The organism is Pseudomonas defluvii (assembly GCF_001695625.1).
GTDB lineage: Bacteria > Pseudomonadota > Gammaproteobacteria > Pseudomonadales > Pseudomonadaceae > Aquipseudomonas > Aquipseudomonas defluvii.
Map to the genome: position 1 here is coordinate 1 of NZ_MBPN01000036.1, position 46,038 is coordinate 46,038.

Sequence of the window (46,038 nt, forward strand, 5' to 3'; positions counted from 1 at the left end):
ACCGCGACGGCAGCCCTGAAGACGAGTTCGGCCGCGCCGGTGGCGCGCTCAAGATGCGCGTCTCCAAGACCGAGCTGAAGTTTGGCCAGATGCAACCCACCGCCCCTGTGTTCGCCGCAGGTGGTACCCGACTGTTGCCTCAGACTGCCACCGGCTTCTCGCTGATGAGCAGCGAGATCCAGAACCTTGATCTGGAAGCCGGGCATTTCTACGCCGGCACCTCCAATGCCACCACCAGTTCCAGCGGCGGCCTGTGGGCCACCTATGCCAACGTCGAGACCAGCGACGTCGATTACCTCGGCGGACGCTATGCACTGAACGACAACCTCGGCCTGATGCTGTACGCCTCGCAGTTCAAGGATATATGGCGCCAGTACTATGGTGACTTGAACTATCAGTTGCCGATCTCCAGCAGCCAGTCCGTGGCACTGGACTTCAGCCTCTACCGCACACTGGATGAAGGCAGTGCCAAGGCCGGCTCGATCAACAACACCACCTGGTCGGCCTCGGCGGCCTACACATTCCTCACCGCCCACACCGTTACCTTGGCCTTTCAGAAAGTCGATGGCGATACCCCATTTGACTATGTCGGGTTTGGCGATAACGGCGGGGGGGCTGCTGGTGACTCGATCTTCCTCGCCAACTCGGTCCAGTATTCGGACTTCAACGGCCCTGGCGAGCGCTCATGGCAAGTACGCTACGACCTGAAAATGGACACCCTTGGCGTGCCCGGCCTGAGCTTCATGGCCCGTTACATCAACGGTGACAACATCGACGGCTCGCACATGGCGGCAGACAGCGCCTACCGTGCCTATGGCTATGGTGACAACGGCAAGCACCACGAAACCGATGTGGAAGCCAAGTACACCATCCAGAGCGGGCCGGTCAAAGACCTGTCGTTCCGCCTGCGTCAGTCGTTCCACTATGCCAACGCCGACCAGGCCGAGAGCGACAACAATGAAATGCGCCTGATCATCGACTACCCGATCTCGATCCTGTAACGGCTGCACCAGCAGGCGTAACGCGGTGGTTTTTTCCACGCTGGGAACCCCATACAGCTGGATAAAACCGCCGCTACCATCGCGCGCCACAGAACCTCGCAAAACTCTATGGAATCGGTGCTCAATCGCAAATTACCGGGCACAAACGTACAAGATATCGATCACTCCTGTTCGCCAAACTGATCAGCGTCAACAACCCAGCATAGCGAGCAACAACTCTATTTTTTTGCCATAAATTTGACACGCGCCTACACTGTAAGGGAGAGATGACTAAATACCTCCATACTGAGCAGGGTGAGCAGATTGAGTTGGGACAGTGGCGCAATGCGGCAGCACTTTGAAAAAATGCAGGCGGTGCTGTCTGCTGACAACGAAATACTGGACATTGAGGCCTACGTCGATCAGTTCCTGCGGACACGCGGCTACGCCCTGACCAACGAAAACAGGCTTCGCGTTGCGATGCGATTGGAGCAAATCACCGAGTGGACCCACTACACCGTCAGTGAGCTGGATCATTGGCTTGATACGTGTTTCAAGGCGTAGCAGCACCGAAACAACGCCACCTCGGTTTATGGAGCGGAACCGGCCAGCAACTGTTGGTTAATGAGCATTTGCTCCCGTCCTCGCGCTACCAGCCAACGATGGAAGTCACGGCAGTGGGCATTGTCGAATGCGCCCTTGGCACCCACCAGCAAATACGATGAGGGCATCGGCAACGCGTGTGCAAAGGGCATGATCAAGCGGCCGTCCGCCAGCGCACCGGCGATCATCGAACATTGCGCCAGTACCACGCCCTGCCCCGCCAGCGCGGCCTGAATCGCCATTGATGACAATGAGTAAACACGGTAGCCGTCACGCAACGACGAGCAATCGACCGCCTGAGCCATAAACCAGTCGCGCCATGACGGCGGCGAAGCGAACTTTGGTAGCCAGTCAATCGACAATAACGGGTAGGCCAACAGATCGGCCGGGATATCCAGTGGCCGATCATCTTGAATCAGGCCGGGGCTACACACCGGAACGACACAATCGCGAAACAACTCAATGGCATTTTCGGTCGACTCAAGATCACCGTACGTGAGCCGGAAGTCGACTTCGTAGCCATCAGGCGAGGGCTCGGCATGGCTGCCGTCGAGAAACAGATTGAGCCCCGGGTGATCGCTCTGCCACGCGTAAATAAGCGGTGCCAGCCACTCGGAAAGCAACGACGGCAGCGCGCTGATGCGCAAGTTGCTAGCGTTTTTCGAGCGTTCGACCTCTACCTGGGCAATGCGCAGGCTTTCGAATGCCGACGCACAGCTCTCATGGTAACGCTGCCCCGCCGCGGTCAACCGGATACGCTTGCCCACCTTGAAGGTCAGGCTCAAACCCAGGCTATCTTCCAGCAGTTTCATTTGCTGGCTGACCGCACCTGCAGAAATCCCCAGACGCCTGGCGGCCTCGATAATGCCCCCGTAGCGCCCGACCGCTTCAAAAACCTGTAAGGCGCGCAGAGATGGCAAGCTGTTCATCAGTCTCTCCTAAAGGGTGCTGATGGCTTGATACTTTAGCCCAGCTATACAAAGCAACAGCTTTCAGCATCTTTTCGCAAATTCAGACTCTCGTATGCTGGCCTTGGCACTGCCTCCCCTTCCCCTAACAAAAAAGCAAAAACAAGGAGAGCACCATGTCTATACGCACTACCCAGAGCGTCGCGCGTTACTCGCCTAACCGATGGGATACCCCACGGGCTTCAACGTGTTCCAACGGGAACAAAAAAAAGCCTGACGTAACAATGCGTAACGAAACCGCGCACCTCCCCACCCCTCGGATTACCCTCCAGCACTCAAACCCCTTGGAACAGAGCCTTGCACCTACGCTGGCGCAGTTTGGCCTGCATATTGCTAATCATGTATATACAAGTACATGCATATCATGATGTATCTGTGCTTTAGCGCCGTACCCTCCGCCCCCTGTAACAGACAAAGGAAAACAACAATGAGAAAATTTGTCCTTGCCACTGTCCTTGCACTGGCTTCCACTGGCGCCCTCGCCAAGGACCTGAGCGTTATTCGCTTTGGTGTAGACCCGACGTTTGCGCCTTTTGAGTCGAAAAACGCTGACGGCGAGCTGGTTGGCTTCGACATTGATCTGGGCAACGCCATTTGCGCTCAGCTCAAGGCCAAATGTGTCTGGGTCGAAACGGCATTCGACAGCATCATTCCTGCGCTCAGGGCGAAGAAGTTCGACGGCGTGCTGTCGGCCATGACGGTCAACGAGAAACGCAAACAGAATGTCGCCTTCTCCGACCGCCTCTACAACTCGCCCAATCGCCTGATCGCGAAAAAGGACAGCGGCCTGCTGCCAACGGTCGAGTCGCTCAAGGGTAAACGTGTCGGGGTTGCACAAGGCACCACCCAGGAAGCCTTCGTCAAGGCCATGTGGGCACCACACGGGGTGATCATGGTCTCGTACCAGAACCAGGACGTGCTGTATCCAGACCTGGTCAGCGGGCGGATCGATGCCAGCCTGACCGATGCGGCCGTGGCCGATATCGGCTTTCTGCAAACACCGAGGAACACCGGTTTTGCGTTCGCCGGCGATGCCGTCAAGCACGACGAACTGCTGGGCGAAGGGATCGCAATCGGCCTGCGCAAGGATGACCATGAACTGATCGAGGCCATCAACGGTGCCCTGGCAGAAATGCACAAGAACGGTACCTACGACACCATTCAGAAGAAGTACTTCAGCTTCGACATCTATAACTGAAGACGGCTACAGCGCGCTCAATCGCCTGCTATCCAGCGCTTGAGCGCGCTGTAGATACACAGCCCCTCCCCGAACACTCAAGCCTCGCAATGGACGGCCCACGGCCCCCCATTGCCTACGGAGAGACAGAACATGCTTTTACAGGGCTACGGTTCGCTCATTCTCGACGGTACCTTTGCGACCATCCAACTGGCATTGCTCTCAATGCTGGTAGCCGTGACGATCGGCCTGGCCGGTGCCTCGGCAAAGCTATCCAAACAGCGGCTGTTACGTAACCTGGCAACCGGCTACACCACCTTGATCCGCAGTGTCCCTGACCTGGTCATCATGTTGCTGTTGTTCTACAGCCTGCAAATCTGGCTGAACAACTTCACGGAATGGATGCAGGTCGAGCAGATCGACATCAACCCGTTCGTTGCCGGCGTTATCACCCTGGGCTTCATCTATGGTGCCTACTTTACCGAGACCTTTCGCGGTGCATTCCAGTCCGTACCTGCCGGCCAACTGGAGGCAGCCGTTGCCTACGGCATGAGCCGTCGGCAGATCTTTATCCGGGTGTTGTTTCCACAAATGATGCGATTTGCATTGCCGGGCATCGGCAACAACTGGCAGGTACTGATCAAGGCGACCGCCCTGGTCTCGATCATCGGCCTGATCGATATCGTCAAAGTGACACAGGATGCCGGCAAGAACTCAATGCAACTGTTCTTCTTCAGCATCATCGGTGCGCTGATCTATCTTGCCATCACCACCGTCTCGAACGGCCTGCTGCTATGGCTGGAGCGCCGCTACAACATCGGCGTCAAGGGAGCCGCACTATGACCGAGATCATGAAGGACTACTGGAAAGCCTACCTCTGGTTCGATGGTTATCAGCTCTCGGGCGTCGCCATGACCCTGTGGTTGCTGGTCGTTGCCATTGCCCTCGGCGGCCTCCTCTCGGTGCCCTTGTCTGTGGCACGGGTATCGAGAAACCCACTCATCCGTGGGCCGGTCTGGTTCTACACCTATGTGTTTCGAGGAACGCCGCTGTACATCCAGTTGCTGATTCTCTACTCCGGTATCTACAGCCTGCAGATGGTCCGCGAGCAGCCGGTGCTGGATGCCTTCTTCCGCGAAGGGATCAACTGCACCTTGCTGGCCTTTGCCCTCAATACCTGCGCCTACACCACGGAAATATTCGCGGGCGCCATTCGTGCCACCCCATATGGCGAGATCGAAGCCGGGCGGGCCTATGGCATGTCGCCGTTCACTCTGTACCGTCGGATCATTCTGCCTTCGGCACTGCGACGCGCACTGCCGTACTACAGCAATGAAGTGATCCTGATGCTGCACTCCACCACCCTGGCGTTCACCGCCACCGTGCCCGACCTGCTCAAGATTGCCCGCGACGTGAACTCGGAGACCTACTCCTCGTTCGAGGCATTCGGCATTGCAGCCGTGCTGTATGCCCTGATGGTGTTTGCCCTGGTCTGGCTGTTCCGACGTTGTGAAATGCGCTGGCTAGCCTTCTTGAAGCCACAGACTCACTGACCCGCCGTACGTAATAAGAGAGCATCGAACATGTACAAGCTGAACGTAGATGAACTGCATAAAAAATACGGCGCCCATGAAGTCCTCAAAGGGGTATCGCTCAGCGCCAAAGCCGGCGATGTCATCAGCATCATTGGCTCGAGCGGGTCAGGCAAAAGCACCTTTCTGCGCTGCATCAACTTCCTTGAACAACCGTGCAGCGGACGTATTGCCGTAAACAACGAAGAGATCCGCACCAAGCTGGATATCAACGGGGCCATGCAGATTGCCGACCCTCGCCAGTTGCAGAAAATCCGTACCAAACTGTCGATGGTGTTCCAGCATTTCAACCTGTGGCAACACATGACGGTGCTGGAGAACATCGTCGAAGCGCCGGTCCACGTCCTCGGCGTGAAGCGCAAGGACGCCGAGCAGCGGGCACGCCACTACCTGAACAAGGTCGGGCTGGATGCAAGCGTGGCAAGCAAATACCCCTCGCACCTCTCTGGCGGGCAGCAACAACGCGTGGCCATCGCACGGGCACTGGCAATGGAACCGGAGGTGATGCTGTTCGACGAGCCGACCTCCGCCCTGGACCCGGAACTGGTCGGCGAAGTCCTGAAAGTGATGCAGGCCTTGGCCGAGGAAGGCCGCACCATGGTCGTGGTCACCCATGAAATGGGCTTTGCCCGCAACGTCTCCAACCATGTCATGTTCCTGCACCAGGGCCGCGTTGAAGAAGAAGGCCCACCCGGCGAGGTATTGAACCATCCGAAAAGCGAACGCCTTACGCAGTTCCTCTCCGGGCGCTTGAAGTAAGTCGGCACATTCCCCTGCTGGCCACCGGGCAACCTCTGGATGCCCGGGGCCGGCCTATCGATACGAGGCCACCATGCTCGCAGGTTTCCCCAAACATCCCGGTTTCGCCCAGCAACGTGAACAGTTTCTAGCGGCGGCCAACGCTGCCGGCGCATGCCTGAGCGAATACCGCCACCCCTTGCGCGGCCCCTTTGGCGAGACGCTGAGCACCGACGTTGCCCTGCTCGGTGATCCCCAGGCCAAACGGGTGCTGGTTGCGCTCAGCGGCACTCACGGCGTTGAAGGGTTCTATGGTTCCGACTGCCAGATCAAATGGTTGCACGCACTCGGCAACACGCCCCTGCCTGCGGATGTCGCGGTACTGATGATCCACCTGATCAACCCCTGGGGCACCGCCTGGATGCGTCGGGTCAACGAAGACAACATCGACCTCAATCGCAACCAACTGGACTTCTCTCAGGCACTACCAGACAACCAGGCCTACGAAGCGTTGCACCCTATCTACACCTGCGCCCAACTGCACGGTCCGCTACGGGAGCAGGCTGACGCGCTGCTCAACCAGCGAATTCGCGCCGAAGGCTGGTCAACCGTGATGTCGATTGTCGAGGCCGGCCAGTACCGTCATCCCGATGGCCTGTTCTATGGCGGCCAGTCTCCCGCGTGGTCGAACACCACCCTGCACACGATCTTGCAAACCCATCTGGCGCACAGCGAGGTTGCCATGTGCTTTGACCTGCACACCGGAGCCGGCGACTACGGGCACCCGATGCTGATGACCATTGCCCAGTCTGCCTACCCGGCACTGCAGGATGCCCAGACCCTCTATGGCCCATGGCTGTACACGTTGATGACCGGAGCCGGCAGCCACAGCGACACCGGCGTAGCGGCAACAGCTACCGGCTACACCTCACAGGCGATCCTCAATGCCCTGCCCCACGTACACCTGATGCCATTCGTCATTGAATGCGGCACCTACCCGGGCGAGCAGGTTCACACCGTGTTGCGCAACGACCAGTGGCTGCACCTGCATGGCGACCTGGACGATAAGGTCGCGGCACACATCAAACGGGAACTGGTCGAGCAGTTCTACCCGGCGGACCCTGACTGGCACGCCGTCGTCTGGCTGCGCACCCAACATATCTGGGAACGAGCCTTGAGTGCGTTACCCAGGATTCACCCCGCCGCCCGTCGCTAAACACAGCGCCTGACACCCTTGTACAAGGCGACGCTCAACGTAGCGTCGCTTTGGTTTGCCTGCAAAAAACGATTTAGTTTTTCTAAATCAATAAACAGTTTTAAGTATCTATTCTGAGCTTATCAGTGCCTCGTATTCTGGCTTCGCCGAAAGCCGCGCCCTGCCGCACAGGGTGAAAACCAGAACAATAAGGAGAGACCCCATGTTTTTGCGCAACGCTTGGTACGTAGCCGCCAGTGAAGCCGAGTTGGGCGAAGCACTGTACCCTGTCACCCTGCTCAGTGAGCCCGTGCTGCTTTACCGCAAGACCGACGGCACCCCGGTGGCCCTTGAAGACGCCTGCCCCCACCGCAAGCTGCCGTTGTCCATGGGACGTCGCCAGGGCGATGACATCGAGTGCGGCTACCACGGCCTGACCTTCGACTGTTCCGGCAGCTGTGTCCGTGCCCCCGGCAGCCGACACATCCCTCAGGGTGCCAAGGTTCGCAGCTACCCCCTTGCCATGCGCTACGGCCTGATCTGGATCTGGATGGGCGATCCCGAACTGGCCGACGAAGCGAAGATCTGCGAAGTCCCGGAATGGGGTGATCCGGCATGGGGGCTCAACCGTGGCGACAGTATGGTCGTGCCGTGCAACTACCTGTACGTGACCGATAACCTGCTCGACCCTTCCCATGTCGCCTGGGTACATCAGTCGTCCTTTGGCAATGCGGCGTGCGCCCAAGAGCCCCTGCAAACCCGGGTAACCGATACCGGCGTGATCGTTTCGCGCTGGATGCGCGATGTGGAAGTGGCACCTTTCTACGCCAAGTTCGTCAAGTTCACTGGCAACTGCGACCGCAAACAGCACTACGAAGTGCACTACCCCGCCCAGGCCGTTATCAAGGCGATATTCACCCCGGCCGGCACGGGCAGCGACGAGGGCGAACTGCACGAGCAGGTGTTCCTGATGAACTCCTACAACTTCATGACCCCCATCGACGAGGAGAACACCCGTTACTACTGGTTCCAGGTACGCAATTTCGACCCCGAGAACCAGGACGTCTCCCGCCAGTTCGATGAAGACGTGCGTCACGCCTTCGCCGAAGACCGTGTCGTGCTCAGCGCCGTCCATCAAGGCATGGCCAACAAGCGCAGCCCCAACATCGACCTGGCCTCCGACTCAGGCCCGCTGCGTTTTCGCCGCAACCTGGAGCAGTTGATCGCCAACGAACAACGTAATGGCCTGATCGCCCGCAGCCAAGCGCAGGCCGAGCACGACAAAACGGAGGCGTGAGATGAGCACTCAACCGAAGACGGCACTCAGCGCGCAAGGCTTCAGGGCCTTGCGGGTGATCGAAAAGAAACAGGAAAGTGCGGTCATTACCTCGTTCGTGCTGGCGGCGGACCATGGCACGTGCCCGCCCTTCGTGCCGGGTCAATTCCTGGTGGTTCGCCTGCCCACGGGCAACGGCGCCACACTGCTGCGCAACTACAGCCTCTCAGGCGACCGCAACGACCTGTCGCACCTGCGCATATCCGTCAAGCGCGAGCCTGCGCCCGCAGACCAGCCACAACTGCCACCCGGGCAAGGCTCCAACTACCTGCACGATCAGGTGCAGGTCGGCGATCTGCTCGAGGTCGCCGGGCCTGCCGGCGAGTTCGTTCTCGACGAACACAGCACACGCCCCGTAGTGCTGTTAAGCGGTGGCGTGGGCCTGACCCCCATGCTGAGCATGCTCCATCAGCTAAGCAGCCATTCAACCCGCACCGTGCACTTTATCCATGCCTGCGAGAACGGTGCCGTACATGCGTTCCGTGATGAAGTACGCCAGTTGGCCGAGCGGCGCCCCGGGATCAATGTGCATTTCTGCTACCGCAGCCCGAGCGTCGACGATCAGGCCAACCCGGCATATCACAGCCAGGGCCTGATCAACCGGGAAACCCTGCAAGCGCTACTGCCATTGGACGACTACGAGGTCTACCTGTGCGGTCCACCACCGTTCATGCAGGCGAACTGGCGCCTGCTGCGCGACCTGGGAATCGACCGCCAGCGTATTCACTATGAGTTTTTCGGCCCGGCAACGGTTCTTGAGAACGACCAGGAGCGAGCCCCAGCGTCCGTGACGCCAACCATCAGCAGCCCACCCGCAGCGACAGACAACGCCTTGACCGTGCATTTTTTGCCATCTGGCACCCGTGTGGACTGGCAACAGGGCTGTCACTCACTGCTTGAACTCGCCGAGCAGGCCGGCCTGACGCCCTCGTTCAACTGCCGGGCAGGCCTGTGCAACAGCTGCCAGGTCGGCCTCAGGGAAGGTACTGTCGAGTACTTCGAAGAGCCGCTGGATGCCCCCATCAACGGCAACATCCTGCTCTGCTGCACACGCCCAACGAGTGCGCTGACCATAGAACTGCGCGCATAGGATCACCACCAGCCACTGCCTGGTTGTCGGAGAGTCGCGTGGGCTACGCTTTCGAGTGCATCGGCTCCATCACGCGTGCATGATGGAGCGCGAACCAGCAAGCTTGGCGCCCCTCTTGGGGAAGCACTCCCCTTGCCCTGAGCGCCCCTGACCCTATTGTACAAACCCAAGAGAACCCAAAGATGAGCATCTTCACACACGTCACCGTTGGCACGAACGACCTGAACAAAGCCCGCGGCTTTTACGACAAGGCACTGGGTGAGCTAGGCCTCAAGCGTATCGCCGACCTGGGCGACAATGGCTCGATCTGGGGCGAAAATTCCCCGGCCTTTTTCGTCCTGAAACCCGCCGACGGCAAGCCAGCCACCGTCGGCAACGGCGTCACCATCAGCTTTGAAGCACCGAGTCGTGCAGCTATCGACGCCTTCCATGCGGCTGCCCTGGCATCCGGCGGTCAAGATGAAGGCAAGCCGGGCCCACGCAGCTGGGCACCCAATGCCTACGCGGCCTATGTGCGTGATCTCGATGGCAACAAACTAGCTGTTTACTGCTTCAAACCGGCTTGATCAACAGCCGTATCAAATGCCCGAAGCACTGCTTCGGGCATTTTTCGTTATGAGCCCTGCCGACTGATGTGACGGAAAAAACAAAGCCATTGTAACGCTGCATTTTTCGACCTATCTTATACAGAACCTATACAAGGCTACTAGTCGTGTACAAGATAGAGCAATGGCCCCTGACGCTTTACTTCGACGGTGACTGCCCGCTCTGCGCTCGGGAAATCAAGCTCCTGCGCCGACGTGCTACAGACGCCCGGCTGCTACTGGTTGATATCAGCAGCGACGACTTCGATGCGCCTGCACTGGGTTTCCCCCTTGAGCGCATGCAATCAGTCCTGCATGCGCGCTTTGCCAATGGTCACTGGGTTACGGGCCTGGACGCCACCCTCTGGAGCTGGCGAGCGGCAGGTCTGGATGTGTGGGCCGCACCGCTGACATGGCGCCCCCTGCGGCCACTGTTTGCCATCGGCTATCGCCTGTTCTGCCGCTTACGCCCCCATTTGGCCTGGTTACCTCATCCCGATGGCAGCCGTCGCTGTCGTGACAACCACTGTACGCTGCCGAAGTCGGCACCCGCGCCAGGCAACCCGCATACCCTTCAAACAACACATGGCTGCAAGGAGTCAAAATGAACCTGTCATTAGCCGAGCACTACCGTGAAATTCTCTCCGGCGTCGGCGAGAATCCTGAACGTGAAGGGTTGCTGGACACCCCCAAACGCGCCGCCAAAGCAATGCAGTACCTGTGCAATGGCTACACCCTGAGCCTGGAGGAAGTGGTTAATGGTGCCCTGTTCGAGTCGGACAACGATGAGATGGTCGTCGTGCGTGACATCGAACTGTACTCATTGTGCGAGCACCACATGCTGCCCTTCATCGGCAAGGCGCATGTGGCCTACATCCCTACCGGGCGAGTGTTAGGGCTGTCGAAGGTTGCCCGCGTGGTCGATATGTTCGCCCGTCGCCTGCAGATACAGGAAAACCTCACAAAACAAATTGCCGACGCCATCCAGCGCATCACCGATGCAGCGGGCGTGGCCGTGGTCATCGAGGCCAAGCACATGTGCATGATGATGCGCGGTGTAGAGAAGCAAAACTCGGTGATGACCTCATCCGTGATGCTGGGAGCCTTCCGCGAGTCGTGCACCACGCGCCACGAGTTCCTGCAACTGATTGGGCGGCGCAGCTGATGCCAGGACCGGTGCAAGACTGCGTTACACCGACGTCACCTGCACCGCCCCTAACGCTCGACCGTGCTGCGCCTATGCCGCCGACAACGCTCTGAGCAGTAGCGCACCTCATCCCAACAGCGCGCCCACTTTTTACGCCAGACAAACGGCAGCCCGCAGACCACGCAGGTTTTGGCTGGAAGGTCGCTCTTTTTCACAACGCCTCACCGGCATCCAGCATGGCCAGTAACGCCTCGCCACGCTGCCAGAGCGCCTGCTGCTTGTCCTCCGACATGCGTGCGAGGTTTTTATACACCATGGCAAGGCGTTGATTGCGCTGCAGCAGGTCACGGTGACGCATCAGAAAGTGCCAATAGAGCGCATTGAAAGGGCAGGCATTGTCCGTTGTACTTTCACTGACGTTGTACACACAGCCACTGCAGTAGTCCGACATGCGCTTGATGTACTGTCCGCTGGCACAGTAAGGCTTCGAGCCCAGATAGCCACCATCGGCATGCATGACCATGCCCAGGGTATTGGGCAGCTCGACCCAGTCGAAGGCGTCCATATAGATGGACAAATACCAGTCGCACACCTGGCTCGGCACGATGCCCGATAACAGGGCAAAGTTGCCGGTCACCATCAGCCGCTGAATATGATGGGCGTAGGCGTGCTCCAATGTCTGGCCGATGACCTGGCGCATACAGTTCATCCGCGTGTCGCCCGTCCAGTAGAACGCTGGCAGCAGCCTGCTGTTGCCGAAAAAATCAAGGCTGGCATAGGTGGGCATCTGCAGCCAGTAGATACCGCGCACATACTCGCGCCAACCAATCAATTGGCGGATAAACCCTTCGGCAGCATTCAAAGGGATCCTGCCAGACCAGTAGGCAGCCTCTACATCCGCGCACACCTGACGCACATCCAGCAGGCCGATGTTGAGCGCAGCGCTGATACGGGCATGAAACAGAAACGGCTCATCCTGGGCCATGGCATCTTGATAATCGCCAAAGGCCGCCAGGCCAAAATCCAGAAAGTAGTCCCACAATGCCTGCGCATCGGCATGTGTCACGGGATAGTCAAAGGCTTCCAGCGAACCGTAGTGGTCAGTAAAGTGCTCGGCCACCAGCGCAATCACCTCACGGGTCATTGCATCCACGGTAAAGCGCGCAGGCAATGGAGCGCGCTGGTGCTTGGGCAGCGCCTTGCGGTTGTCTGCATCAAAGTTCCAGGCCCCTCCGACCGGGCTGCCGTCGCCATTGATGAGCAGCCCGCTCTTGCGCCGCATCTCGCGATAGAAAAACTCCATGCGCAACTGCTTTTTGCCTTTGGCCCAGGAAGCGAATTCGGCGCGACTACACAGGAAACGGCTATCAACATGCCAGTGGATAGGCAGGCCACTGCACGTGAGCGAATGCTCAAGACGCCAGTCGCCACACTCGGTCAGGTGCAGCACTTCCGGCTGCAATAGCCCATGCCAGCGGCGCAATTCCCCCGGCAGTGAGCCCGTATTATCCGGATCATCCAGAGCGACGTACTGCACACGGAAACCACGTTGGCGCAGCGCCTCGGCAAAGTGGCGCATGGCGCTGAAAACCAGCACGATTTTTTGCGGATGATGAGGCACGTGGCGGGCCTCCTCCATCACCTCGGCAAACAGCACCGTATCGCGTTCGGTATCCAGCCCTTGCAGTGAAGGCAGGTCGAAGGACAATTGATCGCCCAGAACCAGGCACAGCCGTCGAGTACCGCTCATACCACAGCGTCCGATGAAAAATGGTTGCGCGCGTTTTTTGCGTCTATCAGGTGTATCCACCCATTCAGCATGCTTCCTGCCTCGAGATCACACGTTTGACAGGCCCAACAGGTGCTCATAACGCTTTGCACACCGCCTCAGCCGGGGAAAACCTGTACAATTTTAACTTCTTGTACAAATTTTACATAGCGCTATTGATGACAGGTCAGATCTGTTGCCTGCCTGTAAGCACTCATGGAGCCATTAATGTTCAACAGCCGCCTGAAAAAAGCACTCCAAGACCAGAGCGCAGAGCTGTACATGCTGCGCCAACTCATTGAGCAGATGAATCGCGGCATGCTATCGATACGGCTTGATGCGCAAACCCGCATCTGCGATTTCAACCCGCATTTCGCGCAAACGCTGGGGTACAAAGACGAACATCTAAGAGGCCGATCGCTGTCCGAAATTGTGCCGCCTTACGTCAGTAAACTGCCCTGCTTTCACGCATTCAGATCTGCCGTGGAAAAATTCGAACCGATCAGCGACGACTACCGCTATCTGCGTGCAGATGGCAGCCTTGCTTGGTTGAGATTGCATTGGTTTCCCATTCGCGGCGAAAACGGCGAGCTCTCCCACATTCAGGGTTACGGCAGCGAAGTCAGCCGGACCATTGAGCAGATAAAAGAGAATGAGTCGTTCATCGATGCGCTTATCCGCTCTACTGCGGTAATCCAGTTCAAACTGGATGGCACCGTTGTAACCGCCAACCAGCAGTTCCTCAACGCCATGGGCTACTCGCTCGAGCAGATCAAAGACAAACATCACCGCATGTTCTGCAGTGCAGAGGACGCTGCATCACCTCAGTACTCGGCGTTCTGGAAAACACTCAACAACGGAGAATACGTCGCTGACCGTTTCAAACGGATTGACAGCCGCGGTCGTGAGGTTTGGCTGGAAGCCACCTACAACCCCGTTTACGACACGGAAGGCAATCTGTGCAAAGTGGTGAAATTCGCCAGCGTCGTCACCGATCAGGTCGCACGGGAAACGGAGGTGAGAGAAGCGGCAGCGGTCGCCTATGACGTCTCATTACAGACCGATGTGAGCGCAGAACGGGGTGCGGCAGTTGTCCAGGAAACGGTACAAACCATGCAGCAGATCGCCGAACAGATGCAATCGGCCACCCATCGGATTGAGGCACTCGACAAGCAGTCACTGTTAATCAGTTCCATCGTGCAGACCATTGGCGGTATTGCCTCACAGACCAACTTGCTGGCGCTCAACGCAGCCATTGAAGCCGCCCGAGCAGGTGAGCAGGGTCGCGGCTTCGCAGTGGTTGCCGATGAAGTCCGTAAGCTTGCTGGCCGCACAAGCGCGGCAACGGAAGAAATCGTGAGTGTCGTAGTGCAGAACCAGGCGCTCGCCAGCGAGGCCGCTAAAGAGATGTTCAGCAGTCGGGAACAGGCCGAACAAGGGCTTGCATTAGCCAGCCAGGCCGGTGCCGTGATTGTGGAAATCCAAAACGGCGCCAAGCAGGTCGTTGGCGCGGTTGGACGTTTTGCCAATGAGCTACAGTAATCCGCACCGCCACAAAAGCCTGTTACGATCTGCGGCAGATCAGTTTTCAGGGGGCGCACCATGCGAACATCAGTACCACGGAGGGACTCGCAATCGCCTGAACATCCGGTAACGCCCCCATCGTTGTCTGCAACCGATAGGTAGAAGAAGGACCCTGTGCCTAGCGTGGTTATGAACACTGTACGTTAGCGGGTTAAAAATCCGAGGAGCCCGCGAAAGCCCATGAGCACTAAAGGCCAGGTCCTAAATGATTGACGAAACACCTTCGACGCTCCCTTGCCAAGCCTGTAAAGAGGGCAAGAAACTGAATTTCGACTTCAGCATGGCATTCCAGCCGATTGTCGATCTTCGCGACAACAGTGTTTTTGCTTATGAGGCCTTGGTGCGCGGTACCGATGGCAGTGGCGCAGCCACTATTCTTGGCAATGTCACCGAAGAAAACCGTTATGCCTTTGACCAGGCGTGCCGGGTAAAAGCGGTGGAGCTCGCGTCCAGGTTGCAGATCCCCTGTTTTGTCAGCATCAACTTCTTGCCTAACGCCGTATACAAGGCGGAAACCTGCATTCGCGCCACGCTTAACGCAGCGCGGCGCTTTGGTTTTCCCACTGAGCGCTTGATTTTCGAAATCACCGAAAATGAAGAACTGGTGGACAAGGAACACCTGAAAAGCATTATTCGAGAATACAAACTACAGGGCTTCAAGACCGCCATCGATGATTTTGGTGCGGGTTATTCTGGCTTGAATCTACTGGCAGAGTTTCAGCCGGATATTATAAAACTCGACATGAGCCTTGTACGGCGCATCTGTACCGACCCGGTACGGCAAGCGATTGTCAAAGGCATTCTAGGCGTCTGCGAGGCGTTGAATATCAATGTGATCGCAGAGGGTGTAGAAACAACTGCCGAGCTTCAACAACTCTTGGCCCTGGGTATCAACCTCTATCAAGGCTACCTGTTTGCAAGACCAGAATTTGAAACCTTGCCGACAGTGAACTGGCCTGGCCACAGCGTGTTGTAACGCTGGACACAGGGTTGATGCACCCCGCACGAATGCAGTTTTCTCGGCGCGCGGCTAATTCAGGCCGCCATCCCAAGGCGCATACGCCGCAATGGGGCAGTCATCACAGGCTGCCCAGATAATCCGCCTTGCCGATGTCCACCCCGTTGTGGCGCAAGATGCCGTACGCAGTGGTCAGGTGGAAATAGAAATTGGGTATGGCAAAGCCCAGCAGATAGTCCTGCCCGGTAAAGTGGATTTCCTTGTCGTGTACCTTGAGGGTAATCGGGCGCGCTTCACTGCCATCCAGTTGCTGCGCGGTGATGCTCTGCAGAAACGTGATGGTTCTGGCAATGCGCGCCTGCAATTCGGGAAAACTGCTTTCAGTGTCGGCAAAACTCGGTACCTCTACCCCTGCCAGACGAGCAGCACAGCCCTTGGCAGTGTCGGACACTATCTGCACCTGACGCACCAGCGCAAACATATCAGGGGCAAGTTGGGCGTTGAGGAAGAACGCCGGCATGATGTCCTTCGCATGAGCGTGGGCGGCGGCCTTGCGCAGAATGGCGGCCAGATTATCCAGCCCGCGGACGAATACAGAGATAGAGGCTTGGTACATGGAGACAGACATACGCTTTCTCCGGAGAGAACGTGGTCTAACAGGCGTCCGACCCTTGCTGATGAGCATGCCGTCCTGTTTGGCGTCTGTCTGTTAACGATAGCTGAAGGCGCTCACTTGTGTGGGGGCCGTCGGCAAGCAGCAGAGGCTGCCTATACTTTCAGGTGCCCCGCGGTTTGAGCTTGGAGTTACCGTCATGAAAAGCATGATACTTGGCAAGCTTTCAAAGCCCATCAGAGGTCGTAAAATTTCATGGATGTGCGCCCTACTCATTATCTCTGGATGCGCGCACAACCCTGATATACGCGTTGGTCACGATACGGTTGATGGCGTTACGTCCAGGGACAATAACGCCTACATAGCGTGCGTAAAAAACGAGGTCAAGAATGGTGTCCCAACGTTTACCGTGGAAGATAACGGTAAAACCGATCTGTTTTTCGGCAGTACAGACCCCACTACAACAGAAGGGCTAGTTGTACTTTCCAGTGCTAACGGCCACAGCACCTACGCTGCCTACCAGAGAGACGCATGGTATGACAGAGGGCGGTTGCTCGATGCCGCCCAAGCCTGCTCCAGAATCTAAGACCAGGCGTTGTATCGTTCGACAGTGGCTTGTGGCGCCGTTGAGGGTGCCATGGCCTGCTCGAGACCAGGGACGACTTGTCAGGGGCAACCAAGTCGTCTCGGTTTCATCTTCATTCGCGAGGCGCTTGGCTGTTTTTGCAGCGGCTCGCTGGACCACACTGCAAGATCATTCGCTTTTTCCCATCTATCATTGATTCAGACAAAGAACCTGCCTTACCAACAGGCTTGGCTTACGTCAGGCCTCAGTACGACTGCTGAACGCTAAGCATTCGCTCAAACGTCACGGGAAAGGGAGTCATTCGGCGTTCCAAGCGGCTGAACCGACTAGGAGAGGCAGTGTGAAAACGCATCTGAAGGCTGAGAAAACCGCTCACTCCAACACCGCGTCACTTCGCCTGGATATCGTATCGGGCCTCACTGCAGCAGCGGTTGTGCTGCCCAAAGCCATGGCCTACGCCACCGTTGCAGGCTTGCCTGTTGCTGTCGGCCTGTATACCGCATTCGTGCCGATGCTGATCTACGCATTTCTGGGCACATCACGCGTACTCAGCGTCAGTACCTCAGCCACACTGGCGATCCTGGCCGGAGCACAGATCAGTTTGGCCGTCCCCGATGGCGACCCCGGAAAGTTGATCACGGCAACGGCAACGCTAACCGCACTGGTTGGTGTGATGCTGCTCGTGGCACGCCTGATACGCCTGGGGTTTCTCGCGAACTTCATTTCCACCCCGGTGTTAAGCGGCTTCAAAGCCGGGGTCGGCCTAGTGATCGTGCTGGACCAGGTGCCAAAACTGCTGGGTATCCACATCACCAAACACGGTTTTTTTGTCGACATCCTCAACATCGTCCATCACCTGCCAGAAAGCTCGTTGATCACCCTTGCAGTGACGGCAGCAGCATTCCTGATACTCATCCTGATGGAGCGTCTGTGGACGCACTCGCCTGCCCCGCTGGTGGTGGTCGGCGGCAGTATTGCCGCTTCCTGGTACTTCGGCCTGCAAGCACTTGGCGCCTCGACGGTTGGAGTGATTCCACAAGGGTTACCCTCACTGACCCTGCCCGACCTGACCCTGGTCGAGCAGATGGTGCCTGGTGCACTCGGGATCGCCCTGATGAGCTTTACCGAGACGATTGCGGCAGGTCGTGCCTTTGTGCGGCCCGGCGACCCACCCATCAACGCGAACCGTGAGCTGGTTGCCACTGGGCTAGGTAACCTTGGCGGCGCACTGTTTGGCGCAATGCCGGCCGGTGGCGGCACGTCTCAAACGGCGGTTGTACGCGCCACAGGTGGGCAATCCCAAAAAGTTTCCATCGTCACGGCCGCAACCGCACTGGCTACCATGCTGCTGCTCTCGGGGCTACTCGGGTTCCTCCCACACGCTACCCTTGCTGCCATCGTCATCTACTACTCCGTGGGGCTGATCCAGCCGCAGGAGTTCCTGGCAATCCGCAAAGTACGGCCCATGGAGTTCCACTGGGCGCTCGTTGCCACGCTCGGTGTACTGCTGTTCGGCACACTGCAAGGGATTACCGTAGCCATCGTCGTATCGTTGGTCAGCCTGGCCTACCAGACCGCACGCCCGCACCTCTACGTCCTTGGCCGCAAGCCCGGCACCGACGTACTGCGCCCTCTTTCAGAAGAGCACCCTGATGATGAAACGTTCAAGGGGCTATTGATCGTACGACCAGAAGGCCGCCTGTTTTTCCTCAATGCCGACTACGTGAAAGAACAAATCATCGCACTGGAAGCGCAGTACCAACCACACGTGATTGTCTGGGACATGAGCGCAGTGCCCGATATCGAATACTCGGCACTTCAGGCGCTTATAGAGGGTGAAAAAAACCTGACCGAACTGGGCGCCAGCCTCTGGCTCGCAGGCTTGAACCCTGGCGTACTGGATATGGTGCGACGTGCCAAATTCGATGAAAAACTGGGTTCCGAACGCATGCTGTTCAATGCCAATGCGGCAATAGAAAAGTATCAAGCTCAGGAAGGCGCGTCGGCGGGTGGCGGGTAGTGGTGGGTGGTATCACTTGAGATTGAAACGTCGCCCATGGGAACGCAACGTATCCCACCCGCGAAAGCACAGTCGCATTTCCAACGTCGCCCATCTTCCAACGGCACCCAGCGGACAGACAGCTCCTGCGCGGCACGATGGGCTGCAGTTTCGGGCAGCATGGCAATGCCGGCACGCTGGGCTACGAGCTGCGCGATCACCTCGAAACTGGCGCCATTTACCTACGGCGGTTTGGATCAACGCGGGGTTGATGGCGGTGTTTTCCACCGTGCTGCCGATCTACTGGGCGGCGCTGGCAATCCAGCGCATGGGCGCCACACAAACCGCAGCCGTAGGTAACCTGGGGCCGGTGCTGACGATGCTGGCTTCCTGGGCCTTGCTCAACGAAACGATCTCGACCTACCAAATCGCCGGCCTGGCACTGGTGCTGTTTGGCGTGTCACGGTTGAAGCCGGGTAAGCCCAAGGCTGCACCACAAGCGGCTATGGCGGACGAGGCAGCATGAGCTCTGGTGTCGACACCAGCAAGGCAGAAGTTCGCGCACCTGCCCAACTCGCCAACTTGCCTTTCTACGCGCAGGTTACGTCTTGGGAACGGCGCTATGTGCGTTGCCGAACGGAATTGCGGGCAGAGGTGCCGTATCGTCTAAACAAGACACCGTGTGTGTTGCAATTCTGCTCAGATCAAGAGGTGGCGTTCATGAACAACATTGTCTATATCGTCGGGGCCGTCGTGATCGTCCTGGTTATCCTGTCATTCGTTGGGCTTGTGTAAGTTCGAAGAGCGTTTTTGCTCATCGTTTGGATTCGATTTCTGCGGATGCGCCATCAGGTAACTTGGCGCCTGCCCCCTGACAAGGGACGCCAAGAAGCTGGTTATGCAGCCAATGCCCATAAATAAAACCGATACCCGCTTGGCTATTTCACGAGCGACGCTCGGGAGGCGCTTGCTTTAAGGTTGTGGCATGGCCGGACTCTCATTCAGATGCGTTCCTCCAAAGCGCCTTAGCGCTATTCCTCCACAGTGATAACAGCCTCGCAGCTCACCGGAAAATTCACCGAGTTGGCTATAAAGCACTCATGGTGTGCATCCTCATGCAGACGCATCGCCAAATCCGTGTCTGAACCGGCGCTCACCTTAACTCGCGGGCGTAGCGTGATCTCGGTGAAATGTCCTTTTCGATGTGCGTCACCTTCGACCATGTTCCCTTGGGCCTGGTCGACGTACTCCAGTACGTTCACCTTATTGACCGCGCAAAGGTGCAAATACCAAAGCTTATGGCAGGCAGATAACGATGCGACCAGCATATCCTCGGGATTCCATCGCCTGGGATCACCTCGAAATGCCGGATCAGCAGATCCAAGAAGGGCCGGTTTGCTTGGCACATCAACAACGAAGTCTCTTGAGTAGGCGGTATAGCTGGAGGTGCCTTCACCCACGTTACCCGTCCAGGTCACCATAGCCTCATAGGTATGCGTCTTCATCCTTGCCCTCGATAATGTAACGATTGACCGTAACAGATATGGCTGTTTTCGATTGCAAGCCACTACATGTTGGTGGGGGATGACATCGACCACCAAGGTTCAGCAATACATACCTCATGATAGGCATCGAGACGCACTTTTCGCACCTCCACCAGCCACTCGCGCCGCAAGCTCGGCAACACAGTCTGAATCGGTGCGTCGTCCAATGCCGTGTAGTCGATCTCGAACAACCCAAGCACCGTTTCAGGCAATAGCGTGAACGCTGCATTTGAAGATAGCGGGAAATACACCTGATCACACCAAACGTTGTAGTCCGAGTTCAGCACCTGATCGCCTGGGCACTCGAACGTCAACAGCACCATGGGCGTCTCGATCAGTTGATGGTCACTCAGTAACTGGCGCGCCAGCTCGGCGTCCGGTGCTCGCTGGTAACCACCGCAAGAATGCCAACCCCACACTGGCGGTCGCCCTTCGCAGGACAACCCACGGGCCGCCATTTCGCGGCACATGAGGCGGTAAGCCGCCTCGTTCTCGGGACAGACGTATGGCCAGTCACCCTGTAACAGGCCATCGTGTAGCAATGCCTGTAACTGGACCTCGGTTTGGAACGTCCAGACCGTTGTTAACGTGCTTGGTGGTCTCAAACCCACTGACCTTCCGATGTGATGTCCCCGCACTGTAAACGGTTACTCATATTTGAAGAATCTCGAGCCTCATCTGCGTTTCACGAAATCCTGATTACTGTTGGCGAGCCCCTGTTTTACATACGCCTGCGTATACCATCGGGTCTCAACCAATACTCTGTTTTTATCTGCAGCCAACGTTGCGCCAGCAGCCGTTGAGTTAAATTCCCGCAGATTACAGGCGTAGCCCTACGTCCGGCGCGTATGATGCGCGACCTGAATTTGAAAACACTGTCTCATGAAAAAACTGTTTTATGTCCTAACGCTAACCCTCTCTGTTATCACTCCCGCCTTCTCAAACCCTCCGTCGACTTTTTCCGAAGCCAAGGTCGTAGCAAAGCAGAAGATCTACCTCGACCAAGCGAACAGTGCCATGGGCGAGCTGTATTGCGGCTGCAAGTGGACGTGGGTAGGTAAGTCGGGTGGCCGGGTTGATGCTGAGTCTTGCGGCTATAAAACCAGGGAACAACAGAGCCGCGCGCAACGGACTGAATGGGAACACATCGTTCCTGCCTGGACATTCGGTCACCAGCGCCAATGCTGGCAGAACGGTGGGCGCGAGCACTGTGTGGACGATGATCCCGTGTTTCGAGCGATGGAAGCTGACCTGTTCAACCTCTATCCAGCAGTTGGGGAGGTGAACGGCGACCGTAGTAATTTCAACTACGGCATGGCTAACGGGGTAGCGCCGCAGTATGGACAGTGCAAGACGCGGGTTGATTTCGATCAACGAACTGCCGAACCACGTGACGAGGTCAAAGGGCTGGTCGCAAGGACAACCTTTTACATGTTCGACAGATACAAACTGAGCATGTCTCGTCAGCAGCAACAGCTACTGATGGCCTGGGACAAGCAGTTCCCGGTTTCGTCTTGGGAGAAAGAGCGAGATAGACGCATCGCTGCAATCATGGGTCATTCCAATCCTTTCGTAACGGGTGACCGGCGCTGGACGCAAGGATACAAGACGGTTGGTGATGGGCTAGTCAGCGCCATTCCTGTGAAAGCTCAGCAAGCAGCAGCCCAGCCAACCCTGGCAAGCACGATCGGGGGAAGTTTGATCATTGGTAATCGGAAGAGTCAGGTGTATCACCTCTCACAGGGATGCCCTGGTTATGAGCAGGTGTCGGCGAAAAACCAAATAACGTTTGATTCTGAATCTGACGCTAAGGCAGCGGGGTATCGTAAAGCAGGCAACTGCAAGTAGCTCAGGAGTGCCTCTATCTCTATTCTCGTGCCCAGCATGTCAAAGGGATCTGAGCAATTTTTTCCAATAGATCGAGTGGCCTGTGCCCCGCTCGGTTGCCCGCCCGGCAAAGCGCACACCAGGTGCATTGTCCTCGAGTCGTGCCGATCCGTGTGCTTGAGCACCATGGTGCAAGCGCGGCCTCGCCGATCAGTAATCCAAATAGACGATGGCTTTTCAAACTGCCCTCCCCTCGTCACCAAAACCAGCACCACCTTCGGCTCCCGCGGTGGCAGCTACTGTTCGCTGGCCATTTCAGGCCCACTCGGCCCGCGTGACTAGCCCGAACAATTCACGCAAGCCATTGATGCCCAGTTTGCGGTACAGGCGTTTTACGTAGGTCGCAGCGCTGACGGGCCGAACGCCCAGCTGCTCGGCGATGTCTTCCACCGTCAGGCCGCTCAGCATCAGGCGCAACAGTTCCTGTTCGCGCAAGGTCAGCTCCACGTGCTGCTGCCTGATCACCCGCTCGGCCAGCAATAGAGGCATCTCGTTGGCATGCAGGTACGCGTGATAGTGCAGGCGCACGGCCTGGATCAGCAGCGGTGCGAGGGTTTCAAGGTAGTTCATTTCCCGTTCCGAGAAACGTCCATGCTCACGACCACGGTAGAAGTTCACCGACAGCCAGCGGTTGCTTTCGCAGTGGGTCAGCAAGGCCACGCGCTCGGAAATCTGTGGTTGCTCGTAACAGATGCGCCGGTACTCGCTGTGCGCGATGTCATCGATGGACTGGCGTTGCACGATGGTGTTGTGCACGGCGCTGCTCTGGTTCATCGCCTGCTGGTTGCCATCCAGGCCAAAGAAGCGCTGGACATACTTGTTGGAAATCACCGGCAGCGACACTTCACGCGCCCGGTCCGCAAAGGAGAACACCTCTGGGTTACGGCGCTTCGGATAGGCAAAGATCGTGCACTGGGCCAGCGGTACACCGGGGCCGATGACCTGCAGCAGATCAGCGGCCAAAAACCGGCTGCGGTTCACACCGACCCTGGCGAGCAGGTTGGCGGTGTGACCGAGATTGAGGCTGTGTTCACTGCTGCCGGGACGCAAGGGCCAGTAGTGCATGACGGGTTCTCTCCGCGTGTCGGGCACAGGTGGTGTGGTGATTGCCAACCGCACGTGCCCGCTACTCTACCATCGTTTAGCGCGAGGTCTCTGGCATCGCTGGCGCGGCAATGGGCAGGCGCAGGGCCAACAGCGCACCGAGGATCATCAGAACGGCCGCATAGACAAAGCCTGAACCGAAATTCAAGGTCAGGTCTTTCAGCCAGCCGACCACCAACGGATTGACGGCCGAGCCAATATTCCCTACCGCATTGATTAGCGCAATGCCCACGGCACGCGCGCGGAAACTCAAGGCCTGGTCCGGCGTAGTCCAGAAGATCGACATGGCGCTGTAGGAGCCGCTGGCAGCCAAGCACACACCCACCAGTTGTACCGTTGGAACGCTCGAGAGCGCCGTGAGTAGCCAGCCTGCCGCCGCCAGCAGCATAGGCAACACCAGGTGCCAGCGGCGCTCACGGGTACGGTCCGAATGCAGCCCCCAGACGGCCATCAGGATGATGGTGCAAATCTGTGGAATCGCTGCCAGAAGACCGATCGAGGCGTTACTGCTGGCTGTGTTGAAGCTCTTTACGATCAACGGCGTCCATACCGCAATCATTGCCAGAGTGTTGACCAGGCAAAAATACACCAGGCAGAACAGCAGGATGTGCGGCGAAGTCAGTTCGGCCAACACGCTGCGCGCATTCTGCGCAGCGGCGGGTGTCGACGCCTGCCGGTCGGCATCCAGCGCCTTCTGCACCAGCATCTTTTCTTCGTTATCCAACCACTTGGCCTGTTGCGGGCGGTCATCCAGGTAACCGAACACCACGCAGCCCATCAGCACCGAGGGCAAGCCTTCAAGCAGGAACAGCCATTGCCAGCCTTTCAACCCCCACACGCCGTCCAACCCCAAAATCAGGCCCGACAGTGCCGCACTGAAGCCAGCAGTGAACGGCATGGCGATCATGAACAGCGCATTGGCTCGGGCCCTGTAGGCTGCGGGAAACCAGAAGGTCAGGTACAGCAGCACGCCGGGCAGAAAACCCGCTTCGGTCACCCCGACCAGGATACGCAGCAGGTAGAGCGAGGTGGCATCAGTGGCGAACAGTGTGCACGTGGAGGCCACGCCCCAGGCAATCATAAGGCTGCCAATCCAGCGACGAGCGCCGATGCGCGCCAGGGCCATGTTGCTGGGAATGCCACAGGCGATATAGGCAATGTAGAAAAAGGTGCTGGCCAGACCGAACTGGGTGCCACTCAAGCCCAGGTCGCCCATCATGGTCAGGCCGGCAAAACCGATGTTGATGCGATCCAGAAACGACAAGACAAAGCAGACAAACAAAAAGCCAATCAGTCTTTTAGAGACCTTTTTACACACCTGCTGGTAGCGGTCTTGAGCACCGGCCACCGCCGAAGTGGCCGCACTGACAATGGGGCTGCGAGTCATTGGGGACTTCCTGATTATTGTTATAGGAAGGCGCACCGGCTTGATCATTCAAGCCGGTGGCAATTGCACGATTGGCAGGGTGCTGGTTATAGGTCCAGCAACGCGGTGCGGGTCAACGCCATAAACTGCTCGGCATCGCCGAGAGCGTGAGCACTGAGCAGCGCCAGTTTCACCAGGAACAGTTCGCGCTTGCCCTGGGCTGCTTGATCCAGAGCGTCGGCGAGCTGGTCGTAGATCGTTTCAATGTCGATAAGGGTCAGTTGTTTGTGTTCCATGCTGTTGTCCTCACTCATTGCCCAAGGCCGTTTCGATGGCGGCGCGCAGCGCCTGGCCGCTGAGTTGATGCCAGCGTGCACACACGTGCTGGTCCGGGCGCACCAGATAAGCACTGCCCGTCTTCGCCCCGTATTTCCTGCGCAGGTGCCCGCTGTGGTCATCCACCTGCCCGTCCGCGCCGCTGACTGCGGTTTGCCGATTGCCGGTAACAGCCAGCAGCTGCAGCGGCACACCCTGCTCACGCAGTGCTTGCACCTGAGCCTGGATATCACCCGGCACCTCGGTGGCGTCGGTGAAGTACAGCAGGTAGAACGACGCGCCCAGCCTGTCGAAAAGGAACTGGTCATCACCGAGCCGAATGTTCAACAGCGGAGCACCCTGATGGGGGCCGCTGCTGTAGAGACTGTTGTCATCGCCCTTGAAATTGAGCGACGAATCAACGTAGTCATGGGGCCGGGAGGTACGCCAGTGATACAGCGGACGTACGAACGCCTGAGTCAGTGACAGCGACAGCACCGCATCGCGGACCAGGCAATGGCCCGGCGTTGGCGGGGTCATGAAGCGCGTGCTTTTGCCGGCTTCGGCAATGATCTCGCGCGCGGCCCCTACCCGCTCCGCGCTGTAGGAGGCGAGCAGGCCCGGGCCGGCAACGCCCTTGATGGTCAGGGCCAGTTTCCAGCTCAGGTCATGGCAGTCCTGAAAGCCGGTGTTGGCACCACGAACACCGAAGATTGGCAGCAAGTGCGCGGCATCTCCAGTAAAAATCACGCGATCATGAATATAGTTCGGCAGGGTCAGCGCCCGCGCCGAATACACCGAGCACCAGTCCAGCTCCCACTGCGGATTCTGCACCCCAACGATGGCCAGTTGTGCATTGATTCGCTCGCGCAGGGAATCGGCGGACAAGGCGTGTTCCGGCGTCTCATCGCGCGGCAGCTGATAGTCGATGCGCCAGATATTGCCGGGCTCCCGGTGCATGAGCACCGTATTGCCCGGGTTCCAGTGCGGGTCGAAGTAAGCCAGGCGCTCGGTGGGCAGGTCGAGGTCGATCTTGATGTCGGCAATCACAAAGCGCCCTTCATAAGCGGCGCCTTCTAGTTGCAGGCCAAGCAAACTGCGAATGGCCGAGCGCGCGCCATCGGCGGCGATAACCCAATTGGCTTCCAGCGTGTAATCACCGGCCGGCGTATCAATGTCCAGCGTCGCATAATCCCCGGCCTGCACTAGCGCAGTGACCTTGTTGCCCCAACGCAACTCGATCAACGGGTTGGCCTGACAGGTCTCGACCAGAAACTGCTCCAGGCAAGGCTGTTGCAGGTTGGTCATCGGCGGGAAGCGATCGTCCGGGTCGTGGGGGGCCTCCATGCGGAACACCCGCTGGTTGCGGTAAAAGGAATTACCGAAACGCCAGCTAAGCCCCGCCGCCATCACCCGTTCGGCGACACCGACTTGCTGGAGAATTTCCAGGGAGCGGCGGGTGAACACGATGGCGCGGCTGCCTTCGCTGACCTGACGTTCAGCCTCCAGCACAATCGACGGAATGCCGTAGCGGGCCAGATCCAGTGCTGTAGTCAGCCCGATAGGTCCGGCGCCGACAATGACCACAGGGCGACGCTCGACCTGTGCGGCATTCACACTGGCAGTGTGGGCAGGGAAAACCTGGTAATTGAAGTAAATTGAGCGACGAGGCTCGGCGAGCGGTGTGTGCATCGCAGTGCATCTCCGGTTTTTATGTTTATTGGCCTGAGCCGTTCGGAATTGCAGAGGACTTTAAGCGGTGCGCGAAAAATCAATGTCCCCTTGAGGAGACAACTTTGTGCAAGCGCCAACTGTGGGCAGGCTTTGCACCGACCCGATGACACATTCGATGCCCCTGACCGTAAATCAACTCGCAGAACTCCAGGCCTTCGCAGAACAACTGGCCGATGCCGCTGCGCAATGAACCGAATACGGTCTGGGTGACAGATACCGCCTACATCCGTACCTACGAAGGGTGGCTGTAATTGGCAGTAATGCTGGATCTGTTTTCTCGCCTAGAGATCGGTAAGCGTCCGGGCAACCCACTTTTCGAACTCTGCATCAAGACCGGTGCTCTACGTGTGGCCCTCCGCAGTCTCTAAGCTTAGGCACGGTCGTTCTTTGGCGTGTCCATTACGATGTAGCTCGTAATCGAAGAAACATGCGGCTGCGTACCCAAGACATCATTGTGGAATGTCTTGTAAGCCTTCATGTCCGCCAGTTCAACACGCAGAAGATACTCAATAGTCCCGGTGACGGTGTGAAACTCAACCACATCCGGACATGCGCTGATCGCTTTTTCAAAAGCCCGAAGACTGTCCTTCGTGTGATTGGAGAGTCCTACGGTAACGTAGGCCACAAACCCTGCTCCTAGGCGAGATCTGTCGATGACCGCCCTATAGCCTGTGATGACCCCAGATCGCTCTAGCTCTTGAACCCTTCTCAGGCAGGCGGAGGGAGACAGCCCGACTCGTTCGGCCAGCTTCAAATTGGTCTGGCGGGCGTCCCGAGAAAGCTCACACAATATTCTTCTGTCGATCTGGTCAAACTCTGCCATTAGTTGCGTCAGTCCTGGGTTTTTACGTCATTATGCAACCATTGTGCGTAAGTTGCGCTATAAAATTCACGCACTTCTCAACCAGGCTCACCCTTGTCATGACCGATCCCACGCTCCTCATTCCATTTGTGATTTTCGCCATAGTGATGACCGGTACACCGGGCCCTAATAACGCCATGGTGCTGGTCTCAGGTGCGAAGGTTGGCGTGATGCGAACGATGCCCTTGGTGAGTGGTATCGCCCTTGGAGTCAGCTTGCAATTCGTGCTGCTTGGGCTGGGGCTAGGTACCCTATTTGACGCGGCGCCAGGTTTTCATACAGCGCTAGGCGTCGTCGGCGCAGGCTATATCCTTTGGCTGGCCTGGAAAATTGCAACCAGCGGCCCGCTGGAAATCGGTCAGGACAGCCGGCCCCCAATGGGGCTAGTGGCGGGCGCGGCATTTCAGTGGATAAATCCGAAAGCGTGGGCGCTTTCAATTAGCGCATCTGCAACCTATATACCCGTCGAAAACCATGTGCTAAACCTATGCCTAGCAGGTGTTCTATTGGCGGCTCTGTCGATGCTATGCGTGGGGATCTGGGCAGTGGGTGGGGTTGCATTACGGCAGGTGCTAACGCGCCCCAGTTATTCGTTAGCCTTCAACATCTCTATGTCCATAATTTTGATACTGACTACGATGCCTGCGATTCTGCGGTTGGCCCTTTCATAGCCGTAGCAAGTCCTACCTACAGCCATTGAACAGTTAGCGTCCGGCGGACATGCCTTGCATGGTTAAACGGGCGCCCATTTATGCGGCAGCAACTCCGTAATGTCACTCGCCCGCTGCGTCGGCAAACGAGTCAGAACGTCCTTCAGATAGGCATACGGATCATGCCCGTTCTGAATCGTCCCTGGTTTCCTAGACACCTCCAAGCCTCATAATGAGGCCCAAATAGGAGGTGCCATGAGTCGTCTTGCGTTACCCCGAAGAATTCAAGATTCAAGCGGTCAAGCAAGTGACCGAAAAAGGTAAACCTGTCGCCGATGTCGCTCAGCGACTGGGCATGTCCGTGCACAGCCTCTACGCCTGGATCAAGGTCTACAGCAAGCCCCAAGAACAGCGTCAGCAAGACGATGATCAGCAGGCCGAACTGCGCAAACTGCGCGCTGAACTCAAGCTGGTGGGCTACATGAGCGCATCGCTGGCACAGCAGGATATCGGTCGATTTTTGATGCAGCGCTACAACTGGCAGCGACCGCATCAGTTCAACAGCGGGCTGGCGGCCGCTGTTGCTGAGGAAAAACTTAACGCAGTGTCCGGGATTAGTTGACCACTACACATTCCAAAAATAACGCGCCTGATGGGGCAGCTATTCGATCGCTATGAAAGGGATGTCATTCCGGGCAAAAAGCCGCGCACCCAGAAGGACAACCTGGCCGAGCTCAAACAGCTGCGCAAAGCCTTCGATGATGCCCCGATGGAGCTGATTACGCCTCAAGTACTTGCCCAATATCGAGATCGACGGACAGGCAAGGTTAGGGCGAATAGGGAGATCGCCCTTCTCTCTCACATTTTCAACATGGCAAGGGAGTGGGGCATTACGGACCGCCCAAACCCAGCGACCGGTATCCGCAAGAACAAGGAGACTCCTCGGGACTTCTATGCAGGACCGGCGATCTGGGATGCGGTGTACGAACACGCCACTTCCGAGTTGCGCGATGCAATGGACTTGGGTTATCTGACCGGTCAACGCCCAGCTGATGTACTGGCCACCCGGGCGACAGACGTGGTTGATGGTTTTCTGCAATTCGCCCAAGGCAAAACGACAAAAAAACTGAGGATACGTCTTGAGTCGGAAACAGAGACCAGCCAGTTGGGGATACTGGTTGAGCGCCTTCTGAGCCAACGCAAGGCGCGAGGGGTTCGCAACCCTTACCTGATCGTGACAGAGGACGGCCGCAACGTGACGCCAGCGATGCTGCGCCTTCGCTTTGACGATGCGAGATCCAAGGCCGCCGCCAAAGCGATGGAAGACCTTGATAGCGTCCTGGCTGACAGCATTCGTAAATTCCAGTTTCGCGATATCCGCCCCAAAGCAGCGAGCGAAATTGAAGACCTGGCGCACGCGAGTAGGCTACTAGGGCACACCGATAAGCGGATCACGCAGACTGTTTACCGCCGCGTCGGGGAGATCGTTAAACCAACCCGATGAAACCTTTTTTACAGAGGAGTTGCGGAACACCATCGAAAAGATGCGGAACACCTTGCCTTTTCAGCGTCAAGTTTTCCGCCCTCCAAAAACGCAAAAAGCCCTGAATAATCAGGGCTTTGAATATGGCGGAAGCGTAGAGATTCGAACTCAACGTAAACGCCAGTGCCAGGCTGGAGGCCTTGATTTCCGTGGGCCTTAGTGTGCGTGCGTGAGCGTTTTTGTTCCCAGAGTGTTCCCAGCGCGGATGCACACGTCACTCGCAAGGACGGCACCTAAAGGGGTAATCGCCGTTTCAGGTTGACCCATCAAAAAAAGGTAATTTTGGTAATTGGTTTTCAAAAAAGCCCTGTAAGCCTTATAAATCAAGGTGTTGAGAGATTTGATAAAAGGTAATTTTAGGGTAATTGAAAGGTAAGCTAATTACCTACCACCGAGGTTGGATCACAAAAATACAAAACCCTTTAAAATCAGTCGCTTAATAAAAAATTACCTTTATCCTTACCTCAACTTACCTTCTTAGGTAATCGCTGGAACCCTTACAGTTCAAGGCCTGCAGCATGTCCTGGCTACCCTCCTAACCGAAATTACCTTTTTTTGATGGCCATCCTGAAAAGATGGCCGATAACGCATCGATTGATACCTACAATTCAAGGATCTCGCAGGAGGTCCCATGACCAAGCTTGATGGAAAACGATTGCACGAATTGATGGTCCTGAGCGAACCGCTGATGAACCAGGCGATGGCCGCACTTCGTAAATACCACGAGGCGAAAGGGGTTCTACCTGACGACCAGGTTGAATTGCTGCGCCTCGAAGCTGAGTCACTATTCCAAGCTGTCAGCGCGTATCAGCTCAGGGCATTGGGTGGTGCATCACCTACCCTTCAATAGCTGCCTCCCCGCAGGGATTCGCAGGGAAGATTACTATTTCAAAACCGCAGAGGGCCCCGCTCCTGGGCCGCCCGCAGTACTCCGCAGGGGTGCAGAAATCCCAGCATATTTAGCCCGCAGGCGTGGCGGGGGGACGAGGGCGCGCGCCCGGGTCCAGTAGACATTTCCCGATGGTTTGGTATTAATGAGTGCGGCGGTCATCGGGTACAACAAGTCAATAAGGAAAGTGCAATGGAAACAGTGGTACCGCAGTACCGCTTGGAGGCATTCAATTGTCCTCACTGCGGCGCATATGCGCACATGACGTGGTGGAATCTCCGTTACGAGAACGCCGGCTTCAGCATCCTGGAGGGAGCTCTGTGCATGAAGTGCGATGAGCCAAGCTTTTGGCGAAGAGACCAGCGCCGGATGGTGGACCCACTTTCGACCACAGCTCCGCGCCCAGCTGCAGATATGCCAGAGGACGTTAGAAAGGATTACGAGGAAGCAGCAGCGGTTTTTGGGGTGTCTCCCCGAGCAGCAGCAGCGCTACTTCGACTCGCGCTTCAGAAGCTTTGCGTTCATCTGGGAGAGAAGGGCGATAAAATCGATACCGATATTCGAGAGCTAGCCAAGAAAGGCGTCCTCCCCCAACTGCTTATTAATGTTGCGGACACTGTGAGGATTACAGGCAACAATGCAGTGCATCCTGGTGAGATGGATGCAGCAGACGTCGATTTAGTCGCGTCAAAAATGTTCAAAATGCTTAATCTGATTGTGCATAAAGGCATAACCGAGCCAGCAGAATTGAAGGCCTTGTACGAATTGGTGCCTGAAGGTGCGCGGGCGGCTGCTGAGGAAAAAGATGCGAGAGCTCGCGCAGACAATTAAACAAGCGCTTGCAGCCAAGCCGCCTGCATGGCGGCTCTTTCAATACGCGGAGATCAGCCCCCGCTCGCCGGTACCTCGTAAGGTCGGAACGAAATCACTTCCTCGCCCAACCACTCGTTGATTTGCAACAGTCTTGCCTGCTCAGGCTCTAATTCGTTCAGTGCCCATATCTGAGTGGCGTCGCGCACTGACCCGAAGCCGCCCGCGTTTTGCGGCACCACCCCCATCAATTGAGGCGGAATGCGCAGCATTGCCAGCTGGTCATCCCGGCTTATGTTCTTGATCGTGCCGAAGTCATCCTTGGCGGCAACCTCACTAATCGGGATAAGTTGGATTCCGTCCTTTTTCCCGTTCGGTGCGTACATGAATAGGTTGCGGAAGTTGCCCGGCCCTTTGCTGTTTTTCATCGCCTTGCGCAGGTCGTCGACGAAATCTTCGTTGTGAGCCGCGTCGGTCATGTACAGGATGAAGCCGGCGTGGCTACCGTTCTGATAATACTTGCGCCGGAACAGAGTCGCCGCCTCATTGAGCAGGGCTGCCTGCAGCGCTGGCAGCCATTCTGGCAGTCCGTAGACCTCCTGGTTGATATCCGCCACCCGCAGATGGCAGATGCTCCCTGCACGAAACTCGTGCTCATCCCGCCAACTTCGCACTTGGTAGTAAGTGTCCAGGTCCGACCCTCGACGCATGTACTTCGCCAGGCATGGTCGTAAGCCAAGAGCCTGGCGCAGCATGTTGTCGCGCTTCTCCAGGTAAAGGTTGCCGGACCATCCCAAGTCCATGACGATCTGCTCGAACGCCTGTCGGCTCAATAGCCTGTGAGGAATGAAGGTCCGTGCGAGAGCGTTCCGCTTGAAGATCAGACCCGACTGCAGGTAGACGCTGGCCTTCGATGAACGAGCCAAGCCCTCAAGGGACACTGGCGGCTCGTACCAGCGACCATTATCGTAGCACTCAAGGTAATCTAGGACCTCCCGGCCATCGAGCACCGGGATCGGTTCGCCAAAGGTGAATGCCTCAGCCTTGCCAGCCGGGCCGTCCAGCCGATCGTCCACACTCGCCGGCACAGTGCCGGCCTGCTCAAAAGTGCCCATCTCAATAGATCTCCATGATTCCGGTGTTGGCCACGGTCTGGCCCTCCAGCGGCTCGTTGTGCAATGCGTGGAAAAGTGCCCAGGCCAGATCCGCATGGCCAGTGGCCTCGTTTCGGCCCGCGGTGTATGTGAACTGGCGACCACTTGGGGTGATGGTCTTGCGGATGGCCATGAGCGACTGAGCGACGTCTGTCCACCCAGCGTCGAACTCCAAACGGCCCTTGCTGATCACGTCCCAGGCCTTCATCACCAGGCGAGTCTTGACCTCGGGGTTGTAGGAGAAAGTCCGTAAAGCAGGGAAGAACTGGCGCACCAGCTGCGCCACCGCGCTGCCCATGCCGGTTGTATCGATGCCGATGTAGGTCACGTTGTAGCGGCGAGTCACCTGCCGGATGGTCTCGGCCTGAGAGTTGAAGTCCATACCGCGGAACTGATGACGCTCCAGGACGAAGAACTTGCCGCCCGGCACCAGCGGCGGTCCCAGTACTACCAAGCCGGCAGAGTCACCGCTCTCGGCTGGGTCGTACCCGATCCAGACCGGACGCTCGCCGAATGGCCGCATCGCAAAAGGGCTGTAGCCCGGCCAGTCCCAGCTTTCCACCATGCACGGCTGCAGCATCGAGAGCGGAAAAATGCTCGACCCATCATCAACGAACTGGCACATCAGCAGGTTCTGGAAGGCGGCGGGGTCGTACTCCATCCGTAACTCGTCCAGGTCGAACAGATCGCAGCCGCGGGACTCGGCGTCCATGATCGTGACGATCTGCCGCCAGATCTTATCCTCGCCCAGCCGGCCCTGTTGAAGCGCCTCATGGCTGACGTCTAGCTGAATGTGCTGGGCGGTTGGTTTGCCCTTGTTGACGCGCTCCCCTGTCCACCACGGGTAGGCCTGGTGCGCCATGCTGCTCGGCGTAGAGAAGTAGGTTTTGCGCCACCGCTTCTGTAGCGCCATGCCCGACGCGACCTTGTTGATCTCGGCGAAGCCGTGAACCCAGAAAAATTCGTCGAAGTAGAAGTTGCCCGACCGCCCCTGGGCGGTGCGGAAGTTCGTACCGAGGAAGTGCAGCTCCGCGTTGTTCCAAAGCACGATCGGGTCGCCGGTCAGCTTGACCCCCAGCACCTCATTGAGGAACGACTGCATGTAGGTCTTGAACTGGTGGGCCTGGGCCTTGCTCGCAGACAGGAAGATCTGATTTCGGCCTGTAGTGATCGCATCGATCAGCGCCTCCCGAGCAAAGTAGAAGGTGGCCCCGATCTGCCGGCTCTTGAGGATCATCCTGGTGCGCTGGTTCCCCGCGCGATACCAATCCAACTGGTAGTCAAAGCAGCCGTCGCGGAAGGCTTCGACGAGCAGCTCGATCTGCTCCTCGTTCAGCTCGTTGCGCACAGCCTGCTTCTTCGGTCCCTCATTGCGCTTGGCGATATTCGGGTTGAGATCGGTTTCGGTACCGCCGCCCTGGTAGCGTTGAATGCGCGCCTGTCGCTCAAGCTGGCGATGGAGAAGATCGATCTCCTTGAAATCGCCGCTGGTCTTGCCCTCCTTGAGGAACAGTTGAACGAGTCGTGCCTCCAAGGCACCGCCAATCCGCTCGACGCTGTCGGCCTTGTCCCAGCCATCCCGAGCTTTCCAGCTGTGGACTGTTTTCTCTTTCTCGCCCAAGTAATCGGCGATATCGGTGATGCGCCAACCCGTCCAGTACATGAACTTGGCTTGGCGGCGGGGATCGGTCGTGAGTTGGGCGGTAGTGTTCATGGCGCCGATGCTGACGCTCACGCGCGCGTTGCCCCACTGCCGCGCCCTGTAGCCCCCCCGCCTACAAAGCCAGCGCGTTGCCGTGGCTCAGCCGGCTGAGGACCATGCCCCTCATCGCAAGGCACAACGCCACCCCAATGAGGATTCCCGGCATGTCCGATAGCACCAAATCCCCAGCCAAGAAATTCCGCTCCAAATGGACCCGTATCGCCGTCGAAGGCGCGACCACCGATGGTCGCAACATCGAGCGCAGCTGGATCGAGGACATGGCGAGCACCTACAGTCCAAACACATACGGCGCCCGCATCAACTGCGAGCACATCAAGTGGGCTTGGCCGGGTGGCGAATTCGGCGCCTATGGCGATGTCTTCGCGCTGAAAGCCGAAGAAGTCGAAATCAACGGCGTGAAAAAGCTGGCCCTCTTTGCTCAGTTGGAACCGAATGACGCGCTGATCGCCCTCAACAAGGCGGGTCAGAAGATTTACACCTCAATCGAAGTTGACCCGAAGTTTGCCGACAGCGGCAAAGCCTATCTGGTTGGCCTCGCTGTAACCGACACCCCGGCCAGCCTTGGCACCGAAGCACTGTCGTTCAGCGCTCAGCACGGCTCGCTGGCCAGCCGCAAAAAGGACAAGGACAACCTCTTCTCCGCGGCGGAAGAGACCGCCTTTGAATTCGAGGAGCTCACTGAGACCTCCAGCATGTTCGCCAGCCTGCGCGAAAAGGTTGGCGTCCTCCTGGGCAAGAGCAAGGAAAAGGAAGGCAAGGACGCCGCCAATTTCGCCGCCCTGGGCGAGCTGATCGACCAGCTCGCCACCCACGGCGTCGAACAGGCCGAAGCCTTCACTGCCGAGCGCGCTGCACGCGAAGAGCTCCAGGCCAAGCACGACAAGCTGTCCACCGATTTCAACGAGCTGGTCAAGCGCCTGGGCGAAAGCGAAGACCACACCCAGCAGAAGCGCCCCCCTATGGCTGGCGGCGACGGCCAAGTCGTCGCTGACTACTGACCCCAGTCGCTACCACACCCCAGTTCGGAGAACCACCATGCAGAAGCAAACCCGAATCGCCTACAACGGCTACCTGGCCCAGCAAGCCAAGATCAACGACGTCACTTCGGCGGCGGAGGCCTACACCGTTGCCCCGGCTCCCGCGCAGAAGCTTGAAAGCGCGATCCAGGAGTCCAGCGCATTCCTGAAGAAGATCAACATCATCCAGGTCGACGAGGCCGAAGGTGAGGCGATCATGCTCGGCGTCAATGGTCCGACCGCCAGCCGCACCGCGACCGGTCCTGGCAAGCGACGTCAGCCACGTGACGTTAGCTCGCTGAAAGCTGATACCTACGCCTGCAAAAAAACCAACTTCGACACTGCTGTGCCGTATGCGAAGCTCGACGCCTGGGCGAAGTTCAAGGACTTCCAGACTCGTCTGTCTGGTTCGATCGCTGAGCGCCAGGGCCTGGACCGCATCATGATCGGCTTCAACGGCACCAGTGCGGCCGCGGACACAGACCTGGCAGCCAACCCAATGTTGCAAGACGTGAACATTGGATGGCTGCAGAAAATGCGCGACCGAGCGCCTGAGCGTGTCATCGACGAGGGTGATGTCGCCGGCAAGGTAACTCTGGGCGCCACTGGCGACTATAAGACGCTCGACGCCCTGGTATTCGACGCCATCCAGTTGCTGGACCCTTGGCACCGTAAGCGCTCTGACCTGGTCGCCCTCATCGACCCAGCATTGCTGCACGCCAAGCAGCTGAAGGCTCTGGAGAACGGCGCTACCTCTAACCAGGAGGCCAATGCCGCAGACGAAATCATCGTCAAGACTCGAGTTGGCGGTCTGCCAATTGAACACGACGTTCCATTCTTCATCGAAGGTGCGGTCTGGGTTGGTCCGTTGAGCGCACTGTCCATCTACGTCCAAACCGACAAGCGCCGCCGTCACATCCGTGACGAACCCGAGTACGACCAGGTCGCTGATTACCAGTCGTCCAACGAGTCCTACGTCGTCGAAGACTTCGGCGCCTGCGCCTTGGTCGAAAACATCGAGAAGGTCTAAGCCATGAGCCTGACCCTCGCCCAACGTACCCAACTGCGCAAGCGTGCCGCCCAGGAGGCGGCACTCACCGCACCGACCGCGCTCATGGATGGCCTGAGCAACTACGAGTTGATGCTCGCCAAGCTCCAACAGGATCAGCTGCGCTTGCAGCAGGTTCAGTCAACCCAACACAAAGCACTGGTGAAGGCCGAGCTCCTGGGTGAGTACAAGCCCTACATCGACGGCGTGCTCTCAGCAGGCCGCGGTGCGCAAGATGACGTGGTCACCACTGTCATGTTGTGGCGCTTTGATGCCGGCGACTGGACTGGCGGCCTGGATGTCGCGGTGTACGTTCTGCAGCACGGCCTGAAGATGCCCAACCGCTTCAACCGGACCACTGGTTGCCTGGTTGCTGAGGAAGTCGCCGAGGCGGCGCTCAAGGCACAGAAGGCAGGCGAATCGTTCCCCATCGACGTCATGGTTCGTACTGCCGACCTCACCGAAAAGCAGGATATGCCCGACGAGGTCCGCGCCAAGCTCAAGCTGGCCCTGGGTCGAGGCAACTTAGAGGGTCTGGACGCTACCAATCCAGGCCAACTAGGTCAGTTGCAGACCGGCATTGATCTGCTCAAGCGCGCAATTGAGCTGCACGATCACTGCGGTGGCAAGAAGGATCTGGAACGCGCCGAGCGGCTCCTCAAGAAACTCGCCGGCCCCACCGGCTAACCGAGCGTCCCACGCAACCCGGCGGCTCGGGGCGGATCAGCGGCGAATCTCGCTCAGCTGTGAAGTCCCGACCACCGCCGACTTATTCAGAGTATCGCCATCATGAGCGGATTCATTCCAGGCGGTCTGGCGCCGAGCCCCTCTGTCCCAGGAGCTCACGTAAACAGCGAGCCGTTCTGGCCGTCGATCGACTTGGACAAGCTGCGGGAGACCCTGCGCATTGACTCCAGCGTGACCTGTGCCCGGCTTGAAACAGCAGTGATCGCGGGCATCATCAGCGTTAACCGCGACCTGGTCGAATGGCGAGCAGCCAAACAGGCCGCCGGCTACGCCTCATTGGACGAAGTCCCAAGTGAGAAGATCCAGGGCGCGTCACAGTTGGTTTACCTGTACTTGCGCGCAGTTGAATGCGCCGCAGGAGCAGAGGTCTGCGAGCGGTACCGGGGGTTCGATAGCTCCGGCAGCGGGGCCAAGAAGGCCGACGATAACGAGCCCACCATTGATGACTACCGCCGCGATCAACGCTGGGCCATCCGGGATTTTCTCGGTGTCTCCCGCACAACCGTTGAGTTGTTGTGATGGCCGAGCAACTGCGTACCCAGCAAAACGACACCGTCGATGCGCTCTGCTGGCGGCACTACGGCCGTACAGCCGGCGTTTGCGAAGCGGTATTGGCCGCAAATCCCGGTTTGGCAGATCACGGCCCGGTGCTACCAGCCGGCCTGCTCATCACCTTGCCGGATCTAGAGGCCACCGCACCGCAGCGACAGATGGTGAACCTATGGGATTGAACACCTGCCAACACCAGCCTGCCCCCAACAACCCTGGACCTTGGAATTATGCGAATGCCTGACCGTCCCGACACCTGGGCCTGGCTTGCCGCCTGGCTCGAACAGAACTGGCCAACCCTGTATGCCGGAGCGCTCGCCCTGGTCATCGCGGCGCTACGCATCATCTACGGCGGAGGAACACTTCGCCGCATGGTGGTGGAGGCTCCGCTTTGCGGCGCATTGGCCTTGGCTGCCAGCCATGGCCTATCCCTACTCGGCATCCCGGCATCGACCGCGCCGTTCTTCGGCGGGGTGATCGGCCTATTGGGCGTCGAAGGCACCCGTGCTGCAGCCAAGAAATTCTTCACACGCAAGGTGGAACAGGCATGAATGCTATCCGACACGGTGACCGCTCCCTGGCGGTCAGAGACCTGCAGCGCAAACTCAATGAACATGGCGCCAAGCTGATCGCGGACGGTGCTTTCGGTGATGCCACCGAGGCCGCTGTGCGCGCATACCAACACCGCATCGGCCTGGTCGCCGATGGGATCGCCGGTACCAAGACCCTCGACAGCCTCCAGGGCGCCGACTGCCAGCAACTGCTGAAGAACGCCGATCTGGTCAACGCGGCCAAGCGCCTGGGCGTTCCCTTGGGCGCTGTCTATGCCTTGAACGAGGTGGAATCCAAGGGTCGCGGTTTCCTCGACAACGGCAAACCGGTGATCCTGTTCGAGCGTCACATCATGTACCGCCAGCTTCAGCAGCGGCGGCTACCCGATGACGACCTGGTGCAACTCAAACAGCATGCGGACGAACTTGTTCTCTTGCAGCCTGCCCTGGTCAACCCGAAACCTGGCGGTTATATCGGTGGGAGTGCAGAACATCAGCGCTTGGCCCATGCCCGCATGCTCGATGACACCTCAGCTCTGGAGTCCTGTTCCTGGGGGGCGTTCCAGATTATGGGGTTCCACTGGCAGCGCTTGGGCTATGCCAACGTTCAGGACTTTGTTGCAGCGATGACTCGCAACGAGTCGGAGCAGTTCGAAGCGTTCGTCCGCTTTATCGAAGCGGATACCACGCTGCATAAGGCGCTGAAGGCTCTTAAGTGGCCGACCGTGGCCAAGCTGTACAACGGTGCCGACTACAAACGGAACCTATACGACGTGAAGCTGCAGCGTGCCTTCGAACGGCACCAGAACTGCGGCTGCGGACAGGTGGCCGCGTGATGGAGCTTCGCGACGGGCTGCTGGTTGGCGTTCTTCTCGCCGCTACGGCCGCTGGCTTGTGGGGCTGGGGACAACAGAAGCTCCTCGACACCGAGCAGGAGAAGACCAAGAGCCTGCAGGAAAAGGTCGACACCGCTCTGGGCATCGCCAGTCGTAACCTGGCCACCGCCAACGAACTGAAATCCACCCTGGAGCGCGAGCGCGAAAGCCAAGCCCTGCTGCTCAAGCTCCAGGGCGAGCTGCGCCAGTCCTTGGCCGACCGACAACACCTGATCGTGAGCCTGACCAATGAAAACGAAGAGCTTCGCCAATGGGTTATCCAGCCTCTGCCTGACGCTGCTCGCCGGCTGCGCGAGCGCCCCACCCTCACCGGCGCCAACGCTTATCGTGAGTGGCTGTCCGGTGGTCGTGCCGTGCACTCTCCCGGCAACGAACCCCAGTGACAACGGCGACCTGCTCAACGACCAGGACACCGTTGAATCGGCCTGGGCCGAATGCGCCGCCCAAGTCGATCGCGTCTACCTGCACCAGGTGAACAATGAACAAGCCCAATAGCCTGCGAGAGCATCTGCTCGCCGCCGTCCCAGGCCTGAAGCCCAACCCTGATCGGCTGCTCATGTTCATCGACAGCGGCAAGATACGCTGCACGGCAGCCGCGGGACTTTCTTTCGAGTACGCCTACACGCTGCAGATCATCCTGACCGACTTTGCCGGCCACCCGGATAGCGTGATGCTGCCAATCCTGGGCTGGCTGAGGGTCAACCAGTCGGAGCTGCTGGCCAACCTCGACAAGTCTGCCGAGGGGCTCAAGTTCGAGGCCGATGTCCTCGACCAGAGCAAGGTGGACCTCAGCATCACCCTGCCGCTGACCGAACGCGTGATAGTGAAGCGTTTGGCCGACGGCACCTTAGACGTAAGCCATGCCGATGAACCCCAATACGACCCATACGAGAATCAGGGAGAAATTACCCTGTACGCCAACGGCGAGCCGCTCGCATCCTGGCAACCGCCCGCATCCCCCGATGGAATGGCCCTGACCATGCCTCACCCGAAACGGCCAGACCGTGGCTGACCTCGACGCTCTGGCGGACTTCGCCGGCCCGTTGCTACAGCGCATTGAGCCCGCTGGCCGCGCAAAGCTGGCCCGTACCCTGGCGCAACAGCTACGCCGCGCCCAACAACAGCGCATTCAAGCCCAACACAACCCCGACGGTACGGCGTTCACGCCGCGCAAGCCTCATAAGCTGCGTGAGAAACAGGGTCGAGTGAAGCGCAAGGCGAAAATGTTCCAGAAGCTGCGCACCGCCAGCTATCTCAAGGCCCAGGGCGACGCCAAGAGTGTGACGGTCGGTTTCACCGGCCGTATTGCCCGGATCGCACGTATTCACCAGTACGGCCTGCGCGATCGAATCGCGCCACGGGGCCCCATGGCACAGTACGAGCAGCGGGAACTTTTGGGCTTCTCCAGCGAAGATCTGGAGCAGCTCAAGGACGCAGTGCTCGCTCACCTCGACCTGTAGGAACGGCAGCTACAGTCACCGTCTGCTGCACGCGCGCGCACGGAGCGCGATCCTCGACGGCATGAACAGCATTGCCGAAATCAACCGCATCCTGGAAAACCTGATCCGCTTTGGCACCGTTGCCGAGGTGCAACACAAGCCGCCTCGCGTAAAGGTGGCCACAGGAGGCCTGCTCACCACCTGGATACCTTGGGCGGCCCCACGGGCCGGTGCTGATCAGGAATGGGATCCGCCTACCGTCGACGAGCAGGTGCTGCTGTTATCGCCGAGCGGGCAGCTCGCCAATGCTGTAGCGATTACCGGAATTTTCAGCGAATCGATCAAGGCCAATGGCGACCGTGCCGGCCTGCACCGCCGCACGTACGCCGATGGCGCCGTTATCGAGTACGACAGTGAAGCCCACCACCTGTCCGCCACACTGCCAGACGGTGGCACCACAGACCTGGTCAGCACGGGCGGCATCCGAATCGTCGGCAATATCACCCACGAAGGCGACTACAACCAAACCGGCAATCAGACCATTACAGGCTTGGTGACAGTTACCGAAGACGTGGTCGCGGGCGGTATCAGCCTGGTTAAGCACCCTCATGGCGGCGTCATGCCAGGCCCTGGCAAGTCAGGAGCACCCGAGCAATGAACCGCTTGAACGGCTCAACCGTAACGACCAGGGCACACATTGCCCAATCCGTCGAAGACATCCTCACCACACGCATGGGCACGCGGATCGCCCGTCGCGAATACGGCAGCCTGCTGCCCGAGCTGATCGATCAGCCGCTCAACGACGCCACCCGCCTACGTCTCTATGCCGCCAGTGTCATGGCTCTGATGCGTTGGGAGCCACGCGTCAGCTTTTCCCGCGTACAGCTGGATATTGCCGGTCTCAGCGGCCGGGCAGAACTGGAACTGACAGGCGTCCTGGTCGACAACAATGAGCCATTCAGCATGCGCATGCCGCTTCAACTTGGGGGTAGTGCATGAATACTTTCACACCGATCGACCTCAGCCAGCTCCCCGCGCCCGACGTCGTAGAACTGATAGACATCGAGCAGATCATCGCCGAGCGCAAAGCCTACGCCATCAGCCTATGGCCGGCCAAAGAGCAGGCCGAGATTGCAGGACGTCTCGAACTTGAATCAGAGCCCATTACCAAACTGCTGCAGGAGAACGCCTACCGCGAGATGGTATGGCGGCAGCGAGTCAACGAGGCTTCGCTCGCCTCGCTGCTGGCCTACGCAAAGGGTGCAGACCTCGACCAGGTGGCCGGTAACTTCAACGTGCAGCGTTTGGTCATCCAGGCGGCTGCCCTACAGGCCATCCCACCGGTACCACTGGTGATGGAAAGTGACGAGGCCCTACGCGAACGTGCGCAAATGGCATTCGAGGGACTGAGCACCGCAGGCCCCCGCAACGCCTATGTTTTCCACGCCCGCTCAGCCGCTGGCCGTGTCGCAGACGCATCGGCCTACAGTCCTTCGCCAGCGGTGGCCGTGGTGACCATTCAATCCACTGTGCCCGATGGCTCTGCCGATGTTGCCCTACTCGACCTGGTGCGCACTTACCTCAATGACGAGGACCGTCGGCCGGTGGCTGACCGCCTGACCGTACAGGGCGCCCAAGTCGTGCCCTACCAGGTCGTGGCCACCCTGTTCCTGCAAAGCCAAGGCCCCGAAGTCGAGCCAATTCTCGCTGCCGCCGAGCAGAAACTGCGGGCCTATGTCGGCCAACGCCGACGCTTGGGCATGCAAGTTTCGGAGTCGGCCATCCATGCAGCCCTGCACATTGAGGGCGTGCGCAAGGTCGTCTTGGAGGACTGGGCCGACATCAACGCCACGCTTGCCCAGGCGCCCTACTGCACCGACATTCAGTTGTCCGTGGGAAGCGAGCCATGAGCCTGCTGCCGGACAACAGCACTGCATTGGAGCGCCAGGCCGCTGAGGCTTTGGCCCAGATCGAGCGCGTACCGGTACCAATCCGCGACCTGCTCAACCCTGACCGCTGCCCCGCGCCGCTGCTGCCCTACCTGGCCTGGGCTTTCTCTGTCGATCGTTGGGACGGCAAATGGCCAGAAGCCGCGAAACGGCGGGCTATCCGGTCGTCGTTTTTCATCCACTCGCGTAAAGGCACGATCGGCGCGCTACGCCGAGTGGTAGAGCCCTTGGGCTACCTGATCGAAGTCGTCGAATGGTTCAACACCGTGCCCGAAGGAGAGCCAGGCACGTTCGCTTTGAAAATCGGCGTTCTCGATACCGGCATCACCGAGGAGATGTACCAGGAACTGACCTGGTTGATCGATGACGCCAAGCCCCTCACCCGCCACCTGACCGGATTGACCATCAGCTTGGAAGCGAACGGTCAGTTCTACCTCGGCGGCTCAATCCAGGACGGTGACGTACTAGACGTTTATCCGCCTGCGCAGCGCGACATCGAGGTCACCACCACCATCGGCCGCGGTGGACGCGAACATACAATCGACACTCTGGAAATTGCACATGGTTGACCAGAATTCTCAGTTCTACGCCATCCTCACCAATGTGGGCGCGGCGAAGCAGGCCAACGCGGATGCCTTGGGCATTCCGTGGAAAATCACCCAGATGGCTGTGGGGGATGCCAACGGCACTGACCCTACGCCCAATGCCAGTCAGACCAGTTTGCTCAATGAATGGCGCCGAGCACCGCTGAACCAACTCAAAGTCGACGATAAGGACGCCTCGATCATCGTTGCCGAACAGGTCATCCCGGCCGACATCGGTGGTCGCTGGATCCGTGAGATCGGCCTGTACGACACCGACGGCGACCTGGTTGCCGTAGCAAACTGCGCCCCAACCTACAAACCGCTTCTTAGCCAGGGTTCTGGCCGCACTCAAATTGTGCGCATGAACCTGGTGGTCAGCAGCTCCAGCAACGTACAGCTCAAGATTGACCCCAGCGTGGTACTGGCGACGCGGGAGTTTGTGACTGAAGAGCTGGCCAAGCAGGACTTCAAACACTCGGTATTGGTTGCGACCACGGGGCCGATCGTACTTAGCGGTCTGCAGACCATTGATGCTGTGGTGCTGCCAGCGGGTGCTGCGGTGCTGGTAAAGGATCAGGACGCCGTCAAGGAAAATGGTATCTATGTGGTAGGGGCCGGTGCCTGGACGCGTCGAGCAGATGCTGACGCCAACGCAAAGGTCACGCCGGGTCTGTTGGTTCATGTCGAGAAGGGCACAATCAACGGTGATGGTGTATGGCAGTTGGTCACCGATGGGCCAATTAACTTGGGTGTCTCAGCCCTGGCCTTTGAAATGGCCTTTGGGCGCACGGGGATTGCTGCTGGCACCTATCGCAGTGTGACCGTGGACAAGTACGGCCGCGTGGTAGGTGCTACCAACCCAACCACCGTTGCGGGTTATGGTCTGACCGACGTTTACACCAGGAGCCAAATTGACCAGGCCTTGGCCCTCAAGGCGCCGTTGGCCAGCCCGGATTTTTCCGGTACTCCAAAGGCGCCGACTGCTGCACCTGGAACCAACACCCTGCAACTGGCTAACACAGCATTTGTGCAAGCAGCACTTGCGGCACTGGTCGCGTCTTCGCCGGAGGCTCTGGATACGCTGAGCGAACTGGCAACCGCCTTGGGTAATGACCCGAACTTTGCGACAACGATGCTCAACGCGCTGGCGGGCAAGGCACCTCTGGCTAGCCCTGTGCTGACCGGTACCCCAACGGGGCCGACCGCAGCACCTGGAACGAACTCTCTACAATTGGCGAACACGGCTTTTGTCGCTGCGCTTGGTGCGATCAAAGCCAACTTGGCGAGCCCGGCTTTTACGGGAGTACCGACAGCCCCTACTGCGGCTCTTGGTACAAACACCCTGCAACTGGCGACAACAGCTTTTGTTCAGGCGGCTGTTGCTGCATTGGTTGACTCTTCGCCGGCTGCACTGAATACGCTCAACGAGCTGGCGGCAGCCTTGGGGGATGATCCGAACTTCGCCGCCACCATGACTAATGCACTGGCCGGAAAAGCTGATTTGGCTACGACTCTGGCAGGGTATGGCATTACTGATGCTGTGAAACTCAGTGATAAGGCACTGCAGGTTGACGCAGAGGGAGGGGTCGATAATACAAAGTGGGTAACGGTTGCCGGCGTCTCTGTTGCAATCTCCACTACGTTTGCTGGCTGTGTGGCTCACTTCGCTCGCAACACCGCGCCAGGTGGATGGCTGAAGGCTAATGGCGCGTTGGTAAGCCGCACGGCCTATTCTCGTTTGTTTAGCGCTATCGGCACGACATTCGGTGCGGGAGATGGCGCTACGACCTTTCAGTTGCCGGACCTCCGAGGGCTGTTTGTTCGTGGCTGGGATGATGGCCGTGGGATTGATACAGGTCGAGCATTCGGCGGTTACCAGGCTGACGAACTGAAGTCGCACGATCACGACTTCACCGTGAACAGCACTGACACCATGGGCAACAAGTCTGCCGACTCCAACGGTGCAGGAACGAACTCAACTGCCACCACGGCGGCTACAGGTGGTACTGAAACCCGCCCACGCAACCTCGCGCTTTTAGCGTGCATCAAGTATTGAGGGGTTCCATGAATATCTACTGTGCTCACCCATTCACCCGTGAGTATGTTGGTCAGTCCTTGGCCGATGCTGATCCGCTGGAGCCAGAAAACTGGCTGATCCCAGCCAATGCTTATGTTGATCCACCCCCGGCCTCTGTTGCCGGACAGGCAGTGGTGCGGTCTGAGGACGGCAGAGCCTGGCAGCTTGTTGCGGACTATCGCGGTACTGTTTATGACATCGTTACCGGTGATCCTCGACAACATGATGCGCTGGGTGACCTGCCCGATGATCTGACTACGGAGCAACGTCCTGGCCCGTTCCACGTATGGGTATCAGGTTCTTGGTTACTCAACGCTGAAGCACAATCTGCCGCTGAGCGCTATTGGCGTGATGGTCAGGTAACCGCTACTGAATGGTTGGTAACACGCCACCGTGATGAGCAGGACATGCAGTTGGCCACCACGCTGACACCGGAGCGATTTTCCGAGTTGCTGGTTTATCGCCAAGGCCTGCGCGACTGGCCCCAGTCAAGCCTGTTCCCGGACGTCGAACAACGCCCGGCCGCTCCTTCATGGATTGCTGAACAGCACCTGTAAAGCCACTAGCTACAACCTCACCAGCTCGCTCAACCCGCGCGCGCGCGGCAGCCTGTGCAGTGTCATCCCACTGCACAGGCACTCACCATGGCCGACGAATACCATCACGGCGTGCGCGTCCTCGAA

General features: G+C 58.3%; 50 protein-coding genes and 6 pseudogenes. 42 read left to right on the forward strand and 14 right to left on the reverse strand.

The features are described 5' to 3' along the window. Both EKA13_RS12160 and EKA13_RS12165 read left to right on the forward strand, forming a co-directional pair. The coding region (locus EKA13_RS12160; RefSeq protein ID WP_065759647.1) for an OprD family outer membrane porin at positions 1-1,001 on the forward strand (1,001 nt) is incomplete at its 5' end. A 324-nt stretch (positions 1,002-1,325) separates the two neighbouring features. Then, positions 1,326-1,544 (forward strand): hypothetical protein, encoded by a 219-nt coding sequence (locus tag EKA13_RS12165; RefSeq protein WP_065759648.1) that lies wholly within the window; start codon positions 1,326-1,328, stop codon positions 1,542-1,544. A gap of 26 nt (positions 1,545-1,570) precedes the next feature. Here the strand turns inward: EKA13_RS12165 and EKA13_RS12170 are convergent, their stop codons facing one another. Beyond that, on the reverse strand, positions 1,571-2,512 hold the full coding sequence (locus EKA13_RS12170) for a LysR substrate-binding domain-containing protein (RefSeq protein WP_065759649.1): 942 nt from the start codon (positions 2,510-2,512) through the stop codon (positions 1,571-1,573). Positions 2,513-2,978: 466 nt separating this feature from the next. Between EKA13_RS12170 and EKA13_RS12175 the strand changes: the two genes are divergently transcribed. From EKA13_RS12175 to folE, 10 genes are all read left to right on the forward strand, one after another. Beyond that, on the forward strand, positions 2,979-3,749 hold the full coding sequence (locus EKA13_RS12175; protein ID WP_065759650.1) for an ABC transporter substrate-binding protein: 771 nt from the start codon (positions 2,979-2,981) through the stop codon (positions 3,747-3,749). A gap of 132 nt (positions 3,750-3,881) precedes the next feature. Next, on the forward strand, positions 3,882-4,571 hold the full coding sequence (locus tag EKA13_RS12180; protein ID WP_065759651.1) for an ABC transporter permease: 690 nt from the start codon (positions 3,882-3,884) through the stop codon (positions 4,569-4,571). Next, the gene (locus tag EKA13_RS12185) at positions 4,568-5,281 is read left to right on the forward strand and encodes an ABC transporter permease (RefSeq protein ID WP_065759652.1); all 714 of its coding nucleotides are present in this window, start codon (positions 4,568-4,570) and stop codon (positions 5,279-5,281) included. The genes EKA13_RS12180 and EKA13_RS12185 overlap by 4 nt, the downstream gene beginning before the upstream one ends. A 30-nt stretch (positions 5,282-5,311) precedes the next feature. Continuing rightward, positions 5,312-6,079, forward strand: a complete 768-nt coding sequence (locus EKA13_RS12190) for an ABC transporter ATP-binding protein (RefSeq protein ID WP_065759653.1) — start codon at positions 5,312-5,314, stop codon at positions 6,077-6,079. 73 nt (positions 6,080-6,152) lie between these two features. Further along, complete coding sequence (locus tag EKA13_RS12195) at positions 6,153-7,274, forward strand: DUF2817 domain-containing protein (RefSeq protein ID WP_065759654.1); 1,122 nt, start codon at positions 6,153-6,155, stop codon at positions 7,272-7,274. Between the two features lie 202 nt (positions 7,275-7,476). Then, positions 7,477-8,550, forward strand: coding sequence for an aromatic ring-hydroxylating dioxygenase subunit alpha (locus EKA13_RS12200; protein ID WP_065759655.1), 1,074 nt, complete (start codon positions 7,477-7,479; stop codon positions 8,548-8,550). A gap of 1 nt (position 8,551) precedes the next feature. Further along, positions 8,552-9,679, forward strand: a complete 1,128-nt coding sequence (locus EKA13_RS12205; protein ID WP_065759656.1) for an FAD-binding oxidoreductase — start codon at positions 8,552-8,554, stop codon at positions 9,677-9,679. A gap of 182 nt (positions 9,680-9,861) precedes the next feature. Continuing rightward, a complete protein-coding gene (locus EKA13_RS12210; RefSeq protein ID WP_065759657.1) occupies positions 9,862-10,245 on the forward strand; it encodes a VOC family protein in 384 nt (127 codons plus the stop codon). Positions 10,246-10,391: 146 nt separating this feature from the next. Beyond that, on the forward strand, positions 10,392-10,871 hold the full coding sequence (locus EKA13_RS12215) for a thiol-disulfide oxidoreductase DCC family protein (RefSeq protein ID WP_065759658.1): 480 nt from the start codon (positions 10,392-10,394) through the stop codon (positions 10,869-10,871). Continuing rightward, positions 10,868-11,428: a GTP cyclohydrolase I FolE gene (gene folE / locus EKA13_RS12220; protein WP_065759659.1), complete on the forward strand. Its 561-nt coding sequence runs from the start codon at positions 10,868-10,870 to the stop codon at positions 11,426-11,428. The genes EKA13_RS12215 and folE overlap by 4 nt, the downstream gene beginning before the upstream one ends. Before the next feature lie 50 nt (positions 11,429-11,478). Here folE and EKA13_RS12225 read toward each other — a convergent pair whose 3' ends face one another. Then, positions 11,479-11,625, reverse strand: coding sequence for a DUF2256 domain-containing protein (locus tag EKA13_RS12225; RefSeq protein WP_083199800.1), 147 nt, complete (start codon positions 11,623-11,625; stop codon positions 11,479-11,481). Further along, a complete protein-coding gene (locus tag EKA13_RS12230) occupies positions 11,622-13,160 on the reverse strand; it encodes a cryptochrome/photolyase family protein (protein WP_065759660.1) in 1,539 nt (512 codons plus the stop codon). Before EKA13_RS12230 ends, EKA13_RS12225 begins: the two co-directional genes overlap by 4 nt. 300 nt (positions 13,161-13,460) lie before the next feature. On the opposite strand from EKA13_RS12230, the pseudogene EKA13_RS28850 reads away from it, so the two are divergent. The 3 genes and pseudogenes from EKA13_RS28850 to EKA13_RS12240 form a co-directional block, all read left to right on the forward strand. Next, a pseudogene (locus EKA13_RS28850) lies at positions 13,461-14,177 on the forward strand (PAS domain-containing protein); the annotation flags it as partial. A gap of 108 nt (positions 14,178-14,285) precedes the next feature. Then, positions 14,286-14,720: pseudogene (locus EKA13_RS28855) on the forward strand (methyl-accepting chemotaxis protein); the annotation flags it as partial. A 247-nt stretch (positions 14,721-14,967) separates the two neighbouring features. Beyond that, the gene (locus EKA13_RS12240) at positions 14,968-15,738 is read left to right on the forward strand and encodes an EAL domain-containing protein (protein ID WP_065759662.1); all 771 of its coding nucleotides are present in this window, start codon (positions 14,968-14,970) and stop codon (positions 15,736-15,738) included. 103 nt (positions 15,739-15,841) lie between these two features. Here the strand turns inward: EKA13_RS12240 and EKA13_RS12245 are convergent, their stop codons facing one another. Next, on the reverse strand, positions 15,842-16,348 hold the full coding sequence (locus tag EKA13_RS12245) for a DUF1993 domain-containing protein (RefSeq protein WP_065759663.1): 507 nt from the start codon (positions 16,346-16,348) through the stop codon (positions 15,842-15,844). A 184-nt stretch (positions 16,349-16,532) separates the two neighbouring features. Here EKA13_RS12245 and EKA13_RS12250 point away from each other — a divergent pair, with 184 nt between their 5' ends. The 4 genes and pseudogenes from EKA13_RS12250 to EKA13_RS12270 all read left to right on the forward strand — a co-directional run bounded on the left by EKA13_RS12250 (position 16,533) and on the right by EKA13_RS12270 (position 19,713). Continuing rightward, positions 16,533-16,919 carry a hypothetical protein gene (locus EKA13_RS12250; RefSeq protein WP_245704329.1) on the forward strand — a complete coding sequence of 129 codons (387 nt, stop codon included), beginning with the start codon at positions 16,533-16,535 and terminating at the stop codon, positions 16,917-16,919. Between the two features lie 340 nt (positions 16,920-17,259). Then, positions 17,260-18,939: a SulP family inorganic anion transporter gene (locus EKA13_RS12255; protein ID WP_065759664.1), complete on the forward strand. Its 1,680-nt coding sequence runs from the start codon at positions 17,260-17,262 to the stop codon at positions 18,937-18,939. A gap of 217 nt (positions 18,940-19,156) precedes the next feature. Beyond that, positions 19,157-19,444, forward strand: a pseudogene (locus EKA13_RS12265) (DMT family transporter); the annotation flags it as partial. Then, entirely contained in the window at positions 19,441-19,713 is a 273-nt protein-coding gene (locus tag EKA13_RS12270) for a hypothetical protein (protein ID WP_065759666.1), read from the forward strand. The pseudogene EKA13_RS12265 and the gene EKA13_RS12270, both read left to right, overlap by 4 nt. 236 nt (positions 19,714-19,949) lie before the next feature. On the opposite strand, the gene EKA13_RS12275 is transcribed toward EKA13_RS12270, so the two are convergent. Together EKA13_RS12275 and EKA13_RS12280 are read right to left on the reverse strand one after the other, a co-directional pair. Beyond that, positions 19,950-20,423, reverse strand: a complete 474-nt coding sequence (locus tag EKA13_RS12275) for an OsmC family protein (RefSeq protein WP_065759667.1) — start codon at positions 20,421-20,423, stop codon at positions 19,950-19,952. A 62-nt stretch (positions 20,424-20,485) separates the two neighbouring features. Then, the gene (locus EKA13_RS12280; RefSeq protein WP_176717421.1) at positions 20,486-21,067 is read right to left on the reverse strand and encodes a DUF3841 domain-containing protein; all 582 of its coding nucleotides are present in this window, start codon (positions 21,065-21,067) and stop codon (positions 20,486-20,488) included. Between the two features lie 277 nt (positions 21,068-21,344). Between EKA13_RS12280 and EKA13_RS12285 the strand changes: the two genes are divergently transcribed. After that, a complete protein-coding gene (locus EKA13_RS12285) occupies positions 21,345-22,310 on the forward strand; it encodes an endonuclease (RefSeq protein ID WP_065759669.1) in 966 nt (321 codons plus the stop codon). Between the two features lie 294 nt (positions 22,311-22,604). On the opposite strand, the gene EKA13_RS12290 is transcribed toward EKA13_RS12285, so the two are convergent. The 5 genes from EKA13_RS12290 to EKA13_RS12310 form a co-directional block, all read right to left on the reverse strand. Continuing rightward, positions 22,605-23,414, reverse strand: coding sequence for a helix-turn-helix transcriptional regulator (locus EKA13_RS12290; RefSeq protein WP_065759670.1), 810 nt, complete (start codon positions 23,412-23,414; stop codon positions 22,605-22,607). 76 nt (positions 23,415-23,490) lie between these two features. Then, complete coding sequence (locus EKA13_RS12295; RefSeq protein ID WP_065759671.1) at positions 23,491-24,840, reverse strand: MFS transporter; 1,350 nt, start codon at positions 24,838-24,840, stop codon at positions 23,491-23,493. 86 nt (positions 24,841-24,926) lie between these two features. Continuing rightward, complete coding sequence (locus tag EKA13_RS12300; protein WP_083199803.1) at positions 24,927-25,115, reverse strand: DUF2783 domain-containing protein; 189 nt, start codon at positions 25,113-25,115, stop codon at positions 24,927-24,929. Between the two features lie 10 nt (positions 25,116-25,125). Then, positions 25,126-26,826 carry an FAD-dependent monooxygenase gene (locus EKA13_RS12305; protein WP_065759673.1) on the reverse strand — a complete coding sequence of 567 codons (1,701 nt, stop codon included), beginning with the start codon at positions 26,824-26,826 and terminating at the stop codon, positions 25,126-25,128. 412 nt (positions 26,827-27,238) lie between these two features. Next, positions 27,239-27,691 carry an Lrp/AsnC family transcriptional regulator gene (locus EKA13_RS12310; protein ID WP_065759674.1) on the reverse strand — a complete coding sequence of 151 codons (453 nt, stop codon included), beginning with the start codon at positions 27,689-27,691 and terminating at the stop codon, positions 27,239-27,241. A gap of 98 nt (positions 27,692-27,789) precedes the next feature. Between EKA13_RS12310 and EKA13_RS12315 the strand changes: the two genes are divergently transcribed. Beyond that, entirely contained in the window at positions 27,790-28,401 is a 612-nt protein-coding gene (locus EKA13_RS12315) for a LysE family translocator (protein WP_083199801.1), read from the forward strand. Between the two features lie 62 nt (positions 28,402-28,463). Here EKA13_RS12315 and EKA13_RS12320 read toward each other — a convergent pair. Continuing rightward, positions 28,464-28,571: pseudogene (locus tag EKA13_RS12320) on the reverse strand (transposase domain-containing protein); the annotation flags it as partial. Positions 28,572-28,645: 74 nt separating this feature from the next. On the opposite strand from EKA13_RS12320, the pseudogene EKA13_RS12325 reads away from it, so the two are divergent. The 4 genes and pseudogenes from EKA13_RS12325 to EKA13_RS12345 all read left to right on the forward strand — a co-directional run. Further along, positions 28,646-28,855 (forward strand): annotated as a pseudogene (locus EKA13_RS12325) (transposase); the annotation flags it as partial. A 159-nt stretch (positions 28,856-29,014) separates the two neighbouring features. Continuing rightward, positions 29,015-29,884: pseudogene (locus EKA13_RS12335) on the forward strand (phage integrase); the annotation flags it as partial. Between the two features lie 670 nt (positions 29,885-30,554). Then, the gene (locus tag EKA13_RS12340) at positions 30,555-30,773 is read left to right on the forward strand and encodes a hypothetical protein (RefSeq protein ID WP_065759675.1); all 219 of its coding nucleotides are present in this window, start codon (positions 30,555-30,557) and stop codon (positions 30,771-30,773) included. Between the two features lie 231 nt (positions 30,774-31,004). Next, on the forward strand, positions 31,005-31,643 hold the full coding sequence (locus EKA13_RS12345) for a DUF4145 domain-containing protein (protein ID WP_065759676.1): 639 nt from the start codon (positions 31,005-31,007) through the stop codon (positions 31,641-31,643). Between the two features lie 53 nt (positions 31,644-31,696). Here the strand turns inward: EKA13_RS12345 and EKA13_RS12350 are convergent, their stop codons facing one another. Beyond that, on the reverse strand, positions 31,697-32,737 hold the full coding sequence (locus tag EKA13_RS12350) for a phage portal protein (protein ID WP_065759677.1): 1,041 nt from the start codon (positions 32,735-32,737) through the stop codon (positions 31,697-31,699). A gap of 1 nt (position 32,738) precedes the next feature. After that, positions 32,739-34,490 (reverse strand): terminase ATPase subunit family protein, encoded by a 1,752-nt coding sequence (locus EKA13_RS12355; protein ID WP_065759678.1) that lies wholly within the window; start codon positions 34,488-34,490, stop codon positions 32,739-32,741. Positions 34,491-34,642: 152 nt separating this feature from the next. On the opposite strand from EKA13_RS12355, the gene EKA13_RS12360 reads away from it, so the two are divergent. The 17 genes from EKA13_RS12360 to EKA13_RS12440 all read left to right on the forward strand — a co-directional run bounded on the left by EKA13_RS12360 (position 34,643) and on the right by EKA13_RS12440 (position 45,912). After that, positions 34,643-35,497: a GPO family capsid scaffolding protein gene (locus tag EKA13_RS12360; protein ID WP_065759679.1), complete on the forward strand. Its 855-nt coding sequence runs from the start codon at positions 34,643-34,645 to the stop codon at positions 35,495-35,497. A 37-nt stretch (positions 35,498-35,534) separates the two neighbouring features. Then, positions 35,535-36,545: a phage major capsid protein, P2 family gene (locus EKA13_RS12365; protein WP_065759680.1), complete on the forward strand. Its 1,011-nt coding sequence runs from the start codon at positions 35,535-35,537 to the stop codon at positions 36,543-36,545. A gap of 3 nt (positions 36,546-36,548) precedes the next feature. After that, entirely contained in the window at positions 36,549-37,250 is a 702-nt protein-coding gene (gpM, locus tag EKA13_RS12370) for a phage terminase small subunit (RefSeq protein WP_065759681.1), read from the forward strand. 102 nt (positions 37,251-37,352) lie between these two features. Next, positions 37,353-37,829 (forward strand): head completion/stabilization protein, encoded by a 477-nt coding sequence (locus EKA13_RS12375; protein ID WP_065759682.1) that lies wholly within the window; start codon positions 37,353-37,355, stop codon positions 37,827-37,829. Further along, complete coding sequence (locus EKA13_RS12380; protein WP_065759683.1) at positions 37,829-38,041, forward strand: tail protein X; 213 nt, start codon at positions 37,829-37,831, stop codon at positions 38,039-38,041. Before EKA13_RS12375 ends, EKA13_RS12380 begins: the two co-directional genes overlap by 1 nt. A 54-nt stretch (positions 38,042-38,095) precedes the next feature. Then, the gene (locus EKA13_RS12385) at positions 38,096-38,410 is read left to right on the forward strand and encodes a phage holin, lambda family (protein ID WP_065759684.1); all 315 of its coding nucleotides are present in this window, start codon (positions 38,096-38,098) and stop codon (positions 38,408-38,410) included. Further along, positions 38,407-39,246, forward strand: a complete 840-nt coding sequence (locus EKA13_RS12390; protein ID WP_065759685.1) for an N-acetylmuramidase domain-containing protein — start codon at positions 38,407-38,409, stop codon at positions 39,244-39,246. The genes EKA13_RS12385 and EKA13_RS12390 overlap by 4 nt, the downstream gene beginning before the upstream one ends. After that, on the forward strand, positions 39,246-39,689 hold the full coding sequence (lysB, locus tag EKA13_RS28370; RefSeq protein ID WP_065759686.1) for an Rz-like lysis system protein LysB: 444 nt from the start codon (positions 39,246-39,248) through the stop codon (positions 39,687-39,689). Before EKA13_RS12390 ends, lysB begins: the two co-directional genes overlap by 1 nt. Next, positions 39,583-39,801, forward strand: coding sequence for an Rz1-like lysis system protein LysC (lysC, locus tag EKA13_RS28110; RefSeq protein WP_245704330.1), 219 nt, complete (start codon positions 39,583-39,585; stop codon positions 39,799-39,801). The genes lysB and lysC overlap by 107 nt, the downstream gene beginning before the upstream one ends. Continuing rightward, positions 39,785-40,318 carry a phage tail protein gene (locus tag EKA13_RS12400; RefSeq protein WP_065759687.1) on the forward strand — a complete coding sequence of 178 codons (534 nt, stop codon included), beginning with the start codon at positions 39,785-39,787 and terminating at the stop codon, positions 40,316-40,318. Before lysC ends, EKA13_RS12400 begins: the two co-directional genes overlap by 17 nt. Next, positions 40,311-40,766, forward strand: coding sequence for a phage virion morphogenesis protein (locus tag EKA13_RS12405; protein ID WP_065759688.1), 456 nt, complete (start codon positions 40,311-40,313; stop codon positions 40,764-40,766). Before EKA13_RS12400 ends, EKA13_RS12405 begins: the two co-directional genes overlap by 8 nt. Before the next feature lie 61 nt (positions 40,767-40,827). Next, a complete protein-coding gene (locus tag EKA13_RS12410; protein WP_065759689.1) occupies positions 40,828-41,403 on the forward strand; it encodes a phage baseplate assembly protein V in 576 nt (191 codons plus the stop codon). Beyond that, a complete protein-coding gene (locus EKA13_RS12415; protein ID WP_065759690.1) occupies positions 41,400-41,744 on the forward strand; it encodes a GPW/gp25 family protein in 345 nt (114 codons plus the stop codon). The genes EKA13_RS12410 and EKA13_RS12415 overlap by 4 nt, the downstream gene beginning before the upstream one ends. Continuing rightward, positions 41,741-42,655, forward strand: a complete 915-nt coding sequence (locus EKA13_RS12420) for a baseplate J/gp47 family protein (RefSeq protein WP_065759691.1) — start codon at positions 41,741-41,743, stop codon at positions 42,653-42,655. Before EKA13_RS12415 ends, EKA13_RS12420 begins: the two co-directional genes overlap by 4 nt. Beyond that, positions 42,652-43,263: a phage tail protein I gene (locus tag EKA13_RS12425; RefSeq protein ID WP_065759692.1), complete on the forward strand. Its 612-nt coding sequence runs from the start codon at positions 42,652-42,654 to the stop codon at positions 43,261-43,263. The genes EKA13_RS12420 and EKA13_RS12425 overlap by 4 nt, the downstream gene beginning before the upstream one ends. Continuing rightward, positions 43,256-45,334, forward strand: coding sequence for a phage tail-collar fiber domain-containing protein (locus tag EKA13_RS28115; protein ID WP_218060842.1), 2,079 nt, complete (start codon positions 43,256-43,258; stop codon positions 45,332-45,334). Before EKA13_RS12425 ends, EKA13_RS28115 begins: the two co-directional genes overlap by 8 nt. Before the next feature lie 8 nt (positions 45,335-45,342). Continuing rightward, positions 45,343-45,912 (forward strand): phage tail assembly chaperone, encoded by a 570-nt coding sequence (locus EKA13_RS12440; protein ID WP_065759693.1) that lies wholly within the window; start codon positions 45,343-45,345, stop codon positions 45,910-45,912. Positions 45,913-46,038: the final 126 nt, after the last annotated feature.

Bases quoted from the DNA above. Each gene is read 5' to 3' on its own strand.
- EKA13_RS12165 (WP_065759648.1), top strand. From the start codon at position 1,326: ATGCGGCAGCACTTTGAAAAAATGCAGGCGGTGCTGTCTGCTGACAAC.
- EKA13_RS12170 (WP_065759649.1), bottom strand. From the start codon at position 2,512: ATGAACAGCTTGCCATCTCTGCGCGCCTTACAGGTTTTTGAAGCGGTC.
- EKA13_RS12175 (WP_065759650.1), top strand. From the start codon at position 2,979: ATGAGAAAATTTGTCCTTGCCACTGTCCTTGCACTGGCTTCCACTGGC.
- EKA13_RS12180 (WP_065759651.1), top strand. From the start codon at position 3,882: ATGCTTTTACAGGGCTACGGTTCGCTCATTCTCGACGGTACCTTTGCG.
- EKA13_RS12185 (WP_065759652.1), top strand. From the start codon at position 4,568: ATGACCGAGATCATGAAGGACTACTGGAAAGCCTACCTCTGGTTCGAT.
- EKA13_RS12190 (WP_065759653.1), top strand. From the start codon at position 5,312: ATGTACAAGCTGAACGTAGATGAACTGCATAAAAAATACGGCGCCCAT.
- EKA13_RS12195 (WP_065759654.1), top strand. From the start codon at position 6,153: ATGCTCGCAGGTTTCCCCAAACATCCCGGTTTCGCCCAGCAACGTGAA.
- EKA13_RS12200 (WP_065759655.1), top strand. From the start codon at position 7,477: ATGTTTTTGCGCAACGCTTGGTACGTAGCCGCCAGTGAAGCCGAGTTG.
- EKA13_RS12205 (WP_065759656.1), top strand. From the start codon at position 8,552: ATGAGCACTCAACCGAAGACGGCACTCAGCGCGCAAGGCTTCAGGGCC.
- EKA13_RS12210 (WP_065759657.1), top strand. From the start codon at position 9,862: ATGAGCATCTTCACACACGTCACCGTTGGCACGAACGACCTGAACAAA.
- folE (WP_065759659.1), top strand. From the start codon at position 10,868: ATGAACCTGTCATTAGCCGAGCACTACCGTGAAATTCTCTCCGGCGTC.
- EKA13_RS12230 (WP_065759660.1), bottom strand. From the start codon at position 13,160: ATGAGCGGTACTCGACGGCTGTGCCTGGTTCTGGGCGATCAATTGTCC.
- EKA13_RS12240 (WP_065759662.1), top strand. From the start codon at position 14,968: ATGATTGACGAAACACCTTCGACGCTCCCTTGCCAAGCCTGTAAAGAG.
- EKA13_RS12245 (WP_065759663.1), bottom strand. From the start codon at position 16,348: ATGTCTGTCTCCATGTACCAAGCCTCTATCTCTGTATTCGTCCGCGGG.
- EKA13_RS12250 (WP_245704329.1), top strand. From the start codon at position 16,533: ATGAAAAGCATGATACTTGGCAAGCTTTCAAAGCCCATCAGAGGTCGT.
- EKA13_RS12270 (WP_065759666.1), top strand. From the start codon at position 19,441: ATGAGCTCTGGTGTCGACACCAGCAAGGCAGAAGTTCGCGCACCTGCC.
- EKA13_RS12275 (WP_065759667.1), bottom strand. From the start codon at position 20,423: ATGAAGACGCATACCTATGAGGCTATGGTGACCTGGACGGGTAACGTG.
- EKA13_RS12285 (WP_065759669.1), top strand. From the start codon at position 21,345: ATGAAAAAACTGTTTTATGTCCTAACGCTAACCCTCTCTGTTATCACT.
- EKA13_RS12290 (WP_065759670.1), bottom strand. From the start codon at position 23,414: ATGCACTACTGGCCCTTGCGTCCCGGCAGCAGTGAACACAGCCTCAAT.
- EKA13_RS12295 (WP_065759671.1), bottom strand. From the start codon at position 24,840: ATGACTCGCAGCCCCATTGTCAGTGCGGCCACTTCGGCGGTGGCCGGT.
- EKA13_RS12300 (WP_083199803.1), bottom strand. From the start codon at position 25,115: ATGGAACACAAACAACTGACCCTTATCGACATTGAAACGATCTACGAC.
- EKA13_RS12305 (WP_065759673.1), bottom strand. From the start codon at position 26,826: ATGCACACACCGCTCGCCGAGCCTCGTCGCTCAATTTACTTCAATTAC.
- EKA13_RS12310 (WP_065759674.1), bottom strand. From the start codon at position 27,691: ATGGCAGAGTTTGACCAGATCGACAGAAGAATATTGTGTGAGCTTTCT.
- EKA13_RS12315 (WP_083199801.1), top strand. From the start codon at position 27,790: ATGACCGATCCCACGCTCCTCATTCCATTTGTGATTTTCGCCATAGTG.
- EKA13_RS12340 (WP_065759675.1), top strand. From the start codon at position 30,555: ATGACCAAGCTTGATGGAAAACGATTGCACGAATTGATGGTCCTGAGC.
- EKA13_RS12345 (WP_065759676.1), top strand. From the start codon at position 31,005: ATGGAAACAGTGGTACCGCAGTACCGCTTGGAGGCATTCAATTGTCCT.
- EKA13_RS12350 (WP_065759677.1), bottom strand. From the start codon at position 32,737: ATGGGCACTTTTGAGCAGGCCGGCACTGTGCCGGCGAGTGTGGACGAT.
- EKA13_RS12355 (WP_065759678.1), bottom strand. From the start codon at position 34,490: ATGAACACTACCGCCCAACTCACGACCGATCCCCGCCGCCAAGCCAAG.
- EKA13_RS12360 (WP_065759679.1), top strand. From the start codon at position 34,643: ATGTCCGATAGCACCAAATCCCCAGCCAAGAAATTCCGCTCCAAATGG.
- EKA13_RS12365 (WP_065759680.1), top strand. From the start codon at position 35,535: ATGCAGAAGCAAACCCGAATCGCCTACAACGGCTACCTGGCCCAGCAA.
- gpM (WP_065759681.1), top strand. From the start codon at position 36,549: ATGAGCCTGACCCTCGCCCAACGTACCCAACTGCGCAAGCGTGCCGCC.
- EKA13_RS12375 (WP_065759682.1), top strand. From the start codon at position 37,353: ATGAGCGGATTCATTCCAGGCGGTCTGGCGCCGAGCCCCTCTGTCCCA.
- EKA13_RS12380 (WP_065759683.1), top strand. From the start codon at position 37,829: ATGGCCGAGCAACTGCGTACCCAGCAAAACGACACCGTCGATGCGCTC.
- EKA13_RS12385 (WP_065759684.1), top strand. From the start codon at position 38,096: ATGCCTGACCGTCCCGACACCTGGGCCTGGCTTGCCGCCTGGCTCGAA.
- EKA13_RS12390 (WP_065759685.1), top strand. From the start codon at position 38,407: ATGAATGCTATCCGACACGGTGACCGCTCCCTGGCGGTCAGAGACCTG.
- lysB (WP_065759686.1), top strand. From the start codon at position 39,246: ATGGAGCTTCGCGACGGGCTGCTGGTTGGCGTTCTTCTCGCCGCTACG.
- EKA13_RS12400 (WP_065759687.1), top strand. From the start codon at position 39,785: ATGAACAAGCCCAATAGCCTGCGAGAGCATCTGCTCGCCGCCGTCCCA.
- EKA13_RS12410 (WP_065759689.1), top strand. From the start codon at position 40,828: ATGAACAGCATTGCCGAAATCAACCGCATCCTGGAAAACCTGATCCGC.
- EKA13_RS12415 (WP_065759690.1), top strand. From the start codon at position 41,400: ATGAACCGCTTGAACGGCTCAACCGTAACGACCAGGGCACACATTGCC.
- EKA13_RS12420 (WP_065759691.1), top strand. From the start codon at position 41,741: ATGAATACTTTCACACCGATCGACCTCAGCCAGCTCCCCGCGCCCGAC.
- EKA13_RS12425 (WP_065759692.1), top strand. From the start codon at position 42,652: ATGAGCCTGCTGCCGGACAACAGCACTGCATTGGAGCGCCAGGCCGCT.
- EKA13_RS28115 (WP_218060842.1), top strand. From the start codon at position 43,256: ATGGTTGACCAGAATTCTCAGTTCTACGCCATCCTCACCAATGTGGGC.
- EKA13_RS12440 (WP_065759693.1), top strand. From the start codon at position 45,343: ATGAATATCTACTGTGCTCACCCATTCACCCGTGAGTATGTTGGTCAG.